23 protein-coding genes and 1 pseudogene (1 of these 24 running past the window's edge) are annotated in these 57671 nt (G+C 75.0%); 8 read left to right on the top strand and 16 right to left on the bottom strand.

The window, feature by feature from the left end; genetic code table 11:
• A protein-coding gene (locus tag ABD343_RS36675) for a tetratricopeptide repeat protein (RefSeq protein ID WP_344534677.1) crosses the window boundary here: on the top strand, nucleotides 1-535 show its end. The gene continues 1982 nt to the left of window position 1, outside the view; 535 of the gene's 2517 nt are visible here — the last part of the coding sequence; the start codon falls outside the window, past its left edge; it ends in the stop codon at nucleotides 533-535.
• A 42-nt stretch (nucleotides 536-577) separates the two neighbouring features.
• Here the strand turns inward: ABD343_RS36675 and ABD343_RS36670 are convergent, their stop codons facing one another.
• The gene (locus ABD343_RS36670) at nucleotides 578-955 is read right to left on the bottom strand and encodes a nuclear transport factor 2 family protein (protein ID WP_344534675.1); all 378 of its coding nucleotides are present in this window, start codon (nucleotides 953-955) and stop codon (nucleotides 578-580) included.
• A gap of 99 nt (nucleotides 956-1054) precedes the next feature.
• On the bottom strand, nucleotides 1055-1666 hold the full coding sequence (locus ABD343_RS36665; RefSeq protein ID WP_344534673.1) for a hypothetical protein: 612 nt from the start codon (nucleotides 1664-1666) through the stop codon (nucleotides 1055-1057).
• 290 nt (nucleotides 1667-1956) lie between these two features.
• On the opposite strand from ABD343_RS36665, the gene ABD343_RS36660 reads away from it, so the two are divergent.
• A complete protein-coding gene (locus ABD343_RS36660) occupies nucleotides 1957-2526 on the top strand; it encodes a GtrA domain-containing protein (protein ID WP_344534671.1) in 570 nt (189 codons plus the stop codon).
• Nucleotides 2527-2596: 70 nt separating this feature from the next.
• Here the strand turns inward: ABD343_RS36660 and ABD343_RS36655 are convergent, their stop codons facing one another.
• The 5 genes from ABD343_RS36655 to ABD343_RS36635 all read right to left on the bottom strand — a co-directional run bounded on the left by ABD343_RS36655 (nucleotide 2597) and on the right by ABD343_RS36635 (nucleotide 8932).
• Nucleotides 2597-3499, bottom strand: a complete 903-nt coding sequence (locus tag ABD343_RS36655) for an NAD(P)-dependent oxidoreductase (RefSeq protein ID WP_344534669.1) — start codon at nucleotides 3497-3499, stop codon at nucleotides 2597-2599.
• Between the two features lie 41 nt (nucleotides 3500-3540).
• Nucleotides 3541-4323 carry an alpha/beta fold hydrolase gene (locus ABD343_RS36650; RefSeq protein WP_344534667.1) on the bottom strand — a complete coding sequence of 261 codons (783 nt, stop codon included), beginning with the start codon at nucleotides 4321-4323 and terminating at the stop codon, nucleotides 3541-3543.
• 193 nt (nucleotides 4324-4516) lie between these two features.
• Nucleotides 4517-4723 (bottom strand): hypothetical protein, encoded by a 207-nt coding sequence (locus ABD343_RS36645; RefSeq protein ID WP_344534665.1) that lies wholly within the window; start codon nucleotides 4721-4723, stop codon nucleotides 4517-4519.
• Nucleotides 4724-4757: 34 nt separating this feature from the next.
• Nucleotides 4758-5366: a CatB-related O-acetyltransferase gene (locus tag ABD343_RS36640; RefSeq protein WP_344534843.1), complete on the bottom strand. Its 609-nt coding sequence runs from the start codon at nucleotides 5364-5366 to the stop codon at nucleotides 4758-4760.
• A gap of 212 nt (nucleotides 5367-5578) precedes the next feature.
• Entirely contained in the window at nucleotides 5579-8932 is a 3354-nt protein-coding gene (locus ABD343_RS36635; protein ID WP_344534663.1) for an AfsR/SARP family transcriptional regulator, read from the bottom strand.
• 161 nt (nucleotides 8933-9093) lie between these two features.
• Between ABD343_RS36635 and ABD343_RS36630 the strand changes: the two genes are divergently transcribed.
• From ABD343_RS36630 to ABD343_RS36610, 5 genes are all read left to right on the top strand, one after another.
• Nucleotides 9094-10662, top strand: coding sequence for an FAD-dependent monooxygenase (locus tag ABD343_RS36630; RefSeq protein ID WP_344534661.1), 1569 nt, complete (start codon nucleotides 9094-9096; stop codon nucleotides 10660-10662).
• Between the two features lie 70 nt (nucleotides 10663-10732).
• The gene (locus ABD343_RS36625; RefSeq protein ID WP_344534659.1) at nucleotides 10733-11395 is read left to right on the top strand and encodes an SGNH/GDSL hydrolase family protein; all 663 of its coding nucleotides are present in this window, start codon (nucleotides 10733-10735) and stop codon (nucleotides 11393-11395) included.
• Between the two features lie 79 nt (nucleotides 11396-11474).
• The gene (locus ABD343_RS36620) at nucleotides 11475-12608 is read left to right on the top strand and encodes a hypothetical protein (protein ID WP_344534657.1); all 1134 of its coding nucleotides are present in this window, start codon (nucleotides 11475-11477) and stop codon (nucleotides 12606-12608) included.
• Nucleotide 12609: 1 nt separating this feature from the next.
• Nucleotides 12610-13716 (top strand): beta propeller repeat protein, encoded by a 1107-nt coding sequence (locus ABD343_RS36615; protein ID WP_344534655.1) that lies wholly within the window; start codon nucleotides 12610-12612, stop codon nucleotides 13714-13716.
• Between the two features lie 276 nt (nucleotides 13717-13992).
• A complete protein-coding gene (locus ABD343_RS36610) occupies nucleotides 13993-15618 on the top strand; it encodes a flavin monoamine oxidase family protein (protein WP_344534654.1) in 1626 nt (541 codons plus the stop codon).
• Between the two features lie 40 nt (nucleotides 15619-15658).
• Here ABD343_RS36610 and ABD343_RS36605 read toward each other — a convergent pair whose 3' ends face one another.
• Nucleotides 15659-16420 carry a thioesterase II family protein gene (locus tag ABD343_RS36605; protein WP_344534652.1) on the bottom strand — a complete coding sequence of 254 codons (762 nt, stop codon included), beginning with the start codon at nucleotides 16418-16420 and terminating at the stop codon, nucleotides 15659-15661.
• 312 nt (nucleotides 16421-16732) lie between these two features.
• The gene (locus tag ABD343_RS36600) at nucleotides 16733-17509 is read right to left on the bottom strand and encodes a DUF3159 domain-containing protein (RefSeq protein ID WP_344534650.1); all 777 of its coding nucleotides are present in this window, start codon (nucleotides 17507-17509) and stop codon (nucleotides 16733-16735) included.
• Between the two features lie 343 nt (nucleotides 17510-17852).
• Between ABD343_RS36600 and ABD343_RS36595 the strand changes: the two genes are divergently transcribed.
• Nucleotides 17853-19082: a cytochrome P450 gene (locus ABD343_RS36595; RefSeq protein ID WP_344534648.1), complete on the top strand. Its 1230-nt coding sequence runs from the start codon at nucleotides 17853-17855 to the stop codon at nucleotides 19080-19082.
• Between the two features lie 123 nt (nucleotides 19083-19205).
• Here the strand turns inward: ABD343_RS36595 and ABD343_RS36590 are convergent.
• From ABD343_RS36590 to ABD343_RS36560, 7 genes and pseudogenes are all read right to left on the bottom strand, one after another.
• Nucleotides 19206-25052: pseudogene (locus ABD343_RS36590) on the bottom strand (type I polyketide synthase); the annotation flags it as partial.
• A 39-nt stretch (nucleotides 25053-25091) separates the two neighbouring features.
• A complete protein-coding gene (locus ABD343_RS36585; protein WP_344534645.1) occupies nucleotides 25092-25991 on the bottom strand; it encodes an FG-GAP repeat domain-containing protein in 900 nt (299 codons plus the stop codon).
• Nucleotides 25992-26050: 59 nt separating this feature from the next.
• Nucleotides 26051-29164 (bottom strand): non-ribosomal peptide synthetase, encoded by a 3114-nt coding sequence (locus ABD343_RS36580; RefSeq protein ID WP_344534644.1) that lies wholly within the window; start codon nucleotides 29162-29164, stop codon nucleotides 26051-26053.
• Nucleotides 29165-29201: 37 nt separating this feature from the next.
• Nucleotides 29202-29987, bottom strand: coding sequence for a hypothetical protein (locus ABD343_RS36575; protein WP_344534643.1), 786 nt, complete (start codon nucleotides 29985-29987; stop codon nucleotides 29202-29204).
• Nucleotides 29988-30186: 199 nt separating this feature from the next.
• On the bottom strand, nucleotides 30187-40119 hold the full coding sequence (locus ABD343_RS36570) for a type I polyketide synthase (RefSeq protein WP_425578363.1): 9933 nt from the start codon (nucleotides 40117-40119) through the stop codon (nucleotides 30187-30189).
• Between the two features lie 54 nt (nucleotides 40120-40173).
• Nucleotides 40174-51375, bottom strand: coding sequence for a type I polyketide synthase (locus ABD343_RS36565; RefSeq protein ID WP_344534639.1), 11202 nt, complete (start codon nucleotides 51373-51375; stop codon nucleotides 40174-40176).
• A gap of 47 nt (nucleotides 51376-51422) precedes the next feature.
• Entirely contained in the window at nucleotides 51423-57590 is a 6168-nt protein-coding gene (locus ABD343_RS36560; protein ID WP_344534637.1) for a type I polyketide synthase, read from the bottom strand.
• Nucleotides 57591-57671 lie beyond the last annotated feature (81 nt).

Here is a 57671-nt window from a genome sequence, read left to right as displayed (position 1 = left end):
CCGGTACTGGGACGGGACCGACCCGGCCCGCGCGATCGGGTTCTACCGGCGCTCGATGGAGCTGAACACCGAGGGCGGCGAGCCGCGCGGCGCCGCCATCGCCGCGTTTCTCCTCGGCCGCGCCCAGGCCGCGAACGGCGAACCGGCGCCCGCCCTCGACACCCTCCGCCGGGCCCGCACGGACCTGCTCTCCCTGCCCGACCCCGACCACCGCATGGCGGCCCGCGCCACCGCGGCCCTGGGCCGCGTCCTCGACGCCCTCGGCCGTACGGAGGAGGCCGTACCCGCGCTGCGGGAGGCGGCGGCGACCCTCCGGGAACGCGAGGCGTACGCGTACGAGGCCGAGGCCCTCGAAGACCTGGCCCTCATCGCCGCACGCCCCGGCGCCGACAACTCCCGGCTGCGCGAGGACCTGGCCCGGATCGTGGAAATCCACGAGGAGATGGGCAGCCCGCGCACCGAAGAACTGCGCGAGCGGCTGCGCCGGGCGGAAGAGGACGAGAGCGGGGACGGGAGCGAGGGCGACACCCCCTAGCGACGGGAAGGAGTCACGCTCGACCGGATCGCGCGGGTGCGCTCAGGAGGCCGACGGCTCGATCTCCCCCGCGAAGACGATGACCTGGTCGATGAGGCTCCGTCGCAGATGGACGACGTCCGTTCCCGCCAGGCGGGGGCCGCCGGCCGGCGTGGTGAAGACCCACTGGTAGCGGGCCCATTCACCGGGCATGTCCACCGCCGAGCAGCGCACCATCGTGCCGGCCCCCGCCGGGTGGCGCCGGATGTCCAGCACGAACCGCTCGACCGCCGCGATTCCTTCGCTGCGGCCCAACGGCCCCCAGAAGACCACGTCCGAGGTCAGGGCCTGGGAAAGAAGGGCAGTCACATTGAGGTCGTCCGAGGCGTTGAACGCGGAGATGAACGTGTCGATCGCGGAGCGTGCGGTCTCTTCCTGCATACCCCAGTAATATCAGCCGTTTCGCGTGCGCTCGTCCCACGAGCCGCCTTCCGGGCACGGTGAACCGTCCCGGTCACCACCTCCAGCCGGAGGAGACGGTCACCCCGGGGGCCGGTTGCGGATGAAGGTGTCGCTGGGCTTGCCGTCGTTCCAGTTGAAGACCATCTCCTGGCCTCCCTTGGTCAGTACCGCCTTGCCGTTGGCGCGCATCCCGGAGCACGCCAGGCTGACGGCCATGCTGCCGCTGAGCGTTCCCGAGCAGCTCTTGGCTCCGGCCCGTAGCGAGACGGCGGTGCCGTTCACGGTGAGGACGGCGAGGCCGCCGTCGGCGGTACGGCCGGGGAGGTACCAGGTGCCCTGGGTACCGCGCGCCTGTGCGGGCCTGCTGCTCGTACGGGTGGGCGCGGGCCGTGGCGCGGCGCTCGTCCGGGGCGGCGCCGAGGGGCGGGACGTACGGGTCGGCGTCGCCGTGCCCGGCTGGGCCGACGGGCTGCGGCGCGGGCGGGGCGACTTGGCGTCACGGGTGCGGGAGGGGGACGGCGAGGCGTCGGCGTCCTCGCCCTTCCGCTCGGACGACGACGCCTTGGCGTCGCCCGCCTTGTCCTCGCTGTCGTCCCCGCCGCAGCCGGCGAGGGTCAGCGTCAACGTACCGGCGAGGGCCACGGCGGCAGCGGCGAGTGCGTTCTTCTTGAGCACGGAGGTTCGAGCCATTTCTGCGTTCAGGAGCGTCTGGGGAGGGGACAGGAGACGGGCCCGTCTCGAAGTCCGGACAGCCTGACACGCGGAACCGCGCCGGAACCAGGCAGAATCCGAACTGTTCTGCGGAAAAATTCCCCTGAACTCGCGGACGTACGGCGTGAGTTGACGTGAGGCCCGGAATGCCGCGAGCAGCCCGGGACCGGGTGACGCCATAAATGGCTCGCCAATGGCGCCACATGTGTGCCAAGATGGCACCATCGACGGCGCGCGGTGCGGCGTCGGCACTTCAGGGGGGCGGGGTCATGGCGACAGCAGAGGCAGTACGGGGAGCAGGGATACGCCCGCGGTCCGCGCCCGGGGCCTGTGGCGCCTTCGCCCGCTTCGTGCTGTGCGGCGGCGGGGTGGGGCTCGCCTCCAGCTTCGCCGTGTCGGCCCTCGCCTCCTGGACCCCCTGGATCCTCGCCAACGCCCTGGTCACCGTGGTCTCCACGCTCCTGGCCACCGAGCTGCACGCCCGCTTCACCTTCGGCGCGGGCGGGCGCGCGACCTGGCGCCAGCACGCGCAGTCGGCGGGTTCGGCGGCGGCCGCGTACGGGGTGACCTGCGCGGCGATGCTGCTCCTCCAGCAACTGGTGGCGTCGCCGGGCGCGTTCCTCGAACAGGGCGTCTATCTGTCCGCGTCCGCGCTCGCCGGTGTCGCCCGCTTCGCGGTGCTGCGCCTGGTCGTCTTCGCGCGGACCCGTTCGCGGGGCGCGGGCGACCGGGACGGCGAGGGCGCGAGCACGGGCGAGGGCGCGGTCGCTGTCCGTACCGTCGCGGTCCGGCCGGTGACCGCGGCCGCCGCGCCCGCCGCCCTCTGCCGTGCCGCCTGAGGTCCGGAGACCCTGAGGCCCCGAGGCCCTGAGGCTCGGAGCCCCCGAGGTCCTGAGGCGGGGTCCGGCGTCAGCGGCCCAGCAGTTCGAAGAGGCTGGAGAAGCCCTCGCCGCCGTGGCCGTCCGCGATCCTGCGGTCCATCAGCTTCTTGACCTCCCGCATCCGCACGGCCTCCACACCGCGCGTTTCCCGGTGGCCGATCATGTCGTCCATCAGCGCGGCCTGGACGTCGAGGGGGCCGAGGTCCGGCGCGTACTCGCCGCGGTCGACCGCGCCCGCCATCGAGGTCAGCAGCGCCGGGTACGCGGGCAGCGAGGCGGCGACGCGCGCGGCGAACTCCGGTACGTCGACGCCCTCGGCCCGGACGAGGCGGAGCGTGTGCAGGAAGCCGATCAGCAGCTCGTAGGAGACCGCGACCTGGGCGAGGAACTCCACCGCGGCGAGGCCCGCGTCCTCCCCGTGGTACGTCACGGTGCCCAGGCCCCGCAGCGCCGCCCCGTGCGCGGCGAAGGCCTCGCGCGAGCCGCTGACCGGGAACTGGACGTCCGGCGTGCCCACGTAGGGCGGGTCGCCCATGACCTTGCCGTCGAGATACGCGGCGCCGTGCTCGTCCGCCCAGCGCGCGAACTCCCGGGCCCGGTCCGGGGAGCAGCTCGTGAAGTTCACCAGCGTCCGGCCCTCGACCGCGCCCTCCAGGGTGCCCAGCACCTGCTCGACGGCCGGGCCGTCGAGCAGGCAGAGCACGACGAGCGGGCTCGCCGCCACCGCCTCGGCGGCGGTCGGGGCCGTGGCGGCACCGGCCTCGGCCAGCGACGCGCTCCTGTGCGCGGTGCGGTTCCATACGGTCGTACGGTGTCCGCGCTCCAGGAACGTCCTGGCCAGGGCGGAGCCCATGGCCCCGAGCCCGAGCACGGTCACGGCTGTCGCCTCCGCCGCCGCGCCTCTTCCCGTCTTCGCCTCTGTCGTCGTCATGGTGGTGCCGCCTTTCGTGTCGCGGGGAGGGTGGGGGTCGCTCAGGCGTCGAGGAAGTCGCGGGTGAGCGCGATGATCCGGGTGGGGTCGGCGAACCAGTCCATGTGCCCCTCGCCCTCGACCTCCACCAACCGGCTGCCGGATATGGCCTTGTGCAGCTCCCGGGAGCCCTCGACGGGGATCATGGCGTCGGCGGCCAGGCCGATCACCAGCGTGGGGGCGGTGATCGCGGGGAGCAGGGGCCGGATGTCCACCTGGCCGCAGAGGTCGATCTGACGGCCGATACCGGCGGGCGGCCAGGCGTCGGCGAGCGACTGGGCCAGCCCCTCGTGGCCGAACTTGTCCAGCATGCCGGGGCTGAAGCCGGTCAGCGCGGAGAACCTCTTGAGCAGCTCGCGGTCGGTCGCGAGCAGCTTGCGCCAGGTCTCGAAGTAGTAGCGGTCGCGCGGCCCGGTGGAGTGCGCCCAGCCGCCGACGAGGACGAGCCGCCGGACCAGTTCGGGGTGGGCCGCGGCGACGGCGGCGGCGCCGACCGCGCCGAGCGAGAAGCCGAACAGGTCCACGGGGCCGTCGGACGCGTCGCGGATCGCCGCCGTGATCTGATCGGCGATCAGCTCGACGCTCAGCTCCCCGCCGTCGTCCTCGGTAAGGCCGCTGCCGCTGAAGTTGGGGCGGATGACCGTACGGGAGTCGGAGAAGTGGCCCACGACGCCGCCGAAGACCTTCTCGGCATCGCCGCCGGCGCCGTGCACGAGGGCCAGACCGGGCCCCTGGCCGTCGAGTTCGTAGTGGACACGGGTGTTGCGGGCAGCGGTGAACGGCATGCCGCACTCCTTGGGTGAGTACCGATTAAGTGAGCACTAAGCTAATCACCACTTGCGCGACTGTCAATCAAATGAGCGCTCATCTATCTGACACGAGAGGACCCCGATGCGGTCGGCCGGATCATCGGGCCCGGTCAGGCTCCGGCTGCCGTCAGCGGGAGCGCGAGGAGCTCCACGCCGTCCGGCGGCCCCGTCAGCGCGCCGACCGGCGTCCAGCCCCACCGCCGTCCCGCACGGTGGTCACGGCGAGACCCGGACCGGCCGCGTGCTCGGCCAACTGCTCCGCGAAGGCGTCCGCGGCCGCCGCGTCCTCGCCGTAGGGCGGCTCGCGGTAGACCCGTGCGTAGACGTCGCGGAACTCCGCGACATGGCGGTTTCCGCTGGCGCGTTCACATTCCACTGCTCACTCCCCCCCCCCCGTTCCTCCATGAGTCCTATGGCAGGGCGGCGGCGGCCTCTTCCAGGGCGTCGACGCTGCCGGACATGACCGTGCGCATGTGCCGGGTGAGGTGCGGCAGGGGCCAGTCCCACCAGGCCACGGCGAGGAGGCGTTCGACGTCCGCGTCGCTGTAGCGGCGGCGGATGAGCTTGGCCGGATTGCCGCCCACGATCCCGTAGTCGGGCACGTCGTCCACGACCACGGCGCCGGACGCGATGACCGCGCCGTGCCCGATCCGTACGCCCGGCATCACCAGCGAGCGGTAGCCGAACCACACGTCGTTGCCGACGACCGTGTCGCCGCGTCCGGGCAGCCCGGTGATCAGGTCGAAGTGCTCGGCCCAGGAGCCGCCCATGACGGGGAACGGGAAGGTGGAGGGGCCGTCCATCCGGTGGTTGGCGCCGTTCATCACGAACCGCGTGCCCTCCCCCAGCGCGCAGTATTTCCCGATGACGAGCCGCTCGGGCCCGTAGTGGTAGAGCACGTTCCGGGTCTCGAACGCGGTCGGGTCGTCCGGGTCGTCGTAGTACGAGAACTCCCCCACCTCGATCAACGGCGAGGTCACCAGCGGCTTGAGCAGCACCACGCGGGGCTGCTCGGGCATCGGGTGCAGGACGTTCGGGTCGGCGGGGACGGGGACTGGGGATGTCACGGGGGCTTCCTCTCGGCGCGGGCGGCATGTGCGTGGATGTGTGTGGGCGTGGGCGTGCGCCCATTCCAGCCGACGTCCCGGCGATGATCAACGACGGATCGGGCAACGTGCGGTTATCCAGGGGTAATCGTCGCGCGGCGGCACCGAGATGCCGCCGGGCACGGTCAACTCCGGGTGAGGCGCGCGGGGTCCGTCTCCTTCACAGCCGCCCTCCGGTCCAGCTCCCAGCCCTGCCCGTAGGCCGCGCCGAAGGCGACCGCGCCGAGCGCGGCACGCGACCGGCGGACGAGGGCGCCGACCTGATGGTCGGTACGGTCGTGCGCCCCGCGCAGCCGGGCCGCGGCGCCGAGCAGGACGGCCGCCTCGCGGTGCTGTCCGTACGCCTCGGCGAGCGCGGCCGTGCGCACCCCCACCAGCGAGAGGATCGGCAGGTCCCCGGTCGCCAGCCCCGCCCCGTACGCCGCGGCCAGCGCCCGTTCCGCGCCCGCCGGGTCGCCCGACTCCAGGCAGAGCGCGGCACGTACGCAGCCCGCCAGGGTGCGCGCGTGGCCGCCGGGGAACGGGGCGTCGCCGCGCAGGGACCGTTCGGCGCCGTCGAGCAGCTCCCGGGCGCGGTCCCGCTCGCCGAGCCGCAGCCGGAGGAGGGCGTCCCAGGCGTTGACCAGGGGCGGCATCGCCGGGGAGTCCGCGCGCGGGGCCCGTTCCCGCGCAGAGGCGATCACCGCGCCCGCCCGGGCGGTGTCGCCGCGGCGGAGGTGGAGGTCGATCCAGCGCAGGTCGCCGAAGACCTCGTCGGTGAGGCTGAGCGAACCGAACTCCCGTGCCAGCGCACGGGCTTCGCGCAGGTCGGCGAGCGCGCCGTCGAGGTCGCCGTCGTACTGCCGCAGCACTGCGCGCATCGGCAGCGCGTGGGAGCGGCCCCAGCAGTCGCCGGCCTGCCGGAAGCGGTCCAGGGCCGCCTCGACATCGGTGCGGGTCCGCTCCAGATCGCCCGCGTTCTCGGCGAACCCGGCCCGGAACATGCGGGCCAGTCCGGACAGCCACACGTCGTCGCCGTCCGCCATGCGCGCGAGGGCCGGGGGCACGGCCCACTCCCCGGTCAGGGCCGCGAGCGGGAGCGCGACGAGCGCGGCGTACGGGCCGAACCGGCCGGACGGGTCAGGGGCCGCCAGCAGCCGTCCGGCCGACTCCCGCAGCGCGGCCCGGTCGTCCGCGGCCTCCCCCGCCGACGCCCCCGACCGGGGACCGGCCCGGTTGAGCAGGTGGAGCGCACGGGCGCAGTCGCGCGCGGCGGACTCCTCGACGGGCTCCCCGGCGGACTCCTCGGCGGGCTTCTCGGCGGACTCCTCTACGGGCTCCTCGGCGGACCGTCCGGCCGACCGTGCGCCGCCCTGGACCGCCAGCGCCTCGCCCAGCCAGTGGGCCGCGTCGGCGTGGCGGCCCAGCATCTGCCAGTACCAGACCAGGTCCAGCGCGAGGGCGACCGCGCCGGGGGCGTCGCCGGTCTCGCACCGCCGCCGCAGGGCCGCGAGCGTGTTGTCGTACTCGGCGCCGGTCGCCCGCACCGCGGCGAGCTGGCCCGGCCCCCGCAGCAGCGGCTCGTGGCGGGCCGCCAGCGCGGCGAAGTGCCCGGCGGCCAGGTCGCGTACGGCCCCGAGGGCGCCCGTCGCCGCCAGCCGGTCCGCGCCGTACTCGCGCAGCGTCTCCAGCATGCGGTAGCGGCCGGGGTCGGGCGCGAGCTGGAGCAGCGAGCGGTCGACCAGTGCCGCGAGCAGCTCGGGGACCTCGGCGGGCGGCACGGGCGTGCCCGCGCAGACCGCGGCGGCCGAGGCGGCCGTGACGCCGCCGGGCAGGACGGCGACGCGCTCGGCGACCGTACGTTCGCGCGCGCTCAGCAGGTCCCAGCTCCAGGCGATGACGGCGCGCAGCGTGCGGTGCCGGGGCAGCGCGGTGCGGCTGCCGGTCGTGAGCAGCCGGAACCGGTCGGAGAGCCCGTCGGCCAGCTCCGGCAGCGACAGCGTCCGCAGCCGGGCCGCGGCCAGTTCGAGGGCCAGCGGCATCCCGTCCAGGCCCCGGACCACGCGCAGCACCTCGGGCAGCGTCGTCGCGTCGACGGCGAATCCGGGGCGTACGGCCGCGGCCCGCTCGGTGAACAGCCGTACGGCCGCCGCCCGCCGGGCCTCCGCCACGCCGTCGTCCGGGCCGGGCAGCGCGAGGGGGCCGAGCGGCACGAGCGCCTCGCCGTCGACCGCGAGGGGCTCACGGCTCGTGGCCAGGACGCGCAGCCCGGGGCAGCGCGAGAGCAGGGCGGCGACCAGGCGGGCCACGGCGTCGATCAGGTGCTCGCAGTTGTCGACGAGCAGCAGCATCTCCCTGCCGCCGAACCGCTCCGCGAGGACGTCCGGTTCCGCTGCCCCCGCCCGCCCGCGGTCCTCGAACATCGCGGTGCCGCGCACCCCGGCCCCGGCGAGCAGGGCCGCGCCGACCTTCTCCGGTTCGGTGACCGAGGCGAGGTCGATCAGCCGCACGCCGTCCCGGTACGTACGGCGGTGCGCCCGCGCGGCCTCGACCGCGAGCCGGGTCTTCCCCGCGCCGCCGGGCCCGACCACGGTGACGAGCCGGCCTCCGGCGAGCAGCGCACGGACCCGGGCGAGATCGCCGTCCCGCCCGACGAAGCTCGTCACGGCGGCGGGCAGGCCGGTGTCCGCGCCCACGCCCGTGGAGGGTGCCGGGGCGGCGGCGGGCTCGCGCGGGGACTCCGCGCGGAGCATGCGGAGGTGGCGGTCGCGCAGGGCCGCGCCGGGGGCCGTGCCGAGGGCGTCGGCGAGGGACTCGCGGATCCGTCCGTAGAGGGCCAGGGCCTCGGCCTCGCGGCCCCGGTCGGCGAGGGCGTCCATCAGCAGCGCGGCGGCACGCTCGTGCAGGGGGTGCTCGGCGAGGAGGGCGTCGAGGCGGGTCGCGGCGGATTCGGCGCGGCCCAGGGCGAGTTCGGCGGCGGCGAGGTCGGTGACGGCCTCGACGGAGGTGCGGGCCAGCCGGGTCGCGGCGGCGGGCGCCACCGCGGCGACCGCCGGGGGCTCCGCTCCGGGGCGGTCGCCCCACAGGGCCACCGCCTCGCCGAGCGCGGTGGCCGCCGCGTCCGGGTCACCGGCGCGCAGCCGCTCGCGCCCGAGGGCGGCGAGGCGTTCGAACCGCAGCGCGTCGACGTCGTCCGGCGCCACGTCCAGCCGGTAGCCGCCTGTCGCCCGCACGACGTCCGTGGCCGCGCCGAGGGCCCGGCGGAGCCGCGAGACGAGGGCCTGGAGGGCGTGTTCCGGCCCGGCCGGCGGGTCCTCGGCCCAGACCGCGTCGACGAGGACGCCCCGCTGCACCGCACGTCCCCCGCCGAGCGCCAGCCGTACGAGCAGCCCGCGCAGCCGTACGCCCGGTACCCGCACCGGGGTCGGCACGGCGGCGTCACCGCGCGACGCCTCGAAGGCGCCGAGCAGCGTGACGCGGAGGCGCGCGTCCCGTTCCATCCCGCCATCTTCGCGCGCGGGCCGGGCCGTCCGCGTCGAGGGGTGCCGTGTCAGCGCCGTGTGAGCCCCGTGTGAGCGAGCCGCGACAGGCTCCGGGTCCTCGGGGGAAGACATCGAGCGAAGGAGTCCCTGTGCATGACGTCCCTGTGCATGACGTCCCTGTGCATGACGTGACGATCGTGGGGGCCGGCCCTGTCGGTCTGTTCCTCGCCTGCGAGCTGGGCCTCGCGGGCTGTTCGGTCCTGGTGCTCGAACGGGAGGCGGAACGCCGCTCCCCCTGGAAGTCGGCCCCGCTCGGACTGCGGGGCCTGTCCGCCGCGTCGGCCGCGGCGTTCCACCGGCGGGGGTTGCTGGGCGCGCTGCGCGCGGAGTCGGGGGCGGACGGCGAGAACGGCCCGGACGGCGAAGCCGACCCCGACCCCGGCTCCGGCTCCGGCTCCGGCTCCGGCTCCGATGAGCCCTCTCCCCCGCGCAGTGCCGGTCACTTCGCGGGCATGGTGCTCGATCCGGCCAAGGTCGATGTCGCCGCGCTGCCGTACCGGCTCCCCGGTCCGGCGGCGGAGGGCGTGATGACGTACCTCGAAGCGATCGACACGGTGCTGACCGCGCGGGCGGCCGAGCTGGGCGTGGAGATCCGGCGCGGCGTCACGGTCACCGCCCTCGAACAGGACGACGCGGGCGTGGTCGTACGGGCGGACGGGCACGAGGACGGATTCACGGCGCGCTGGCTCGTCGGCTGCGACGGCGGCCGCAGCGCGGTCCGGCGGCTCGCGGGCTTCGACTTCGCGGGCACCGGACCGCAGTTCACCGGGTACGTCGCGCTCGCCGACCTCGCCGATCCGGAGAAGCTGGACCCGGGGTTCACGCTCACCCCGGCGGGCATGTACGTGCGGATGGCCGCACCGGGGCACATCGGGGTGCTGGACAGCGACGGCGGCGCGTTCGACCGTACGAGGCCGCCGACGCGCGAGCACCTCCAGGCGGTGCTGCGCCGGGTCTCCGGCACGGACGTGACGCTGACCGGCGTGCGGCACGCGTCCAGCTTCACCGACCGGGCGATGCAGGCGACGACGTACCGCCAGGGGCGCGTCCTGCTCGCGGGCGACGCCGCGCACATCCACTCGCCCCTCGGCGCCCAGGGCCTCAACCTCGGCATCGGCGACGCGATGAACCTGGGGTGGAAGCTCGCGGCGACCGTGCGCGGGCACGCGCCGGACGGGCTGCTCGACACGTACGGCAGCGAGCGCCACCCGGTCGGCGCCGCGGTGCTCGACTGGACGCGGGCCCAGTCGGCGACGATGCGGCCGGGCCCGGACGCGCGGGCCGTCCAGGGGGTGATCCGCGAGCTGATCGGGACCCGCGACGGGACGACGTACGTGTACGAGCGGGTCTCGGGCTCCTCGCACCGCTACGACCTCGGCGGCACGCATCCGCTGGTCGGCCGCGACGCTCCGGACCTGCGCCTGGCGGACGGCACCCGCCTCGGCGAGCTGGCCCGCGACGGGCGCGGCGTCCTCCTCGACCTCCGCGCCGACCCGTCCCTCCGCGCCACCGCCCTGAAGTGGGAGCGCCGGATCCGGTACGCGGCCGGTCCGGCGAGGAACGACCTCGGCCTCGGTGCCGTCCTGGTCCGGCCCGACGGCACGGTCGCCTGGGCCGGTGAACGCGCCCCGGGCCCCGAGGAGTTCACGCGGACCGCCCTGCGCTGGTTCGGCGACCCGGACCGCTGAGCGCCCCCGCCCACCGCCCACGCCCCTCACCCCTCACCCCTGAGCGACAGCGATCTCAAGGAGCACGCACATGGCCCTCACCCTCCGCCCGGGCAGCACCGTGATGTTCACCGGCGATTCGGTCACCGACTGCCGACGGCTGGAGAGCGAGCAGGGGCTCGGATCCGGCTACCCCCTGCACATCGCGGCCGAATGGGGCCTCCGCCACCCGGACAGGGCCGTGACCTGGCTGAATTCCGGGGTCGCGGGCGACAAGGTCAGCGATCTCGCGGCCCGTTGGCAGACGGACGTGCTCGACGCGCGCCCCGATGTGGTGTCGGTCCTCGTCGGCGTGAACGACGTCGGCTGGCACACGTACGACCCCGCGGGCCGGGTGATCCCCGTGGACGAGTACGCGGAAGGGTACGACCGTCTCCTCGCGCCCCTCGCGAAGGCCGGGGCCGGACTGATCCTCATCGAGCCGTTCCTCCTGCCGCTGCCCGGTCCCGTCGAGGTCGGCGACACGGTGCTCGACGCGGAGGTCGAACGGGAGTGGCGCGCCGACCTCGACCCGAAGATCCAGGCCGTACGCGAACTGGCCCGTACGTACGGCGCGCATCTGCTCGCCGCCGACGGCCTGTTCGCCGGGCTCTCCGCGACGACCGGGACCTCGCACTGGTCCGAGGACGGCGTCCATCCGACTCCCGCGGGGCACGCCGCGCTGGCGGCGGCGTGGCTCCGCCTGGTCGCGTGAACTGAACGGCCGGAAGCCGACTGTTCACGGCGTACGGGGGCCAATACCGTGTGCGACCTTCGTGTCCTGGGGGGGGCTCATGAACGGTCTCCGTGCGGTCGCCGTCTGCCTTGTGCTCGCGGGCGCCGCGGTCGTGGCACCGTCCGCCGCGACCGCGCGGCCCGCGGCGCAGCCCGCGCCGCAGCCCGCCGCGGCAGCGAGCTGGTCCGCGCTGCCCGTCCCGGCGGCGTCCCCGCCGGTGAGCGTGTCCGATGTCGCCGCGCGCGGCCCGGACGAGGCGTGGGCGACCGGGTCCGAGCAGACCGCCGAGGGGCAGCGCCCGGTCCTGTACCGGTGGGACGGCGCCGCGTGGAGCCGGGAGACCGGGTTCCCCGGCGCCGGGGAGGAAGGGCGGCTCCGCGAGGTGCGGTTCGTCGGCGACGAGGTGTGGATCTTCCACAACCACGCGGGCGAGGGCCGGATCCTCCGCGGACCGGCGGGCGGAACGGACGGACCGGATGACCCGGACGGGCCCGGTCGCTCCGACGCGTGGACCACCCTCGCGCTGCCGCAGACCCTGCGCACGTACCAGGACTTCACGGCGGTGCCGGGCGCCGCGTGGGTGATCGGCGAGGACGACACCGGACTGAAGGTCCTGCACCACGACGGCACCCGCTGGACCTCGCAGCCCACCCCGGACGGCGTGCTGTACCTGATGGGGATCACCGCCCGTACGGCCGACGACGCCTGGGCCTGGGGCGACACCAGCACGGGCAACACCGTCCTGCGCTGGGACGGCACCGCCTGGCGGGACGCCGGGGTGCCGCTGCCGCCCGACAGCAACGTGCACACGATCCTGCCCGAGCCCTCCGGCCGGGTCACGCTCAGCGGCTGGCAGTACACCGACGGCGTGGCCAGCACGTACGTCATGCGCTGGAACGGGCACGCCTGGCGCACGTTCCGGCCGCCGCTGGGCGGCGCGTACACCGAGGAGATGGTGCGCGGCCCGGACGGCGCGCTGTGGCTGCCGGTGCGCAGCGACCGCGCGTTCCAGTCGAAGTACGCGCGGATCGACGGCTCCCGCGTCCGCTACTCCTACGGGCCGGAGCGCCCGCGCGCGATCGACGTCCAGCCGCGTGCGCTGACGCGGGCCGGGTCCTCGCTGCTGTCCTTCGGGACCGCCGAGATCTACGGCGCGAAACCGAACCTGATGAGCGAGCGGCGGGGAGGCTGACATGGCCCGGAGACTTCTCGTCGCGGTCCTCGCCGCCGCGCTGGCCCTCGTCGCCGTGATGATCCCGGCCGCGGCGGACACCGGCTCGTGGCAGCACGTCCCGGTTCCGGAACAGGTGCGCCCGCAGGCCGCGTTGAACGAGGCCGTGGCGCTCGGCCCCGACCGGGCGTGGGCGGTCGGCGCCGACGCCGTCGGCCGCCAGGCGCCGGGCTTCCCGCTGGTGCTGCGCTGGGACGGCACGGCGTGGCAGCGCCAGAGCCTGCCCGGGGTCCGCTGGCAGGGCGAACTGCTGTCCGTCGCCGCGGCCTCGCCCTCCTCGGTCTGGGCGGTCGGCCGCGACGCGGCGGGCCGCGCCCGGCTGCTGCGCCACGACGGCACCGCCTGGCGCGAGAGCCGCCCGCCGCGCGGCGTCACGCTGGCCCGGGTCTTCGCGGGTGGCGGGGAGATCTGGCTGACCGGCTCGCGGGACGGGGCGCAGGCGCTGCTGCGCAGGGACGGGAACGGCTGGCAGGACGTACCGGCGCCGCCGGGGTCCGTGCACGGCCTGCACCTGCTGGCGGCCGACGACGTCTGGGCCGCGGGCGCCTCGGTGGACGGCGCGACCGTGTCGCACTACGACGGGCGGGAGTGGAAGCAGACGGTCGTGGACGGGTTCCCGCGCGCGGCCGTGGGCAGCGTGCTGGCGGTCTCGCCGACGGAGGTCTGGGCGGGCGGCACGGCCGGCTTCGTCGGCGGCCCGCCGGGGAAACCGATCCCGCCGCTGCTGGTCCGCTGGGACGGCGAGAAGTGGAGCCGGGTGGCGATGCCGACCGACTTCGGCTCGGTCAACTCGCTCACGCCCACCGCCTCCGGCGAGCTGGGCTGGGTCTCGGTGAACCGCTCGCAGAAGTGGAACCCGGGCGGCACCCCGCCGCTCGTGCCGGGCCCCGACTTCCTCTCCTGGGACGGGAGCGCGTTCACCGGGTACGGCGAACCGCCGGTCTCCGGCGAGGGCGAGTCCTGGACCCTGCGGCTGGCGCCGGTCCCGGGCACGGACACGGTGTGGTCGGTCGGCCGCGCCGACGGCCCCCAGGGCACCTTCGCCCCCCGCGCCCTGCGATTCGGCTGACCCGGATTCCGGGCATTCACCCCTAGCGCGCGCTCCGCCTCTCTTCCGGCGGGCCCGGTCGACCCCCTGAATCCCCTTCAGGGGGTCGGCTCATGTGCTCGGGTCCGGCATTGCGGAGCCGGGGTCGGTAGGGGTTGCCGCGTGCAATGCGCGGAAATTAGGTTCCCCAGCGGGGAATACCGGTTGCCCACGAGCCCGCATGGCGGCGGGATCCGCTCCGACCGCGACCGATCGAAAGGTTGCCTCATGACCTTGGCCAGTTCGGAACGAGTCACCATGCTCGTGCCGGATTTCCCGTTCGCCTATGACGACTGGCTACGGCATCCGGCGGGACTCGGGACCGTACCCGCGCACCGGCACGGCACTCCGGTGGCGGTGATCGGCGGCGGGATGTCCGGGATGACGGCGGCCTACGAGCTGATGCGGCTCGGGCTGCGGCCGGTGCTGTACGAGGCCGAGCAGCTCGGCGGGCGGATGCGCTCCGAGCCGTTCCCCGAACACCCCGAATTCCTGGCCGAGATGGGCGCGATGCGCTTTCCCGTGTCGGCGACGGCGCTGTTCCACTACATCGACGCGCTCGGGCTGCGCACCGCGCCGTTCCCGAATCCGCTGGCGCCGTCCACCCCGGCCACGCTCGTGCATCTCGAAGGGCGCACGCACCGGGCCCGTTCGGTGGCCGATCTGCCCTCGGAGTTCCAGGAAGTGGCGGACGCCTGGGACAAGGTGCTCCAGGACCGTGCCGAACTCTCCTCTTTGCAGGACGCGATACGGCGCCGTGACATACCCCTGCTGAAAGCGATTTGGAATCAACTGGTCAAGGAGTACGACGACCAGTCCTTCTACGGATTCCTCGCCACCAGCCCCGCATTCGCCTCGTTCCGGCACCGGGAAATCTTCGGGCAGGTCGGTTTCGGCACCGGCGGCTGGGACACCGACTTCCCGAATTCCATCATCGAGATCCTCCGCGTGGTGTGCACCGCGGCGGACGACGACCAGATGACGATCGAGGGCGGCGCCCAGCAGTTGCCGCGCGGGCTGTGGACGCACCGGCCCGGCCGCCTCGCGCACTGGCCCGCCGGCACCTCGCTCGCCGGGCTGCACGACGGAACGCCCCGGCCCGCGGCCGTACGCATCGGACGGGACGCCGAGGGCTTCGAGGTCAAGGACGCCGACGGCCGCCTCGACCGGTACCCGGCCGTGGTGTTCAGCCCGCACGTCCGGGCGCTGCTGACGCATGTGGACAGCGACCCGTCGCTGCTCCCGGCCGAGCTGTGGACCGCCGTCGAACGTACCCACTACATGGGCTCCTCGAAGGTGTTCGTGCTGACCGACCGGCCCTTCTGGCTGGACACCGATCCGGACACCGGGCAGATGGCGATGGGCATGACCCTCACGGACCGGATGCCGCGCAGTGTCTATCTGTTCGGCTCGGACCCCGGCCGCCCGGGCGTGATGTGCCTGTCCTACACCTGGAACGACGACTCGCTGAAGTTCGCCACCCTGTCGGCGGAGCAGCGGGTGGAGATCCTGTTGGCCAAGCTGGGCGAGATCTACCCCGGGGTGGACATCCGCTCGCACCTCATCAGCGAGCCGCTGACGATCACCTGGGAGACCGAGCCCCGGTTCATGGGCGCCTTCAAGGCCAACCTGCCCGGCCATTACCGCTATCAGCGCCGGCTGTTCAGCCACTTCATGCAGGACGACCTCGACCCGCGGCACCGCGGCTTCTTCCTGTGCGGCGACGACGTCTCCTGGACCGGCGGCTTCGCCGAGGGCGCGGTGACCACCGCGCTCAACGCGGTCTGGGGCGTGGTCGAGCACCTCGGCGGCAGCACGCCCGCCGAGAACCCCGGGCCCGGAGACGTCTTCCACGAGATCGCGCCCGTCCGGCTCGCCGAGTGAGACGGGCGGCCCGGCCCCGCCGGAGGGCCGGGCCTCCGGATCAGGCGGGGCGGGACGCCGACATGACGGCCCGTGAGATCGCGTCGATGACGCGCGGCGCCTGGGCGTTCAGATAGAAGTGCCCGCCGGGGTACGTCTGCAGCTCGAAGCGCTCCTTGGTGTGGTCGCCCCAGGAGCGGACCTCGTCGACGCTCGCCTTCGGGTCGCTGTCGCCGACCATGGCGTAGACGGGGCAGCTCAGCGGCGGTCCCGGCTGATAGCGGTAGGTCTCGGCGGCGCGGTAGTCGCTGCGGATCGCGGGCAGTACCGCGCGGAGCATCTCCTCGTCGTCCAGCGTCTGGGACTCGGTGCCGTCGAGCGCCTTGATCTCGCGGATCAGCGCGGCGTCGTCGTGCAGGTGCGTCGACTCCTCGCGGTGCCGGGACGGCGCGCGGCGCCCGGAGGCGAACAGGGCGTGCAGGGTGATGTCGCGCTGTTCGAGGCGGAGCGCCACCTCGAAGGCGAGCGTGGCGCCCATGCTGTGCCCGAAGATCGACAGAGGCCGGTCGGCCCAGGGCAGCAGCCGCTCGGCCACCTCGTCGGCCAGTGCGGCGATGCTGTCCAGGCAGGGCTCGGCGCGGCGGTCCTGCCGGCCGGGGTACTGGACCGCCAGCACGTCGACCGCCGGGGCGAGCGCCCTGGACACCGGGAAGTAGAAGCTGGCCGAACCGCCCGCGTGCGGCAGGCAGACCAGTCTGGTCGCCGCGTCCGGCGCGGGATGGAACCGTCGTATCCACAGATCCTCATCGGCGTGCGCGTTCACGTGTGCGTCCCCTCAGGCGTCCGTACGTGTGGAATCCCCCGGACGACAGTGCTTGCCCGCCGCCCCCCCGGGCAACCCCTAACCCTCCACCACCGCCCCTTGAACCCCCTCGGCGCCCCCGGGGTACGGGTGGGGAACGGGCCTCGGCACGGGGGCGGAAACACACGATTTCCGGCCCGCTGTCGCGGACCGGAAATCGTGGCGGTGTCGTGCCCCTGCACAGCGACGTTCACGCAACGCCGCCGACACACGGGGGTGGGGCATTTCACCGGAGGGCCGCCTCGCCCGTACTTCCGTACGGGGTCGGCGTTGCTATTCTCCGTGGCTCTTCGCGGTCTCGGCTGAATTCGCCGGGTCGCTCTCCTCGGATTCCTTTTCCTTCTTCGGGTCCTTGTAATTCGGGTCGTAGAGTTTGCGCCTGCGGTCCACCCGGCGGACGGCCCAGATGCTGTTCATGACGGCCAGGAAGGTCAGCGGCCAGCCCATGAGGAGGCGCGCGACGCCGAGCCAGGTGGTCTCGTCGAGGTTGTAGAGCCAGCGCTCCACCGCGAACCGGGAGAAGCTCAGCGCCGCCCAGAGCAGCGTGGCCACGTCGTAGTAGAAGAGCGACTTGCGGTCCCGGCGCCAGAACGAGCCCTGGGCGTTGGCCGCGGCCCAGACCTGGCCGATCAGGGGCCGCCGCAGGAGGACGGAGAGGAGCAGGACGCTGCCGATGCAGGCCGTGATCCAGTTGCCGAGCAGGTAGTACCCCTTGGCCTCGCCGACGAGCACGGCGACGCCGCAGGTGATGAGGACGGTGACGAGGCCGACGACCGAGGCGGCCAGCTTCTCCTTGCGCAGCAACTGGTAGATCCCCACCAGGACCGCGGTGCCGATCGAGGCCCAGATGCCCGGCCACATGCTGGTGAGCGCGTTGACCACGATGTAGGTGATGACGGGCAGGATGGTCAGGATCGTGCCGTACACGCCGCCGATGTAGTCCCAGGCGAAGGCGAGCTGGTCCTGGAAGTTCTCCGGGACCTTCTTCACGCCGCTCCCGGCGGCCTGCTCCTCATCGCTCTTGGCGTCCTGTTCCTCATCGTCGTTCACGGTTCGGTCTCCCCACGAGGCTCTTCGACCCCTCCATGCTGGCCGGAATCGGGCCGGGGGCGCATCACACCTAGGTCCCGGGATGGGGTGGAGTTAACTCCACCCCCGCTCCCGGCCCTTCTTCCCGCACTCTTCCTCGTATTCGCTGGCACAAATTCCGGTTATTGACCGCCGCCGCGGCCCGCCCATAGACTCACGCCCCGTCATCCGGTGATCACTGCTCTGCAATCACCCCCGAGGGGAGCATTTCATGACGAGGACCGGCAACGGCGAATCCGTTGAAGAATTAGCTTTTCCCATGGCCAGGAAATGCCCCTTCGCCCCGCCACCGGAGTACGCGAGAATGCGCGCGGAATCCCCGCTGGTGCGGGTGCGGTTGCCGCACGGGGGCACGGCCTGGGTGGTGACGCGTCACGCCGAGGCCCAGCGGCTGCTGACCGACCCCCGGGTCAGCTCCGACGCGAGCAAGCCGGGCTTCCCCACCGTCCGTATGCCCGAGGAACGCCCGGACGGCGCGAGCGCGGACGCGGGCGAGGGCGCGGACGGCGAGGGCACGGGCGGCGGGGAGCCGCTCAGCGCCGAGCAGCTCAACGAGCTGGCGGAGATCGCCCAGTTCCACGAGGGCCAGTTCATCAACCTGGACCCGCCCCGGCACGGCCACTTCCGGCGCATGCTCATCTCCGAGTTCGGCACGCGGCGGATGAACGAGCTGCGCCCGGAGATCCAGCGCGTCACCGACCGGCTGATCGACGACATGCTGGCGCGGGACTCGCGGGCCGACCTCGTCGAGGACCTGGGCCTGCCGCTCTCCTCGCTCGTCATCTGCCGGCTGCTCGGCGTCCCGTACGAGGACCACGACTACTTCCAGTCAGCGACCCGGACGATGGTCCAGCTCGACGCCGATCCGGAGCAGGTCAGGGCGGCGATGGAGGGGCTCGTCGAGTACCTCGACGAGCTGGTCAAGGCGGCCGCGCGGGAGCCCGGCGACAATCTCATCGGCCGGCTGCTCGTCGAGCAGGTCGGCACCGGTGAGCTGACCCGCGCGGGCCTGGTCGGCATGGCCTTCCTGCTGCTGACCGCGGGGCACGAGGCGACCGCGAACATGCTGCCGCTGAGCGTGCTGACCCTGCTGGAGCACCCGGAGCAGCTCGCCGAGCTGCGCGAGGACCCCGCGCTGCTGCCCGGCGCCGTCGAGGAGTTGCTGCGGTTCCACTCCGTGTCGGACTGGGCCGCCTTCGACCGGGTGGCCGTCGGGGACATCGAGATCGACGGCCGGAAGATCACGGCCGGTGAGGGCATCTTCGTGCTGAGCGCGTCGGCGAACCGGGACGAGCGGGCCTTCGAGCACCCCGACACCTTCGACATCCACCGCAGGGCCCGGCACCACATCGCCTTCGGCTACGGGGCGCACCAGTGCATCGGGCAGAACCTGGCCCGCGCCGAGCTGGAGGTCGGGCTGGGCACGCTCCTGCGGCGGATGCCCTCCCTGGAGCTGGACAAGGCCGTGGACGCGCTGCCCTTCAAGTACCAGAACCTCGTCTTCGGACTGCACGCGATGCCGGTCCGCTGGTAGCCCCCGTCCCCAGGGCCGCCCGCCCCGGTCCTTCGCCGGACCGGGGCCGGTGGGCTGCCCGGCCACGGCTGTGGGCAGCGGAACGGTGGGCGGCGGAACGGTGGGGGCCGGATGGTGGGGAGCCTAGCCGCCGACCTCCAGTTCGCTGTCGAGGATGTCGAACAGCTCCTCGGCGGTGGCGGAGTCCAGCGCGGGTTCCTCGGGCCGCTCCTCGGGGCTGTGTGTCTCGGTCCAGGTGGCGAGAAGTCCGCGCAGCCGGGCGGCGATCCCGGCGTACTCCTCCTCGTCCGGGGCGACGGCCGCCAGCTCCGCCTCCAGCCGCCGGATCCCGGCGAACACCGAGGCCGTGCGGTCCGCTTCGTCCTCGCCGAACCCGGCGGCCAGGTGCCGGGCGACGGCCTCGGGCGTCGGGTGGTCGAAGACCAGCGTGGACGGCAGGGTCACCCCGGCGGCCGCGTTCAGCCGGTTCCGCAGCTCGACGGCGGCGAGCGAGTCGAGGCCGAGTTCGAGGAAGCCCCGCCCGCCCGCGACCGCTTCGGGACGGTCGTAGCCCAGGACTTCGGCGACATGGGTGCGGACGAGGGTCAGCAACGTGCGCTGCCGCTCCTCGGCGGAGAGCGTCGCCAGCCCGGCGGCCAGGGACTCCGCCGCCCGTGCCGGTCCCCCGGTCCCGGCGGCGGCCCTGGACGGTGCCCGGACCACCCCGGCCAGCAGCGGGGGTACGCCCGCCGCGCGGGCACGCAGCACGCCCTGGTCGATCCGCAGCGGGACCAGGGTGGTCTCCCCCGTGGCGAGCGCGGCGTCGAAGAGCGCGAGGCCGTCGGCGGGCGCGAGCGGCGGAAAGCCGGAGCGCGCGGCCCGGCGCAGCCCGGCCTCGCCCAGCCTCCCGGCCATGCCGCCGGCCTCGTCCCACAGCGTCCAGGCGAGCGCGGTCGCCGGGAGCCCGAGGGCGCGCCGGTGCCGGGCGAGGCCTTCGAGGAACAGGTTGGCCGCCGCGTAGTTCGCCTGTCCCGCGCCGTCGAGCAGGGTGGCGGTGGAGGAGAACAGAACGAACCGGTCGAGGCCGAGGTCCGCCGTCAGCTCGTGGAGCAGCCAGGCCGCGTCGGCCTTGGGCCGGAAGACGCCGTCGAAGCGCTCCGGGGTCAGCGAGGTGAGGACGCCGTCGTCGAGGGTTCCCGCCGCGTGCACCACGGAGCGCAGCGGATGCGCGGCGGGGATCCCCGCGAGCAGCGCGGCCAGGGCCGTGCGGTCGGTGACGTCGCACGCGGCGAGGGTCGCCGTCGCCCCGGACGAGGCCAGTTCGGCGCGGAGCCGGCCGGCGCCCGGCGCGTCCGGCCCGCTGCGGCTCACCAGCAGCATGTGCCGTACGCCGTGCGCTTCTGCCATGTGCCGGGCGAGGAGCGCGCCGAGCCCGCCGGTGCCGCCGGTGATCAGCACGGTGCCGTCCGGGTCCCAGTCCGCGCCGCCGTCCGGATCCCAGTCCGCGCCGCCGTCCGGCGGCGCGACCCGCGCCAGCCGGGGCACGTACGCCGTGCCGTCGCGCAGCACCGTCTGGGCCTCGCCACCGGCCAGCGCACCGGCCACGGCCGCGCCCGAGGCGTCCCAGGAGTCGACGTCGAGGACCGAGATCCGGCCCGGGTGCTCCTCCTGCGCCGAGCGCGCCAGCCCCCAGACCGCCGGGGCGGCGAAGTCGTCGCCCTCGGTCACCAGGGCGAGCCGCGAACCGGCGAACCGCTCGTCGGCGAGCCAGGAGCGCAGCACCGCGAGCGCGTGGTGCGCGGCGCTCCGGGCGGCGTCGGGCGGCGGGCCCTCGCCGGGCGGGCAGGGCACCACCAGGAGGTCCGGCACGTCCACGGCGGCGAGTTCGGCGTGGCACGTGAGGTCGGACCCGGCGGCGCGCAGGGCCCGGCCGAGCGGCCCGTCGGCGTCCCCGAGCAGCGCCCAGTCCCCCGCCGGGGTTCCCGGTGCCGCGACCGTGGTCCAGTCCGGGCGGAACAGCGACCGGGCCACCACGCCCTCGCGGGCCGCCGCGCCCGTACCGGAGGCGACGGGGCGGGAGGCGAGGGAGCGCACCGAGGCGACCGGGGCACCCGTGGGGTCGGCGAGGTCCAGCGCGACCGCGTGCTCCCCCGCGGGGGACAGCCGCACGCGCAGCGCCCGCGCGCCGACGGCGCGCAGGGTCACCCCGGTCCAGGCGAACGGGACCCAGGGCCGTCCGTCGCGGGGGACGAACTCCCCCAGGTCCAGGGCGTGCAGGGCGGAGTCGAGGAGCGCCGGGGACAGGGCGAATCCCCCGTCAGCGCCCGCACCCGCGTCCGCGCCGTCGGTCTCCCCGTCCAGCGCGACCTCCGCGAAGACCTCCGTGCCGCGGCGCCAGGCCGCGCGCAGCCCCTGGAACCGGGGCCCGTAGCCGTAGCCGCGCTCCGCCATGCCCTCGTACAGCCCGTCGAGGGCGACCGGTTCGGCCCCGGCGGGGGGCCAGCTCCGCAGGTCGGCCCCCTCCTTGTCCGGCGCGGCGGGCGCGGTGGGCGCGGTGGGCGCGGGGATGAGCCGGCCCGTGGCGTGCCGGGTCCAGGGCACGTCGGCGGGGTCGTCCTCGGCGCGGGAGGACACCAGCACCGCGCGGGCGCCCCGCTCGTCGGGCGCGGCGACCTCGACCAGGAGCCGCACGGCGCCGGACTCCGGCAGCGTCAGCGGGCTCTCCAGGGTCAGTTCGTCCAGGGCGGGGCAGCCCGCCCGGTCCCCGGCGTGCAGCGCGAGGTCGACGAAGGCGGTGCCCGGCAGGAGGACGTCGCCGTCGATCGCGTGGTCGGCCAGCCAGGGGTGGGTGCGGAGCGAGAGCCGCCCGGTGTACGTACGGGTGTCCGCCTGCGCGGAGTCCACCGCCGAGGCGAGCAGCGGGTGCCCGGCGCCGTCCTGGCCGAGTCCGGCCGCGTCCTGGGCGGGGGGCTCGGCCTCCATCCAGAACCGGCGCCGCTGGAAGGCGTAGGTCGGCAGCTCCACCGGCCGGCCGGAACCGCCGTGCAGCGCGGCCCAGTCCACCTCGACGCCGCGCGTCCAGGCGGCGGCGAGCGCCCCGGTGACCTCCCGGGTCTCCTCGCGGTCGCGGCGGAGGGCCGGGAGGAACACGGGCCGCTCCTCGCCGGGCACGCAGTCCGGTGCCATCGCGGACAGCACCGCGTCCGGGCCCAGTTCGAGGACGGTGCTCACGCCGTGCCCGGCCAGCGTGCGGACGCCGTCGGAGAACCGGACGGCACCGCGGACGTGGTCCACCCAGTAGTCCGGATCCTGGAGGTGCCCGGCCGTGGCGACCTCGCCGGTGAGGTTGGAGACGACGGGGATCCTCGGCGGCGCGTAGGTCATCACCCGGGCCACCCAGCGGAAGTCGTCCAGCATGGGCCTCATCCGGGGCGAGTGGAAGGCGTGGCTGACGCGGAGACGCCGGATCTTGTGGCCGCGCGCGGCGAGGCCGTCGGCGATCTCGGTGACGGCGTCCTCGTCGCCGGAGAGCACCACCGAGGCGGGCCCGTTGACCGCGGCGAGGTCCGCCCGTCCTCCGAAGCCGTCGAGCGCGGCCCTGGCCTCGTCCTCGGTGGCCCGTACGGAGATCATCGCACCGCCCGCGGGGAGTTCCTGCATGAGGCGGCCCCGCGCGGCGACCAGCGCCGCCGCGTCGGCGAGCGACCAGACCCCCGCCACGTGGGCGGCGGTGATCTCGCCCAGGGAGTGGCCCAGCAGGAGGTCGGGACGCACCCCCCAGGACTCCATGAGCCGGAAGAGGGCGGTCTCCAGGGCGAACAGCGCCGCCTGCGCGTACATCGTGCCGTCCAGCAGGTCCGCCCCGGGCCCGTCCGGTTCGGCCCACACCACGGTGCGCAGCGGCCGGGGAAGGTGGACGTCCAGTTCGGCGCAGGCCTCGTCCCAGGCGCGGGCGAACACCGGGTGGGCGGCGTGCAGTTCGCGGCCCATCCCGAGCCGCTGGGCGCCCTGCCCGGTGAACATCACGGCGACGCCGCCCGGCACCGCCTGCCCCCGGCGGACGCCGGGGCCCGGGTCTCCGGAGGCCAGGGCGTCCAGGTCGCGGGCGAGCTCCGCGCGGTCGGTGACGACGAGCGCGGCGCGGTGCTCCATCGCGGACCGTGCGGTGCCCAGGGCGCGGCCGAGGTCGGCGAGGGCGGGGGCGGGGTGCTCGTCCAGGAAGGTTCTGAGGCGGGCGGCCTGGGCCCGCAGGGCCTCGGGGGTGCGCGCGGAGAGCGGCAGCGCACGCGGCGCGGGGTGCGTGCCGAGGGACGCGGGTTCCGGGGACGGGGGTTCGGGTTCGGGCGGCGGCGGGGCCTGTTCGAGGACGACGTGGGCGTTGGTGCCGCTGAAGCCGAACGAGGAGATACCGGCCCTGCGCGGGGTGTCCGTGCGCGGCCAGGGCCGTGCCTCGGTGAGCAGGGCCACCGTGCCCTGCTCCCAGTCGACGTGGGGGGTGGGCTCGGTGACGTGGAGGGTGCGCGGCAGCAGTTCGTGCCGCATCGCCATGATCATCTTGATGATCCCGGCGGCGCCCGCGGCGGCCTGGGTGTGGCCCAGGTTGGACTTCACCGAGCCCAGCCACAGCGGTGCCGTGCGCCCGGTGCCGTAGGCCGCGGCGAGGGACTGGGCCTCGATCGGGTCGCCGAGCGTGGTGCCGGTGCCGTGCGCCTCGACCGCGTCGACCTCGTGCGGGCCGAGCCCGGCGGAGTCCAGGGCCTGGCGGATCACCCGCTGCTGGGAGGGGCCGTTGGGCGCGGTGAGGCCGTTGGAGGCGCCGTCGGAGTTGACCGCCGAGCCGCGGACCAGGGCGAGGACGGGGTGCCCGGCGCGGCGGGCCTCGGAGAGCCGCTCGACGACGAGGACGCCGACGCCCTCGGACCAGCCGGTGCCGTCCGCGTCGGCGGAGAACGCCTTGCAGCGGCCGTCCGGGGCGAGTCCGCGCTGCCGGGAGAAGGACAGGAACGTGCCGGGGGCGGACATGACGGCCACCCCTCCGGCCAGGGCCACGGAGCACTCCCTCTGGCGCAGCGCCCGGCAGGCCAGGTGCAGCGCGACCAGGGAGCCCGAGCAGGCGGTGTCCACGGTCATGGCGGGGCCCTGGAGGTCCAGGGCGTAGGCGACGCGCCCCGCGATCACGCTGGTGGTGACGCCGGTGGACAGGTGGCTCTCGCGCCCCTCGGCCCGGGTCAGCCGGGGCCCGTACTCCTGCGGTTCGGCGCCGAGGAACACCCCGGTCCGGCTGCCCCGGAGCACGGCCGGGTCGATGCCGGCCCGCTCCAGGGCCTCCCACGAGGTCTCCAGCACGAGCCGCTGCTGCGGGTCCATCGCCTGCGCCTCGCGCGGGCCGATCCCGAAGAACTCCGCGTCGAACTCCGCCGCGTCGTGGAGGAACCCGCCCCGGCGTACGTACGTCTTGCCCGGCGCCTCGGGGTCCGGGTCGTACAGGTTCTCCGGGCCCCAGCCGCGGTCCTCGGGCAGGTCGCCGACGACCTCGCCGCCCTCGGCGACGAGCCGCCAGAGCTGGTCGGGGGACGCGATGCCGCCCGGGTAGCGGCAGCCGATGCCGACGATGGCGATCGGATCCTCGCCCCCGTCCTCGTCCCCGTCCGACGACGGTGCCGCCGGGGCCGGCTCCTCCTCGTCCCCGCCGAGCAGCCCGGCGCGCAGGGCGCGGGCCAGGCGCGCCGGGGACGGGTGGTCGAAGGCCACGGTGACCGGGAGCGCCAGCCCGGTGGCGGCGGCCAGCCGCCCGTGGAGGTCGGCCGCGGTCAGCGAGTCGAAGCCGAGGTCGATGAAGGGGCGGTCCGGCGGCAGCGTCGGCGGCGCGTCGTCGGGCCGTACCCGGCGCAGCGCCCCGAGGGCGTGGTGGCACACCAGGTCCAGCAGCGCCCGGTCCTGCTCGGCACGGGGCAGCCCCCGCAGCTTCTGGCTCAGCGGGGTGGTTTCGTCGTGGGAATTCATACGCGGACTCCGACCGGGGCCTGTGGATCAGGTGAGGGTGTGGTACTCCGCGCAGTCCTCCAGGACGGCGACCGGGTCGCGGAAGGTGTTCTGCGGCTTCTTCCGGTCGAAAGCGCCGGAGTGCGCGTACGCCACGACGACACCGTCGCGCTGCCGGACCAGCAGGTCGGGGTTGCCGTCCAGGTCGATGTCGGTCACCGCGAGCGCGTCCTCCAGCGGATTCCAGTCCGCGCCGAGGTTGCCGACGGTGAACCAGGTGCCCTCGCCGTTCCCGTCGCCGGGGGCGCCGTCGCCGGGCGGGAACTCGTAGACGCACAGGTCGCCGTTGTCGCGCAGGATCAGCAGGTCGAGCCGCCCGGTGCCGGTGACGTCGGCCATGGCGAAGGGGAAGTCGGTGGGCTCGGTGACGGTCAGCCGCTGCGGCGTCTTGTCGAAGGTGTCGTTCTCGACGACCTCGCCGAGGTTGGCGAACCAGTCCACGTGGCCGAGTTCGCTCTCCCGGCCGAAGGTGTCGTCCTTGCCGTCGCCGCTGACGTCGGCGACGCCGATGGTCTCCCAGATCCGGCCGTCGTCGCGGCGGCCCGATATCCGTACGGGCTCGCTCAGGGTGTTCAGGCCGTTGAGCCCGCCCTTGTTCTCGTAGAGGTACACCCCGTGCGGGTACTCGGTGTTGACCGACTCCTCGCTGCCCGCGAGGACGCTGGCCAGTCCGTTGCCGCGGATGTCGATGGTCCGGATGATGAGGTGCTTCTCCCAGGCGAAGTCGTCGCCGATCCTGACCGGGTCGAGAAAGGTGCGGGTGCCGTCGAACTTGCCGCTGTGCGGGAAGACCAGCAGTTCGCCGTTGGTGTCGTGGCGGACGAGCAGGTCCTTCTTCCCGTCGCCGTTGAAGGACCTGCAGTGGCCGTTCATGATCATCGCCGGCATGTGTCAACTCTCCTCGGTGGGCCGTTCATGTGCTTGGTCACGCGGGGTACCTGCGGTGCTCAGTCGGTACCGGGATCCACTCCGTGGGACCGCAGGAGCGCGGCGAGGGCCAGCGGGGTGGGCAGGGCGAAGAACTCGGCGAGGCGCACCTCGGCCCCGAAGTTCTCCTGGACCCGCTGCACGAGCAGTGCGGCAAGCAGCGAATGTCCGCCCAGGACGAAGAAGTTCCCGTCGGCGGTGACGTCCTCCCGGCCGAGCAGCTCGCGGAAGAGCGCGAGCAGGGCGTCGACCAGGGCGTCCTCGTGGTGCTCGGCGGCGGCGCCGTGCCCGGCGGCGGCGCGGCGCGCCGTGGCCAGCCGGACGAGGTGGGGGTGGTCCACCTTCTCGTTGGCGTTGGTGGGCAGTTCGTCGGTGACGACGAAGTCGTGCGGCACGGCCGAGGGCGGCAGCGTGGCCCGGGAGTGCTCCCACAGCCGCTCGGGAAGGCCCTCGGCGGGGTGGGCGACCACGAAGGCCACCAGGACGGCGTCCGCGCTGAGGTCCCCGACGGTGACGACGGCGGCGTCCGCCACCTCGGGGTGCTCGCGCAGCACGGCCTCGATCTCGGCCAGTTCCAGCCGGTTGCCGCGCAGCTTGATCTGTCGGTCCACCCGGCCGAGCACCTCCAGGGTTCCGTCCTCCCGCCAGCGGGCCAGGTCCCCGGTGCGGTAGTAGCGCCCGTGCTCGGGGTGGTCGCCGAACCGTTCGGCGGTCAGCTCCGGGCGTTCGTGGTAGCCGAGGGCGACCCCGGCGCCCGCGAGGCACAGCTCGCCGTGGACGCCGGGCGGGAGTTCGCGGCCGTCCGGGTCCACGACGAAGGCGGTGGTGTTGCGCAGCGGAGTCCCGGCGTGCACGGTCGCGTCGCCGGGCGCGAGCCGACCCGCGGTGGACCAGATGGTGGTCTCGGTGGGGCCGTAGACGTTGCGGACCTCGGCGCCGGTCTCCAGCAGCCGCGCCGCGAGGTCGGCGGAGAGCGCCTCCCCGCCGCACAGCACCCGCCGCCCGGCCAGCCGGTCGCCGACCTGGTCGAGGACCGTGCGCCAGGTGGTGGGGGTGGCCTGCACGATGTCCACCCCGTGCCGGTCCAGCAGCTCCCTGAGCACGGCGCCGTTCACCCGCGCCTCGTCGGGGGCGACGGCCAGGGTGCCGCCGGAGGTCAGCGGGAGGAACAGCTCCAGCGCCGAGATATCGAAGGCGAAGGTCGTCATCCACAGCGTGACGTCGCCGGGCCCGGGCTCCAGCTCGTCGAGGAAGTGCCGGACGAGGTTGGCCAGGTTGCCGTGCGCGACCTTGGTGCCCTTGGGGCGCCCGGTGGAGCCCGAGGTGTAGATGAGGTACGCGCAGGAGCCGGGGTCGGGCTCGGCGGGCGGCTCGGCCGACCACCGGTCCGCGGCGCTCCCGCCGTCGGCGGCGCGCAGCCGGGCCATGTCCAGGCGCGGGGTGCCCTCGGGCAGTTCGACCGCCTCGCCGGCCAGAACGGCACGGGCGCCGGAGTCCGCGAGCTGGTAGGAGATCCGGTCGGCCGGGTGGTCGGGGTCGACCGGCAGATAGGCGCAGCCCGCCAGCCAGACGCCCAGCGTCGCGGCGGCCAGCTCGGGTCCGCGCCGCGCCGCCACGGCGACCACGTCCCCCTCGCCCGCCCCGGCGCCGCGCAGCAGCTCCCGGGTGTCGAGGGCGGCCTGCCACAACTCCGCGTAGGTGACGGTTCGTTCGCCGTGCGCGACGGCGACCGCGTCCGGCGCTCCGGCGGCCCGTTCGGCGACGGTGCGCAGCACGGAGGGCGTGGGCGCGTCGGTGGCGGTGCGGTTCGCGGCGGCGACGGTCTCGCGGTCCCGCTCCGACCACGCGGCCAGTTCGCCGACGGGCCTGTCGGGGCCGGCGCCGACCGCCGTCAGCAGCGCGTCGTACCGCTCCAGCAGGAGCGTGACGTCTTCCCTGCGGTGGGACTCCTGCCCGTACAGCGCCTCGACGGTGATGCGGTCCTTCTCCGAGAGGATGTCGAATTCGAGGTTCATCCGGCTGTAGCCGTTGCGGACCATCAGGGCCCGTGCCGGGAGGCCGCCGACGGTCGTCTCCGCGGAGAGCCCGGCCGGAAGGTAGTTGAACATGTGCCGGAACAGCGTCGTGCTCCAGGCCGAGTTGACGCGGGGGATCTCCGGGAGCAGCAGGTCCACATGGACGTCGACGTGGGAGATCGCCTCCAGGAACACCTGCCGCGTCTCCCGCACCAGCGCGCGGAAGCTCTGCTCCGGGTCGGCGCGGACGCGCAGGGCCAGGATGTTGACGTAGTAGCCGATGGCTCCGGCGGCCTCCTGCCCGCGGATGTCCGCGGGCGAGCCGATCACGATGTCCGGCCCGGCGCCGTGCTTGGCGAGCAGCAGGTAGTAGGCGGCGAGCAGGATGACGGGCTCGGAGGCCCGCAGCTCCCTGCGCAGTCCGCGGACGACCTCCCGGGCCTCGTCGGAGAGGTCGTGCGCGACGGTGGCGCCCTTGAGCGTCGTCTCCGCGCTCCCCTGCCCCTCCAGCCACAGGTCCAGCGCGCCCGCGTCGAAGCCGCTGAGATGGTCGCGCCAGAACTGGAAGCTCTCCGGGCGCGGTTCGTCGGCGGCGACCGCAGCGACGGGCACGACCGCCTCGCCGGAGACGTCCTCCCCGGCGAGGACCGCGTCGTAGAGCCGGGCGAGTTCTCCCATCACGATCTGCGCGGACGCCACGTCGAACACCAGGTGGTGGGCCACCACGCAGAGCACGTCGCCGTCGGGCGTCTCGACCTGGCAGATCCGCAGCATGGGGCTGCCGTCGAACTTGAACGGGCGGGCGGCGACGGCCGTGAGCGTCTCCGCCAGCTCCTCCGTGCCGGACCGGCTCACCTCGATGTCGACCCGCGCGTCCTCCGGGGCGAGGACCGCCTTGTGGAGCCCGGCGCCCTCGTCGTGGAAGACGCTGCGCAGCACCTCGTGCTTGCGTACGAGCGCCGCTGCGGCCTCGCGCAGCGCCGTGGTCCGCAGCCGGCCCGCCACCTGGACGGCGGCCGGGATGTTGTTCACCCCGCTGTCCGGGACCAGCTTGTCGAGCAGCCACAGCGCCTCCTCCTTCTGGCTGGCCCGGGAAGGCGGCGTGCTCATGGGCGGCATGCGCGGATTCCTTTCGACGTGCTGGGGCGGGGCCCCGTCAGCTCAGCAGGCCGGTGACGGTGGTGGCGACGTCGGGCGTACGCAGCAGGTCGGCGTGCTCGACGGAGAAGCGGATCTCCTTGGCGACCCGGTCGGCCCGGGCCTCCTCGGAGAGGGGGTTGAGGCCGCTGGTGGGGGTCGCGGAGGTCATCGCGGTGAGCGCCTTCCAGCCCTCCGTCGGGTCGAGGTCGCTGCCGCGCACGAAGAAGTGCAGGAACAGGCCGAAGGTGGCGACGAACTCCTCGCTGCGCTTGGCGTCCAGGCCCACCCGGGCGAAGGCGGCGCCGCCGACGTCGCGGAAGATCTCCAGCAGCCTGTCGCCGAGCTTCTTGATGTCCGTCTCGTCGGCCAGTGCCCGCGCCGCGGCCTGCTGGGCGTGGGCGATCTCCTCGGGCTTCAGCAGCCCGGACATGCCCTCCATGGTGGTCCCGAAGTGGTGGCAGATCACATCGCCCCGGGGCGGCTCGGGGTCGAAGCCGATGAGCGCCGGAGTCACGCCCTGACGCTCCCCGATGCGCTCGGCGAGGGCCGCCGCGTACACGGCGCCCGCGCAGTAGCCCATGACGGCCTTGACCGGACGCTCCTGCCGCAGCGCGTCCTCCGCCCAGCGCTCGACATAGTCGACGCCGGTCATGTCCGCGTCCTCCTCCGGGGCCGGAGGCAGCGTCTCCCAGAGCGAGAATTGCGGACGGGCGAGCGCGGCGAAATCCGGAAATCCGGCCTGCGGCCGCCCGCTCACCGCGAAATCGACCGCGAGTACCAGGTCCTCTCCGTTCGAGGTCAACGATTTCCACGAGCCGGGAACTGCCATGTGGATTCACTCTCCGAGCTGAGCGTGTCGGTGCACGCAGCGTATTGGTCTCCCCAGGAGCCAGGACACCCCTAAGGACCCCCTTAACACCCCGGACCGGCCCTGGGGCGTGGCCGGTCCGGCCGGACGGGACAGGGCCCGTCCGGCGGATCCCGAGCAACGCGCGACGGCGTCAGGCGAGTTCGGATTCCAGGAACTCGACGACGTCTTGAGGGGTCGGGTAATCGTAGACGAGCGCCGCGGGCAGCGAGAGTCCCGTAATACTGTTGAGTGCGTTACGGAATTCGACGGCGGACAGCGAATTGAATCCGGCGTCGAGGAAATCGAGGTCGGGTTCGACCGCGGCCGCGCTTTCGTGTCCCAGCGCCCTCGCCGCCACTTCGCAGGCGATTTCCAGAAGGGCCTTCTGCCGCCCCGCGGCGTCGAGTTCCTTGAGATAGGCCCGCAGCGCCTCCGGGTCCACCTCGTCGCCGGTCGTCTCCGCGGGTTCCCGCGCGGGGCGCCGCACCTCGGGGAGGGCCCGCAGCAGGGAGCCCGTCCGGGTGGCGGCGAGTTCCGCCCAGTCGGCCTCGGCGACGGTGACCGCCTGGTCCCCGTGCCCGACCGCCCCGGCGAACGCGGTCTCCGCCGGGGGCGCGCCGTCCCAGCACAGCACCGTGCCGCTGAGCCCCTCTGCCCGGCGGCGGCGCACCAGCTCCTCGCGGTACGCGCCCGCCGCGGTGACCGCCGCCCGCGACGGGTCTCCCCAGGTGCTCGCGGCGGGAGCGAGCAGGACGAACGCGGAGGTGTCGCGGGCGAGTTCGGCGAGGTTCTCCGACTCGCGCACGGCCCGCTCCACCGTCTGCGCGAACCCGGCGACGGAGACGGAGCCGGCCGGCTCGCCCCGGAGGCCGCCGATGCCGTGCACCACGGCGCTCAGCGGATGCCCGTCGGGTACGCGGTCCCGCAGCCGGGCCACCGCCGCCGGGTCGGCGAGGTCCTCGTCGAGGACGGTCACCGGCACGTCGAACGGCTCCTCCGCGAGCGCGGGCGGCACCATCAGGTGCGCGGCGCCGTTCCGGGCGAGCCAGCGCGCGACCGGCGCCCCGACGGGGCCGAGTTCACCGGCGAGCAGCACCGTGCCGGTGGGCCGCCACGTCCCGGCCCCCGGAGCGCCGCCGCTCCGCCCCGCGTGCCCGAGCCTGCGGGCGAACACCCCGGAGGGGCGCAACGCCACCTCGTCCTCGCCGTCCCCGTCGCCGTCGGCTTCGCCGTCTCCGCCCGTGGCCGAGGCGCCCAACAGCCCCGCGAGCCAGGCGCCCTGGCGCCCGTCGAGCCCGGACGACGCGCCGTCCGGCGTGCCCGGCAGGTCGATCAGGCCGCCGCGGGCTCCGGAGCGGGACGCGAGGAGGGCGCGGCCCAGGCCCCAGAGCAGCGCGCCCGCGGTGCCGGCGGTGTGGCCGGTGCGGGTGAGCGAGACGGCGCCGCGGGTCAGGGACCACAGCGCCGCCCGCGGAGCCGCTCCGGCGAGTGCCTGGGCCAGTGCCAGGGTCCCGGCCACGCCGGTCGGCACCGAGGGGTGCTCCGGGTGCGGCCGTTCGTCCAGGGCCCACAGGGAGACCACTCCGGCGGCGTCCTCGGGCAGCGCGGCGAGCGGTCCGGCCAGGCGGTCCGGGTCGGCGTCCTCGCCGGTCACGGTGAGCTGTCGTACCTCTGCGCCGTGCGTCCGCAGCGCCTCCGCGACCGACCGCGCGCACGGCCCGTCCTCGTGCCCGTGCGGGACGAGGAGCGCCCAGGTGCCGGAGAGCCCGGCGGCGCGCAGGTCGGTGACGGCGTGCCAGTCGGCCCGGTAGCGGGTGGCCTCCGCGGCGGACTCCCCGCGGCGCAGCGCGGTCAGTGCCGGGAGCAGCGCGCTGAGCGGCTGGTCCGCGTCGAGGTCGAGGGTGCGCAGCAGTTCGTCCAGGTCCCCGCGTTCCACCAGCTCCCAGAAGCGGGATCCGACGGGGTCCGAGACCTCGGCACGGGGCTCGGCGGCGGGGCCTTCGGCCTCGGGCCAGTACCGCTGCCGCTGGAAGGCGTAGGTGGGCAGTTCGATCCGGCGGGCCCCGCCGAACAGGGGGAGCCAGTCCACGCGGGCGCCCCGTACGTGCGCGCCTGCCAGGGCCAGCAGCAGTGCCTCGCTCTCCGGCCGGTCCTTGCGCAGGGCGGGCAGGAACTCCCCGCCGGGCAGGCTCTCCTGGCCCATGGCGCTGAGCACGCCGCCGGGGCCGAGTTCGAGGAAGAGGTCCAGCCCCTCGGCGGAGAGCGCCCGCATGCCGTCGTGGAACCGCACGGCCTCCCTGACGTGCCGGACCCAGTAGCCGGGGTCGCACAGCTCGTCCGGCCCGGCGAGCCCGCCGGTCAGGTTGGACACCACGGGGATACGCGGCTCCGCGTAGGCGAGGCTCTCGGCGACGGCGCGGAACTCCTCCAGCACGGGGTCCATCAGCGGCGAGTGGAACGCGTGGCTGACCCGGAGCCGCTTGGTGCGGTGCCCCTTGGCCTCCAGCACCTCGGCGAGCGCGGCCACCGGCGCCTCGGCGCCGGAGAGCACCACGGCCTCGGGGCCGTTCACCGCGGCGATGCTCACCTGCCCTGTGAGCAGCGGGAGGACCACGTCCTCGGGGGCGCGCACGGCGACCATGGCGCCGCCCGCCGGCAGGGCCTCCATGAGCCGGCCGCGGGCCGCGACCAGCTTCGCGGCGTCGGCGAGCGACCAGACGCCCGCGAGATGGGCCGCGGTGACCTCGCCGATGGAGTGGCCCAGCAGGGCGTCCGGGACCACGCCGAGGGACTCGGCCAGCCGGAAGAGCGCGACCTCGACGGCGAACAGCGCGGCCTGCGCGTACTGGGTCCGGTCCAGCAGCTCCGCCTCGGGGGTGCCGGGCCCGGCCCACACCACCTCGGTCAGCGGCCGGGGCAGCAGCCCCTCGAACTCCGCGCACACCTCGTCCCAGGCCCGCGCGAACACCGGGTACGTGCCGTGGAGTTCGCGGCCCATGCCGAGCCGCTGGGAGCCCTGCCCGGTGAGGAGCACGGCGGTCCTGCCCTCCCCCGCGACCCCGGTGACCGCGCCCGTCGGCCGCTCCCCCGCCGCCAGCGCGCGGACGCCGGTGAGCAGCGCTTCCCGGTCCCCGACGAGCACGGCGCGGTGGCGCAGCGCGGAGCGGGTCGAGACGAGGGAGAGGCCCACGTCTGCCGGGCCCGCGTCCGCCCCGTCCCCGGCGAGGGCGGCGAGCCGCCCGGCCTGGGCGCGCAGTGCCTGGGCGGAGTGCGCGGAGAGCACCCACGGGAGCACCGGGGAGGCGTCCCCGGCGCCGGAGGCGTCCTCGGTACGGGCTTCGGTACGGGGCTCGGAAGGGGGTGCGGTACGGGCCTCGGGGCGGGGCGCCGCGGGCTGTTCGAGGATCAGGTGCGCGTTCGTACCGCTGATCCCGAACGAGGAGACCGCCGCGCGCCTGGGCTGTCCGGTCTCCGGCCACGCGCGCGGCTCGGTGAGCAGCTCGACGGCGCCGGACCCCCACTCGACGTGGCTGGAGGGCCGGTCCACGTGCAGTGTGCGCGGCAGTTCGCCGTGCCGCATGGCGAGGACCATCTTCATCACGCCCGCCACACCGGCGGCGGCCTGGGTGTGTCCGATGTTGGACTTGATCGAGCCGAGCCACAGCGGGTGGTCCTCGGGCCTGTCCTGCCCGTACGTCGCCAGCAGGGCCTGGGCCTCGATGGGGTCGCCGAGGGTGGTGCCCGTGCCGTGCGCCTCGACGGCGTCGATCTGGTCGGCGTTGAGGCGGGCGTTGGCGAGGGCCTGGCGGATCAGCCGCTGCTGGGAGGGGCCGTTCGGCGCGGTCATCCCGTTGGAGGCGCCGTCCTGGTTCACCGCCGATCCGCGCACCACGGCGAGGACGGGGTGCCCGTTGCGCACGGCGTCGGAGAGCCGCTCGACGAGGAGGACGCCCGCGCCCTCGGCCCACCCGGCGCCGTCGGCCGCGTCCGCGAAGGACTTGCACCGGCCGTCGGGGGCGAGGCCGCGCTGCCGGGAGAAGTCGATGAAGGTGCTCGGCGTCGCCATCACCGAGACCCCTCCGGCCAGCGCGAGGGAGCACTCCCCCTGCCGCAGCGCCTGGACCGCGAGGTGCAGGGCGACCAGGGAGGACGAGCAGGCCGTGTCCACGGTGACCGCGGGGCCCTCCAGGCCGAAGGTGTAGGAGATCCGGCCGGAGATCGCGCCGCCCGCGACGCCGACGCCGACGTAGCCGTCGAGCTGTTCGGCGGCGCTGGTCAGCACGCCGTAGTCGTTGTACATCACCCCGGCGAAGACGCCGGTACCGCTGCCCTTGAGCGTCGCGGGGTCGATCCCGGCGCGCTCGAAGGTCTCCCAGGAGGTCTCCAGCAGCAGCCGCTGCTGCGGGTCCATGGCCAGGGCCTCCTTCGGGCTGACCCCGAAGAACCCGGCGTCGAACTTCCCCGCGTCGTAGAGGAAGCCGCCCTCGGTGCAGTAGCTGGTGCCCGGGTGGTCCGGGTCCGGGTCGAAGAGCCGCTCCATGTCCCAGCCCCGGTCGGCGGGGAAGACGGACACGGCGTCCGTGCCCGTGGTCAGCAGCTCCCACAGCTTCTCCGGGGAGTCGACGCCTCCCGGGTAGCGGCAGCTCATCCCGATGACGGCGATCGGTTCGTCGGAGCGGACGGCGGCGGCGCGGGTGCCCCGCGCGGTGCCGGCGTCCGAGCCCAGCAGCTCGCCCTGGACGAATCCGGCCAGCTCCCGCGGGGTCGGGTAGTCGAACACGAGGGTCGCGGGGAGCCGGAGGCCGATCGCCGCGCCGAGCCGGTTGCGCAGCTCGACCGCGGTCAGCGAGTCGAAGCCGATCTCCTTGAACGGGCGGGAGGCGTCCACGGCCTGCGGGCCCGCGTAGCCGAGCACGGCCGCGACCTGGGAGCGCACCAGGTCGAGCAGGGTGCGCTCGCGTTCCGCCGCGGACATGCCCGCGAGGCGCTCGCGCAGTTCGGAGACGGCGGCGCCGCCGCTGTCCACCTGCCGCCGCCCGGGCGTACGGACCAGGCCGCGCAGCAGCTCGGGCACCGTCCCGGAGCCCGCCTGGCGGCGCAGCGCGGGGAGGTCGAGGCGCGCGGGGACCAGCAGCGCGTCCTCGGCGGCGCGCGCCGCGTCGAACAGCGCGACGCCCTGCTCCGAGGCCAGCCCGGTCATGCCCGAGCGCGCCATGCGGGCGAGCGCGGTCTCGTCCAGCGCCTCGGTCAGACCGCTCGCCTCGGCCCAGCGGCCCCACGCGAGGGAGAGCCCGGGGAGCCCGGCGGCCCGCCGGTGCGCGGCCAGGGCGTCGAGGAAGGCGTTGGCGGCGGCGTAGTTGGCCTGCCCGGATCCGCCGAGGACCCCGGCGGCGGAGGAGAAGACCACGAAGGCGGCCAGGTCGAGGTCGCGGGTCAGCTCGTGCAGATGCCAGGCGGCGTCCGCCTTGGGCCGCAGCACCGCGTCCAGCCGTTCCTGGCCGAGCGATTCCAGCACCCCGTCGTCCAGGGTCCCGGCGGCGTTGATCACGCCGGTCAGCGGCCGGTCGGCGGGGATCGTGCCGAGCAGGTCCCGCAGCGCCGTACGGTCGGCGGCGTCGCAGGCGGCGACCTCCACCTCGGCGCCGAGCGCGCGCAGTTCGGCCGCCAGCTCGGCGGCGCCCGGGGCGGCGGCGCCGCTGCGGCTGGTCAGCAGGAGGTTCCGGACGCCGTGCCCGGTGACCAGGTGCCGGGCGAAGAGCGCGCCGAGCGTGCCGGTGCCGCCGGTGATCAGCACGGTCCCGCCGGGGGCGAACGCGGGCGCGGCGGCGTCCGACACGCCCACACGGGCCAGCCGCGGCAGCCGTATCTCCCCGCCGCGCAGGGCGAGTTGGGCCGCGTCGAGGGCCAGGGCCGCGGGCAGGGCGCGGGCTGAGGTCTCCAGCCCGTCGGAGTCCACGAGGACGAACCGGCCGGGGTGCTCGGACTGCGCGCTGCGCAGCAGGCCCCAGACGGGGGCGTGCACCAGGTCCTCCGGCGCCTCGTCGGGTCCGGTGGCGACCGCGCGCCGCGTGACGACCGCGAGCCGCGCCTCGGCGAACCGCTCCTCTGCCAGCCACTCCTGGGCGAGCCCGAGCACGCGCCCGCTCGCCTCCCGGACGTCCCCGACGACCTCGGGACCCGCCGGGGCCTCCGGTGCGGGGGAGCAGGTGACGAGGACCGTGTCCGGGGGCGGGGCGCCCGCGTCCATGGCGGTGCGGAGGGCGGACAGCCGGGGGTACTCGTCGACGCGGGCCCCTGCGGCTTCGAGGGCCGGGCGGTGTCGCGCCGCGTCGGCGCCGAGCAGGACGACCGTGGGGGCGGGCCCCTGGGGCGAGGCCGGCGCGAGGGTCCAGTCGACGCGGAAGAGGGCGTCGTGGAAGGCGGGCCCGGAGCCCTCCAGCGCCTCGGGCGTGAGCTGACGCAACATCAGGGAGTCCACGGACGCCACCGGGGCCCCGGTGGCGTCGATGACGCCGACCGAGAGGGCGTTGGTGCCCGTCGGGGAGAGCCGTACGCGTACGGTCCCGGCGCCCGCGGCGTGCAGGCGCACGCCGGACCAGGCGAAGGGCAGCCACGGCCGGTCCTCGCCGCCGTCCTCGACGAAGCCGCCGAGGGCGAGGGGGTGCAGCGCCGCGTCCAGCAGCGCGGGGTGGAGCCCGAACGAGGCGGCGTCGTCCTCCGCCCCCTCGGGCAGGGCGACCTCCGCGTACAGCTCGGTGCCGTGGCGCCACACCCCGCGCAGGCCCTGGAAGACCGGGCCGTACGAGAGCCCGGCGTCGGCGAGGCTCGCGTGGAGGTCCTCGTGCTCGACGGGTTCGGCGCCCTCGGGCGGCCAGCTCTCCGGGCGCGGGGCCGCGGCGGAGGCGCCGGGGGCGAGGGTGCCGGTGGCGTGGAGCGTCCAGGGCTCCTCGTCGGGCGCGTCCTCCGGACGGGAGCGCACGGTGAGCTGCCGGTGGCCGGAGTCCTCGGGGCCGCCGACGGCGAGCTGCAGCCGGACCCCGCCGCGCTCGGGCAGGACGAGCGGGGCGGCGAGGGAGAGTTCGTCCAGGACGGCGCAGCCGACCTCGTCACCGGCGCGCACGGCCAGCTCCACGAAGGCCGTGCCGGGCAGGACCGCGCGGCCGGAGACCACGTGGTCGGCCAGCCAGGGGTGGGTGGAGAGCGACAGCCGCCCGGTGAACAGCGCCCCCTCGTCGTCGGCGAGGGTCACCACGGCGCCCAGCAGCGGGTGCCCGGCGGCGCCCAGCCCGAGGCCCGTGGCGTCACCGGCGGCGGCCATGGTGCCCTTGGGCCAGTACCGCTGCCGTTCGAAGGCGTACGTGGGCAGGGCGACCGTGCCGTCCGCCGCACCGGCGAACACGGCGTCCCAGTCGGGGCTCAGCCCGTGGGCGTGCGCCTGGCCGAGCGAGGTGAGGAACCGGGCCGGGCCGCCCTCGTCGCGCCGCAGCGAACCGGTGACGACCGCGGACCGGCCCGCGGTCTCGACGGTGTCCTGGACGGCGGTGGCGAGGACGGGGTGGGCGCTGATCTCCAGCAGCGTGCCGTAGCCCGCTTCGAGCAGGCCGCGGACGGCGGGTTCGAACAGCACGGTGTGGCGCAGGCTGCGGTACCAGTAGTCCGCGTCCATCGCCGTGGTGTCCAGCCAGTCGCCGGTGAGCGTGGAGTAGACGGGGATGTCGGCGGCGCGGGGGCTGACCGGCGCGAGGACCTCCAGCAGCCGGTCCCGTATCCGGGCGACCTGCGCCGAGTGGGAGGCGTAGTCGACGTCGATCCGGCGGGCGCGCACCCCGTCGGCCTCGCAGCCGTCCAGCAGCTCCTGGAGCGCCCGGGGTTCGCCGGAGACGACGACCGTGCCGGGGCCGTTGACCGCGGCGACGGACAGCCGCTCGCCCCAGGCGCGCAGGCGGTCCTCCACCTGGTCGAGCGGCTGCGCGACGGACACCATGCCGCCGTCCCCGGCGAGTTCGACGAGGGTCCTGCTGCGCAGGGCGACGACGCGGGCGGCGTCCTCCAGGGACAGCGCCCCGGCCACGCAGGCCGCGGCGATCTCGCCCTGGCTGTGCCCGACCACGGCGGAGGGGGTGATGCCGCTCGCCCGCCACAGTGCGGCGAGCGAGACCATCACGGCCCACAGCGCGGGCTGCACCACGTCGACCCGGTCGTATCCGGGGGCGCCGTCGGCGCCGCGCAGCACGTCGGTCAGCGACCAGTCGGTGAACGCCGAGAGGGCCTCCTCGCACTCGCGTATCCGGGCGGCGAAGACCGGGGAGGAGTCGAGCAGTTCCACGGCCATCCCGGCCCACTGCGCGCCCTGCCCGGGGAAGAGGAAGGCCACCTTGCCCGGGGCGCCCGCGACGCCCTCGACCAGGTTCCCCGCGGGCTCGCCGCCCGCGAGGGCGCCGAGCCCGCCGAGCAGTCCGTCGCGGTCCGCGCCGATGACCACGGCGCGGTGCTCCAGCGCGGCCCGGGTGGTGGCCAGGGAGCGGCCGACGGTGGCCGGGTCCAGTTCCGGGTGGTCCGCGACGAAGGCACGCAGCCGGGCGGCCTGCGCCCGCAGCGCCCCGGCGGTCGCGCCGGAGAGGACCCAGGGCACGGTGCCGGTCGCGGCGAGCCCCGCATTGACGGCCGGGGTCTCCGCCGGGGGCTCCGAGGTCCCGGCTCCCTCTTCCTGCGGGGCCTCCTGCGGGGCCTCCTCCAGGACGAGGTGCACGTTGGTGCCGCTGATGCCGAACGAGGAGACCGCGGCCCGGCGCGGATGGTCCCCGCTCTCCCACGGTCTGGCCTCGGTGAGCAGCTCGACCGCGCCGGACTCCCAGTCCACGTGCGGGGTGGGCTCGTCCACGTGCAGGGTCTTCGGCAGCGTCCGGTGGCGCAGGGCCATGACCATCTTGATCACACCGGCGATCCCGGCGGCCTGCTGGGCGTGGCCGATGTTGGACTTGACCGAGCCGAGCCACAGCGGCCGTTCGGCCGTACGGGCCTTGCCGTACGTGGCGAGCAGCGCCTGGGCCTCGATCGGGTCGCCGAGGGTGGTGCCGGTGCCGTGCGCCTCCACCGCGTCGACCTGGGCCGCGGTGGTGCCCGCGTTCTCCAGGGCCCGGCGGATGACACGGACCTGGGAGGGGCCGTTGGGCGCGGTCAGGCCGTTCGAGGCGCCGTCCTGGTTGACGGCGGAGCCCCGGAGCACGGCGAGCACCGGGTGCCCGTTGCGGAGGGCGTCGGAGAGCCGCTCGACGAGCACGACGCCGACGCCCTCCGCCCAGCCGGTGCCGTCGGCCGCGGCGGCGAACGCCTTGCACCGGCCGTCGGGGGCCAGTCCGCGCTGCCGGGAGAAGCTGGTGAACACCCCGGGGGTGCCCATCACGGTGACGCCTCCGGCCAGCGCGAGGGAGCACTCGCCCTGCCGCAGGGCCTGGGCCGCCATGTGCAGGGCGACCAGGGAGGACGAGCAGGCCGTGTCCACGGTCACGGCGGGGCCCTCGAAGCCGAAGGTGTACGAGACGCGGCCGGACAGCACACTGCTGGCGACGCCGGTCATCGTGTAGCCCTCGGACGCGTCCGGGAGCTGCTGGACGACGGGGACGTACTCGGCTCCGCTGGCGCCGAAGAAGACGCCGGTGTCGCTGCCGCGCGCCCGGGACGGGTCGATCCGCGCGTCCTCGAACGCCGCCCAGGCGGCCTCCAGGACCACCCGCTGCTGCGGGTCCATCGCGAGGGCCTCGCGCGGGCTGATGCCGAAGAAGGCGGCGTCGAAGTCGATCGCGTCGTAGACGAAACCGCCCTGCTTGACATAGCTCTTGCCGGACTTCTCCGGGTCGGCGTCGTACAGCTCGTCGGTGTCCCAGCCGCGGTCGGCGGGGAAGTCGGAGATCGGGTCCTCCCCCGCGGCGACCAGGTCCCACAGCTCCTGCGGGGTGGCGGCGCCCGGGTACCGGCAGCTCATGCCGATGATCGCGAGCGGCTGCCGGCCCTGCTCCTCGGCCTCGCGCAGGCGCTGCCGGGTGTCGTGCAGATCAGCCGCGACCCGCTTGAGGTAGTCGACCAGCTTCTCTTCATCCGCCATCAGGCGCGCCTTCCTTGTCGGTCGCCGGTTCGCGTGTCATGAGAGCCCGAGTTCGTCGTTGATGAACGCGAAGACCTCGTCGGTGCTCGCCGCCTGGAGCCTGTCCTTGACGTCGGTCGTGCCTGCCGTGGACCGGCGGTCCTCCCACGCCTTGGTGAGGGCCTGCAACCGGCTGGTGATGGAGGCGCCCGCGCCCTCGTCCGGGGAGACCGCGGCGAGGGCGCTCTCCAGGCGTTCGAGCTCGCCGAGCACCACGGTCGCGGGGTCGGCGGCCTCGGGGGCCAGGGTCTCCTTGAGGTGCGCGGCCAGCACCTCCACGTTGGGGTAGTCGAAGATCAGCGTGGCGGGCAGCCGGAGCCCGGCGGCGCCGTTGAGCCGGTTGCGGAACTCGACGGCGGTGAGCGAGTCGAAGCCCATCTCGTTGAACGCGCGGCCCGGTTCCACCGCGTCCGGTGTGCCGAAGCCGAGGACGGCCGCGGCCTGTTCCCGGACGAAGCCCGTCAGTACCTCGTCGATCTCCTCGGCCGTCAGGCCCGTCAGCCGCTGGGCGAAGTCGTCCGCCGAGCGGGTGGCCGCCGCGACGGTCCGCCGTCCCGTCGCCTTGACCAGGCCCCGCAGCAGGGGCGGTACGGCCTCGGGGGGCGCGCCGCGGAAGACCGAGACGTCCAGCCGCGCGGGCAGCAGGGCCGGTTCGTCGGCACGCAGTGCCGCGTCGAGGAGCGTCATGCCCTCCTCGGTGGACAGCGGGGGCATCCCGGCGCGGCTCATGCGCCGTACGTCGGCCTCGTCGAGGTGCCGGGTGATGCCGCTGGTCTCCTCCCACAGCCCCCAGGCGAGGGCGGTGGCGGGCAGGCCCTCGGCCCGCCGGGACGCGGCCAGCGCGTCGAGGAACACGTTCGCCGCCGCGTAGTTGGCCTGTCCGGCGCCGCCGAACGTGCCCGCCGCGGCGGAGTACAGCACGAAGGCGGCGAGGTCCTGTCCGGCGGTGAGTTCGTGCAGGTTCACCGCGGCGTCGACCTTGGGCCGCAGCACCGTGTCGAGCCGTTCCGGGGTCAGGGAGCCGATCACCCCGTCGTCCAGCACACCGGCGGTGTGCACCACGGCGGTCAGCGGACGGTCGTCGGGGACGGCCGCGAGGAGGTCGCGCAGCGCGGCGCGGTCGGCCGCGTCGCAGGCGGCGATCTCCACCTCGGCGCCGAGCGCCCGCAGTTCGTCCTCCAGCTCCTCGGCGCCGTCGGCGGCGCGGCCCGCGCGGCTGGTGAGCAGCAGGCGCCGGGCGCCGTGCTCGGTCACCAGGCGCCGTGCCGCCAGCCCGCCGAGGGTGCCGGTGCCGCCGGTGACGAGCACCGTGCCCCGCTCGTCGAGGGTCTCGGGCATGGTGAGGACGAGCTTGCCGGTGTGCCGGGCCTTGGCCAGGTACCGGAAGGCGTCCGGGGCCCGCCGTACGTCCCAGGTGGTGACCGGGACGGGCCGCAGCGCGCCGGAGTCGAGGAGCCGCACCACCTCGCGCAGCACCTCGCCGACCCGCTGCGGACCGGCGCCCATGAGGTCGAAGGCCTGGTACGTGACGCCGGGGTGGGCGTCGGCGACCTCCTCCGGGGTCCGCACGTCGGTCTTGCCCATCTCCAGGAACCTGCCGCCGCGCGGCATCAGCCGCAGCGAGGCGTCCACGAACTCGCGGGCCAGCGCGTCCAGGACGACGTCCATGCCGCGCCCGCCGGTCGTACGGCGGAACTTCTCCTCGAAGTCGAGGTCGCGGGAGGAGGCGATGTGCTCCTCGTCGAGGCCGCTCTCCCGCAGGGTGTCCCACTTGCCGGTGCTGGCCGTGCCGAAGACCTCGGCGCCCAGGTGCCGGGCGAGCTGCACGGCGGCCATGCCGACCCCGCCCGCCGCGTTGTGCACCAGGACCGATTCCCCGGCCTGCAGTCCGCCCAGCTCGACCAGGCCGTAGTAGGCGGTGGAGAAGACGATCGGCACGGAGGCGGCCCGCACGTAGGACCAGTCGTCGGGGATCCGCGCCAGCATGCGGCCGTCGGTGACGGCCACGGGCCCGAAGGCGCCCGCGAACATGCCGATCACGCGGTCGCCGGGGGCGAAGTCCGCGACGCCGGGGCCGGTTTCGAGGACGACGCCCGCGGCCTCGATGCCCATGGCGGCCTTCTCCGGGTACATGCCGAGCGCGATCATGACGTCGCGGAAGTTCAGGCCCGCGGCGCGTACCCCGATCCGTACCTCGCCGGGTGCCAGCTCGCGGTCCGCGTCCGAGGGGACGAGGGCGAGGTTGTCGAAGGTGCCGGAGCTGGTGACGTCCAGCTTCCACGCGGCGTCCCCGGCCGGGGGCACGAGGGCACCGCCCGAGGCGAGCGGCGCCAGCCGCGGGGTGCGCAGCTCGCCCGCGCGGACGGCGAGCTGGGGCTCGCCGGAGCCGAGCGCGGCGGCGAGCGCCCCGGGGCCGCCGGTGCCGTCCGTGTCGACGAGGACGATCCGCTCCGGGTTCTCCGACTGCGCGGAGCGCAGCAGGCCCCACACCGGTGCCGCGGCGAGGTCCGCGACGCCCTCGTCGGCGTGCGTCGCGACGGCGCCGCGCGTGACGACGGCCAGCCTGGTGTGCTCCAGGCGCTCGTCGGCCAGCCAGTCGGCGGCCAGCGCGAGCATGCGGCCGGTCATCTCCCGTACGCGGACGGGCAGTACGTCGCTGACGCCGCCCGCGTCGGCGCGTTCCGCGGCATCCGCGTCGGTGGCGCCCGTGGCGGGCGTGACGCAGGGGACGAGCACCACCTCCGGCGCAGGGGCGCCCGCGTCGAGCGCGGCGGTCAGCGCGGCCAGGTCGGCGTAGCACTCGGCCGCCTCCGGCGCCCCGTCGAGCACCCCGAGGACCGCCCACGCCGTGGTGTCGGCGGGTTCGGCGGCGACCACGGGCCAGTCGGTGCGGTACAGCGAGTCGGGCAGCGAGGGCGCCGCCACCGCCGCCGACGGGTCCTGGGCGCGCAGCACCAGGGAGTCGACGGTGGCGACGGGCGCGTTCGTCTCGTCGGCCGCCGCCACCGAGACGGCGTCCGTACCGGCGGGCGCGATCCGTACGCGCAGGGTGTGGGCGCCCGCGGCGTGCAGCGTCAGGCCGCTCCAGGCGAACGGGAGCCGCGCCCCGCCCTCCCCGTCGAAGAACGGGCCCAGCCCGGCCGCGTGCAGCGCGGCGTCCAGCAGCGCGGGGTGCAGGCCGAAGGAGGCGGCGTCCTCGGCGGCCGTGCCGGGCAGCGCGACCTCGGCGAAGACCTCGTCGTCCCGCCGCCAGGCGGCGCGCAGCCCCTGGAAGGCGGGGCCGTAGCGCATCCCGGCCTCGGCGAGGCGGGGGTAGTAGTCCGCGGTGTCGAGCGGTTCGGCCCCGGCCGGGGGCCAGGCCGTCCCGGCGTCGGGTGCGGGGGCGCCCGAGGTGCCCGCGGGGGCGAGTACGCCGGTGGCGTGCCGGACCCAGTCCTGCCCGGCGGCGTCCCGCTCCCGCCGGGAGTGGACGCTCAGCGAGCGGCGGCCCTCCTCGTCCGCCGCGCCGACGGCGATCTGGAGCCGCACGGCGCCGCGTTCGGGCAGCGCCAGCGGCGCCGCGAGCGTCAGCTCCTCCAGCAGTCCGCAGCCGACCTCGTCTCCGGCCCGTACCGCCATCTCGACGAACGCGGTGCCGGGCAGCAGGACCAGGTCGCCGATGGCGTGGTCGGCGAGCCAGGGGTGGCTGTGGGTGCCGATCCGCCCGGTGAAGAGGAACTCGTCGGAGCCCGCGACCTCGACGGCGGCGCCGAGCAGCGGATGCCCGGCCGGGCCGAGCCCGGCGGCGGCGACGTCACCGGCGGCGCCCGAGGGCCGGGGCCAGTGGCGCTCGCCCTGGAAGGCATACGTGGGCAGGTCCACGCGGCGCGCGCCGCGCCCGGCGAGGACGGCACGCCAGTCGACGGGGACGCCCCGCAGGTGCAGCCGGGCCAGTCCGGTCAGCGCGGCCACGTCCTCGGCGCGGTCCCGGCGCAGCGTGGGCACCAGGGCGGTGTCCTCGCCGGTCACGCACTCCTGGCCCATCCCGGACAGCACGCCGTCCGGGCCGACTTCGAGGAACGTCCGTACGCCGGCGTCCTCCAGGGCGCGCACCCCGTCGCAGAACCGCACGGCGCCGCGCACATGGCGGGTCCAGTAGTCCGGGGAGCACGCCTCCTCGGCGGTGAGGGGCCTGCCGGTGACGTTGGAGACGATCTCCGTCCGGGGCGGCCGGAACTCCAGCCCCGCCAGCGTGTGCCGGAACTCGTCCAGCATGGGTTCCATCAGCGGGGAGTGGAAGGCGTGGCTGACGGTCAGGCGTCTGGTGGTGGCGCCCGAGGCGGAGAGGGTCTCCGCGACCTCCAGGACGGCCTTCTCCACACCCGAGATCACCACGGAGGCGGGGCCGTTGACGGCGGCGATGCCGACCTCGTCCTCGCGCCCTTCGAGCAGCGCGGCGACCTCGGCCTCCGTGGCGCGGACCGACACCATCGCGCCGTCGGACGGCAGTTCCTGCATCAGCCGGCCTCGGGCGGCGACCAGGGCGCAGGCGTCCGGCAGGGACCACACCCCCGCGACGTGGGCCGCGACGATCTCGCCGATGGAGTGGCCGATGAGCCGGTCGGGGCGTACGCCCCAGGACTCCAGCAGCCGGTAGAGGGCGACCTCGACGGCGAACAGCGCGGCCTGGGTGTACTGCGTCCGGTCCAGCAGCTCGGCGTCCGGGGAGCCGGGCCCGGCCCACGCGACATCCCGGAGGGGCCGGGGCAGCCAGCGGTCCAGCTCGGCGGCAACCTCGTCGAAGGCCCGCGCGAAGACGGGGTGGCGGCGGTGCAGCCCGGCGCCCATCCCGGCACGCTGGGCGCCCTGCCCGGTGAACATCAGGGCGAACGCGCCGGTGGTGGCCCGGCCGGTCACCACCTCGCCCCCGGCGGCCCCCGTCTCTTCCCGGGCGAGCGCCCTCAGGCCGTTCCGGAGGTCGTCGAGCCCGCTGCCGATGACCGCGGCGCGGTGCTCGAACGCCGACCGCGAGGTGAGCAGCGACCAGGCCAGGTCCGCGGGCCCCGCGTCCGGTACGGCCGCGAGGTGCTCCTCCAGCCGTGCGGCCTGGGCGGCGAGCGCCCGCGGGGTCCTGCCGGACACCACCCACGCCAGCGGCTCCTCCTCCGCCGGGCCGCCCTCGGAGTCCCCCGGTCCGGCGGGCTCCGGGAGGGCGGGCTCCACGAGGGCAAGGTCCGGCTCCGGGGCCTGCTCCAGGATCAGGTGGGCGTTGGTGCCGCTGAAGCCGAACGAGGACACCCCCGCGCGCCGGGGCCGGTCGGCGCCGGGCCAGGGCCGGGCCTCCGTCACCAGCTCCACCGCGCCGCTGGACCAGTCCACGTGGGACGAGGGCGCGTCCACGTGCAGCGTCTTCGGCAGCAGCCCGTGCCGCATGGCCAGCACCATCTTGATGACACCGGCGACACCGGCGGCGGCCTGGGTGTGCCCGATGTTCGACTTGACGGAGCCGAGCCAGAGCGGCTCGTCCCCGGACCGCTCGGCCCCGTACGTCGCGAGCAGCGCCTGCGCCTCGATCGGGTCGCCGAGGCTCGTCCCGGTGCCGTGCGCCTCGACGGCGTCCACCTCGGACGCCGCGAGCCCGGCGGAGGCGAGGGCCTGCCGGATCACCCGGGCCTGCGAGGGGCCGTTGGGCGCGGTCAGCCCGTTCGAGGCGCCGTCCTGGTTGATCGCGGAGCCCCGGACCACGGCGAGCACCGGGTGTCCGTGGCGCCGCGCGTCGGAGAGCCGTTCGACGAGCAGGACGCCGACGCCCTCGCCCCAGTTGGTGCCGTCGGCGCCCTCCGCGAACGCCTTGCACCGGCCGTCGGGGGCCAGCCCGCGCAGCCTGCTGAACTCGATGAAGGACCCGGGGGTCGTCATCAGCGTCACGCCGCCCGCCAGGGCCAGCGAGCACTCCCCCGCGCGCAGCGCCGCGGCGGCCAGGTGCAGCGCCACCAGCGAGGAGGAGCAGGCGCTGTCGACGGTCATCGTGGGGCCTTCGAGCCCGAGGGCGTAGGCGACCCGGCCGGACATCACGCTGTAGCTGGTGCCGGTGCCCAGGAACCCGTCGGGCCCCTGCCCGGCTCCGGCCAGGACGCTCATGTAGTCGTTGCCGTTGGCGCCGACGAACACCCCGGTGTCGGTGCCGTGCACGGTCGTCGGGTCGATCCCGGCCGTCTCGACGGCCTCCCAGGCCACTTCGAGCAGCATCCGCTGCTGCGGGTCCATCGAGAGCGCCTCGCGCGGGCTGATCTCGAAGAAGTCGGCGTCGAAGTCGGCCAGCCCGTCGACGAACCCGCCGTGCCGCACGTAGCTCCCGCCCGCCCGTTCGGGGTCGCTGTCGTAGATGCCCTCGGTGTCCCAGCCGCGGTCTGCGGGGAACGGGGTGATCCCGTCCCGCCCCTCGGCCAGCAGCTCCCACAACTGCTCGGGGCCGCGCACTCCGCCGGGCAGCCGGCAGCCCATGCCGACGATGGCGATGGGCTCGTCGGACGCCGCGACGGCGACCGGTGCGTACGAGGAGGTGGCTGCGGAGTCCGTGATCTCGTCCCGCAGGCGGCGCACGAGGACCGCCGGGGTCGGGTAGTCGAAGATCATCGTGGCGGGGAGGGCGAGCCCCGAGGCGGTGGTGAGCCGGTTGCGGAACTCCACGGCGCTCAGCGAGTCGAAGCCGAGGTCCTTGAACGCCCTTGCCGGGTCGATGAGTCCGGGGCTGTCGTAGCCGAGGACGTCCGCGATCTGCGTACGGACGAAGTCCGTCAGCGCCCTGTCGCGGTCCGCGTCGTCCAGCCCGGCCAGCTCCCGGCGCAGGGCCGAGTCGGCGGGCGCGGTACCGTCCGTGCCGCCGGTCGCGCCGCCCCCGCCGTCCAGCAGGCGCCGCGCCTCGGGCAGTTCGGCGAGGAGCGGGCTGGGCCGTACGAAGGTGAAGCCGGGGACGAAGCGGTCCCAGTCGACGTCGGCCACGGTCAGGCAGGTCTCGTCCTGGCCGAGCGCCGCCGCGAGCGCGGTGAGCGCGGGCTCCGGCGCCATCGCGGGAAGCCCGCGCTGCCGGAGCTGCTCCTGGAGGGCCGCGTCCTCCGCGAGACCGCCCCCGCCCCAGGGGGCCCAGGCCAGCGAGGTGGCGGTGAGCCCTCGGGCCCGGCGCTCCTCGGCCAGGGCGTCGAGGTAGGCGTTGGCCGCGCCGTAGCCCGCCTGGCCGCCGCTGCCCCAGACCCCGGCGACGGAGGAGAACAGCACGAAGGCGTCGAGCTGCCGGTCCCCGAGGAGCGCGTCCAGGTGGGCGGCGCCGGTGACCTTGGAGGAGAGGACCGCGTCGAGGTCGGCGCCGTCCAGCTCGGCGGCGGGCACGAGCGGCCCGCCGGTGCCCGCGATGTGCAGCACCGCCGAGGGCGGCTCGGGCAGCCCGTCGAGGAGCCGCGCGAGGCCGTCCCGGTCGGCCGCGTCGCAGGCGGCGAGGGCGACCTCGGCGCCGAGCGCGGTGAGTTCGGCCGCCAGCTCGCCGCTGCCGGGCGCGTCGGGGCCGCGGCGGCTGGTGAGCACCAGGCGCTCGGCCCCGTTCGCGGCGCACCAGCGGGCACAGGCGGCGCCCAGGGCGCCGGTGCCGCCGGTGATCAGCACGGTGCCGCGGGGCTTCCAGGGCGCGGCGTCCCGGCGGAGGCGAGCGCGTACCAGCCGCCGGGCGAACACCCCGGACGGCCTGATCGCGAGCTGGTCCTCGTCACCGGCCCCCGCCAGCAGCGCGCACAGCCGTGCCGCGGCCGTCGCGTCCAGCTCCTCGGGCAGGTCGACGAGTCCGCCCCAGCGGTCGGGCTGCTCCAGCGCGACGGTCCTGCCGAACCCCCACACCTGGGCCTGCTCCGGCTCCCGCAGCGGATCGGCCGCGCCGGTGGACACCGCGCCGCCGGTGACGCACCACAGGGGCGCGCCGGTCCCGGCGTCCTCCAGCGCCTGCACCAGGGCCAGGGCCTCGGTGACGGTCGGCCGGGCCAGCACCCCGGCGACCTCGGCGGGGAACTCCCGCAGCCGCGCGGCCAGTTCCTCCCTTCCGCCACCGAGTTCCAGTCGTACGACGTCGGCGCCGTGCGCGGTGAGCGCCTCCTCGACGCGGCCGCCCTCGTCCGGTCCGGCCAGGATCCAGGTGCCGCCGAGGGTGGCGGTGCCGGTGGGCGCGGCGGTGCCGGCCGGCACGGGCTTCCACACGATCCGGTACGCCCACCGGTCCGCCGTCGACGCGTGCTCCCGGCGGCGGCGCCACGCGGACAGCGCGGGCAGGACCGCACCGAGCGGCTGGTCCTCGTCCAGCTCCAGGGCGCGCAGCAGTTCGGGCAGGTCCTCGCGGGCGACCAGGTCCCAGAAGGGGGCGTCGTCAGCGGCGGCGGGGCGGTCCTCCCCGCCGGTGAGGGCGGCCTCGTCCAGCCAGTACCGCCGCCGCTGGAAGGGGTAGGTGGGCAGTTCGACCCGGCGCCCGCCGGTGAGCAGCGGGTTCCAGTCGACGGCGGCCCCCCGCGCGTACGCACCGCCGACCGCCTCCAGCAGCTCCACGGGCTCGGCACGGTTCTCCCGCAGGGCGGGCAGGAACCGGACGGTGTCGTGGCCGGGGAGGCACTCCTGGCCCATGGCCGAGAGCACGCCGCCGGGCCCGAGTTCGAGGAAGGTCGTGACGCCTTCCGCGTGGGCGGCGCCGATGCCGTCGTGGAACCGGACGGCTTCCCGCACGTGCCGGACCCAGTAGGCGGGGTCGCACAGCTCGCCGGGCTCCGCCATACGGCCGGAGAGGTTGGAGACGACGGGCAGGGTCGGTTCGCTGTAGGTGAGTTCCTCGGCCACCGCGCGGAAGTCGGCCAGCATCGGGTCCATCAGCGGCGAGTGGAAGGCATGGCTCACGCGCAGCCGCTTGACCTTGTGCCCTTGCGCCTCCAGCGCGGCGGCCACCTGCTCGACCGCTTCCTCGGCGCCGGAAATGACGACGGAGGCGGGGCCGTTGACGGCCGCGACACCTATGTCGTCGTGCCCCTCCAGGAACGGGACGACCTGTTCCTCGGAGGCCCGTACGGAGACCATCACGCCGCCGTCCGGCAGCGCCTGCATCAACCGGCCCCGGGCGGCGACGAGCTTCGCCGCGTCGGCGAGCGACCACACCCCGGCCAGATACGCCGCCGTCACCTCGCCGATGGAGTGGCCGAGCAGCACCTCGGGCCTCAGCCCCCAGGACTCGACCAGGCGGTAGAGCGCGGTCTCGAAGGCGAAGAGCCCGGCCTGGGCGTATCGCGTCCGGTCCAGCGGTCCGTCCTCGTCGCCCCACACGACCTCGCCGAGCGGGCGGGGCAGGTGCGCGTCCAGCTCCCCGCACACCTCGTCCCAGGCACGGGCGAACACGGGATACGTCCCGTACAGCTCCCGGCCCATCCCCGCGCGCTGCGCGCCCTGGCCGGTGAAGAGGACGCCGAGCCTGCCGTCGGAGACGACGTCGGCGACCGTACCGGCGGGCCTCCGCCCGGCGGACAGCGCGCGGGCGGCGGCCAGCAGGCCGTCCCGGTCGGTGCCGACGACCACCGCGCGGTGCTCCAGCGCCGAGCGGGTGTTGACCAGCGACCAGCCGAGGTCCGCGGGGGCGGCCTCGGGGTGGCTCTCGGCGTGGGCGGCGATCCGCCCTGCCTGTGCGGCGAGCGCGTCGGCGGAACGGGCGGACAGCACCCACGGCACCGGCCCGGTGCCGCCCTCGGTACCGGTACCGGTACCGGTACCGGTACCGGGTTCCGTACCGGTGGCGGCGAGTTCCGTCTCCGCCGCGTCCGCCGCTTCTTCCGCCTCTGCCGCCTCTGCCGCCTCTGCCGGCTGTTCGAGCACGACATGCGCGTTGGTGCCGCTGAAGCCGAACGAGGACACCCCGGCCCGGCGGGGCTGCCCGGTCCGCGGCCACTCGCGCGCGTCGGTGAGCAGCTCGACCGCGCCCTCGGCCCAGTCCACGTGGGAGGAGGGCCGGTCCACGTGCAGCGTCCTGGGCAGGACGCCGTGCCGCATGGCCAGCACCATCTTCATGATCCCGGCGACGCCCGCGGCGGCCTGGGTGTGCCCGATGTTCGACTTGACCGAGCCGAGCCAGAGCGGCCGGCCGTCGGGGCGGTCCTGCCCGTACGTCGCCAGCAGGGCCTGCGCCTCGATCGGGTCGCCGAGCGTCGTGCCCGTGCCGTGCGCCTCGACGGCGTCGATCTGGGCGGGGCCCAGCCCGGCGTTGACCAGGGCCTGTTCGATGACGCGCTGCTGGGCGGGGCCGTTCGGGGCGCTCATCCCGTTCGACGCGCCGTCCGAGTTGACGGCGGTGCCGCGCACGACGGCCAGGACCGGGTGCCCGTTCCGCCGCGCGTCGGAGAGCTTCTCCACCAGCAGCACACCGGCGCCCTCGGCCCAGCCGGTGCCGTCCGCCGCGTCCGCGAAGGACTTGCACCGGCCGTCGGCGGCCAGGCCGCGCTGCCGGGAGAACTCGACGAAGGTCCACGGGGTGGCCATCACGGTCACCCCTCCGACCAGCGCGAGCGAGCAGTCGCCCTTGCGGAGCGCGTGCCCGGCCAGGTGGAGGGCCACCAGCGAGGAGGAGCACGCGGTGTCCACGGTCAGCGCGGGACCCTCGAAGCCGAAGCTGTACGCGACCCGCCCGGAGAGCGCGGAACCGGAGCTGGTGCTGCCGAAGTAGTCGTGGTACATCAGCCCGGCGAACACCCCGGTCCGGCTGCCGCGCAGGCCGGCCGGGTCGATCCCGGCCCGCTCCAGCGCCTCCCAGGAGGTCTCCAGGAGCAGCCGCTGCTGCGGGTCGACCGCGGCGGCGTCCTTGGGGCCGATCCCGAAGAAGGCGGGGTCGAAGTCGCCCGCCTCGTGCAGGAAGCCGCCCTCCTTCGCGTACGAGGTGCCCTCGGTCCGGCCCGTCGGGTCGTACAGGGCCTCCGTGTCCCAGCCCCGGTCGACGGGGAACTCCGTGATGCCCTCGCCCCCGGAGTCGAGCAGCCTCCACAGGTCCTCGGGAGAGCCGGCCCCGCCCGGGTAGCGGCAGCTCATCCCCACGATGGCGAGCGGCTCGTGGTTCTGCTCCTGGGCCTTCTCCTGGGCCTCCTGGAGGCGTTGCCGCGTCTCGTAGAGATCGGCCGTCATCCGCTTGAGATACTCGCGGAGCTTCTCCTCATTCGCCATCTGCTGCGGCCCCCCAGGTGACGCCCGTGACGTGTGCGCGTGCCATATCAGGAACTCCCGAACTCTCGCTCAATGAAGTCGAAGACCTCGTCGTCGCTCGCCGCGTCCAGCGTCGCGGCGACCGCCCCCGCCCCGTCGTCCTCCCGCGCCCCGTCCGCCCCGGACAGCCCCGCCAGGATGCTCTGGAGCCGGACGGCGAGCCGGTCGCGGGCGCCCTCGTCGGCGGCGAGCGCGGGCAGCGAGAGTTCGAGCCGGTCGAGCCCGGCGAAGGCGGCGAGGAGGCCGGACCGCTCCTCGCGTTCGCCGAGCAGCTCCGCGCAGAGCTTCTCGGCCAGGACGTCCGAGGTCGGGTAGTCGAAGACCAAGGTGGCCGGCAGCCGCAGTCCGGTGACCGCGGTGAGGGTGTTGCGCAGCTCCACGGCGGTCAGCGAGTCGAAGCCCAGCTCGCTGAAGGGCCGTCCGCCGGGGACTTCCTCCGGACCGGAGTAGCCCAGCACGGCGGCCACCTGTGTACGCACCACCGTGAGCACGAGCTGCTGCCGCTCGGGGTCGCCGAGCCCGGCGAGCCGACGGCTCAGGTCCTCGGCCGCGGCCTGCGCACCGGCGCCCGGACGGCGTACGCGCGTCCGGACCAGGTCCCGCATGACCGGCGGCAGCATCCCCTCGGCGGCACGGGCGTGCAGCGCGGCGGTGTTGAGCCGCACGGGCATCAGCAGGCCGTCCGCGAGGTCCGTTCCGCCGTCGCCGCCGCGTCCGCCGGTCCCTTCGGTCGTGTCGGTCCCGCCCGCGGTGGCGGCTGTGGCGGCGTCGAACAGGGCCAGCCCTTCGGCGGAGGTCAGCGCGTCGATGCCGCCGCTGCTCATCCGCCGCAGGTCGGCCTCGTCGAGCCCGCCCGTCATCTCGCTGGTGTCGGCCCAGCGGCCCCACGCGAGGGAGACCGCCGGGAGACCCAGCGCACGGCGGTGCCCCGCGAGGGCGTCCAGGAAGCTGTTGGCCGCCGCGTAGTTGGCCTGCCCCGGCGCCCCCAGCAGGCCCGCCGCCGAGGAGAACAGCACGAAGGCGGACAGGTCGAGGTCCCGCTCCCGGGTCAGCTCGTGCAGGTGCACGGCCGCGTCGGCCTTGGGCCGCAGTACGGCGTCGAGCCGTTCGGCGGTGAGCGAGCCGATCACCCCGTCGTCCAGGACGCCCGCCGTGTGCACCACGCCCGTCAGCGGCGCCTCGTCGGGCAGGCCGTCGAGGACGCGTGCCAGCGCGTCGCGGTCGGAGGCGTCGCAGGCGGCGATCTCCACGCGGGCCCCGAGCCCGGTGAGTTCCTCCCGCAGCTCCCCGGCACCCTCGGCCCCCGGGCCCTTGCGGCTCAGCAGGAGCAGGTGCCGTACGCCGTGCTCGGCCACCAGATGCCGTGCCACCAGGGCGCCCAGCGCGCCGGTGCCCCCGGTGATCAGTACGGTGCCCTCGCTGCTCCAGCCCGGCACGCCCTCGTGGGCGGGCGCCGCGCTCCGGGCGAGCCTGGGCACGAGCACCCGGCCGCCGCGCAGGGCCAGTTGCGGTTCGCCGGAGGCGACGGCGGAGAGGAGGGCGCCCCGGCTCTCCTCGCCGAGGTCGAGGCCGGTGTCGAGGCCCTGGCCGGTGTCGAGGCCCTGGCCGGTGTCGAGGCCCTGGCCGGTGTCGAGGTCGGTGCCGGCGTCGAGGTCGATCAGGACGATCCGGCCCGGGTGCTCCGACTGCGCGGACCGCACGAGCCCCCAGACCGCCGCGGCCGCCGGGGAGACGGCCTCGCCGTCCACCTGGGCCGCGCCGCGGGTGAGGATCACCAGCCGCGTGTCCTCGTACCGCTCCTCCGCGAGCCAGCCCTGGAGCCGCTCCAGCACCAGGCGCGCGACCCGGTGCGCGGCCTCGGCCATATCCTCCTGTCCGGGCCCGGGCCCGGGCCCGGCGTCCGGCACGGACCACAGCACCGTGCCCGGGACGTCGTCCTGGGCGGCGGCCTTCGCGAGCGCGCCCCAGTCGAGCACGGGCACCTCGGGTACCGCCTTGAGGCCCGTACCGTGCTCGCCGACCACCGCCCAGTCCCCGGTGGCCACCTCTGCCGCGTCCGGTACCGGCGGCGAGATCCAGCGCAGCCGCAGCATCGACTCGCCGCGATCGGCGGCAAGTTGCTCCGCGCGTACGGGCCGTACGGTCATCGAGCCGACCGACGCCACGAGGGCTCCGGCGGCGTCGCACACCTCGACGCGCACACCGTCGTCGGCGGGCGTGAGCGTGGCGCGCAGCGCGCCCCCGCCCGCACCCGCGCCCGCGCCCGCGCCCGCCGTGTGCAGCCGGACGCCGGTCCACGCGAACGGCAGCCCCGCGGCGACGTTGTCCAGCAGTCCGACGGTCTGCAGCGCGGCGTCGAGCAGTGCCGGGTGCAGTGCGAACTTCGCCGCGTCGGCGGCCGCGTCCTCCGGAAGGGCGACCTCGGCGTATACGGATCCCTCGTGCCGCCATACGGCCCGGACGCCCTGGAAGAGGGGGCCGTACCCGAAGCCCGCTGCGGCCAGCTCGTCGTAGAAGCCGTCCACGGAGACGGGCTCGGCCCCTTCGGGCAGCCAGGCCTCGCCGCTCTCCGCACTGCCGATCGGCAGTGGACTCCCGGCCGCGAGGACGCCGACGGCGTGCCGCGCCCAGCTCTCCTCCTCCGCGGCCTCCTCCGGCCGCGCGTACACGGTCAGTTGGCGGCGCCCGTCGTCGTCCGGCTCCGCGACGACCACGCGGAGCTGCACGCCGCCGCGCTCCGGCAGCACCAGCGGCTCCTGCAGGGTCAGCTCCTCGATGAGGTCGCAGCCGAGCCGGTCGCCGGCTTGGAGAGCCAGTTCGACCAGGGCGGCGCCGGGCAGCAGCACCGTGTCCATGACGGTGTGGTCGGCGAGCCAGGGGTGGGTGGTCAGCGAGAGCCGCCCGGTCAGCACCACCGAGTCCGGCAACGTCACCGCCGCACCGAGCAGCGGATGCCCCGCCTCGCCCAGCCCCACGGCGGTCATGTCACCGGCCCCGGCGCTCGCCTTCAGCCAGTACCGCTTGCGCTGGAACGCGTACGTCGGCAACTCCACGGTCCGGGCACCCGGGAAGAACGGCGTCCAGTCGACCGCGACGCCGCGCGACCACAGCCCGCCCAGCGCCTGGACGACGGCTTCGGGCTCGTCCCGGTCCTTGCGCAGGCTCGGCAGCAATACGGCCGCCTCCGGCGGCAAGCAGTCCTGCCCCATCACGGACAGCACGCCGTCGGGCCCGAGTTCGAGGAAGGTCGTGACGCCCTCCGCGTGCGCGGCGCCGATGCCGTCGTGGAACCGGACGGCTTCCCGCACGTGCCGGACCCAGTAGGCGGGGTCGCACAGCTCGCCGGGCTCCGCCATACGGCCGGAGAGGTTGGAGACGACGGGCAGGGTCGGTTCGTCGTACGTGAGTTCCTCGGCCACCGCGCGGAAGTCGGCCAGCATCGGGTCCATCAGCGGCGAGTGGAAGGCATGGCTCACGCGCAGCCGCTTGACCTTGTGCCCTTCCGTCTCCAGCGCGGCGGCCACCTGCTCGACCGCGTCTTCAGCGCCGGAGATCACGACGGAGGCCGGGCCGTTGACGGCCGCGATGCCGACTTGCTCGTGCCCCTCCAGGAGCGGGAGGACCTGCTCCTCGGAGGCTCGCACCGAGACCATCACGCCACCGTCCGGCAGCGCCTGCATCAACCGCCCCCGCGCAGCAACCAACTTCGCCGCATCCGGCAACGACCACACACCCGCCAGATACGCCGCCGTCACCTCACCAATGGAATGACCGAGCAGCACCTCGGGCGCCACCCCATACGACCCCACGAGCCGATAGAGCGCCACCTCCACCGCGAACAGCGCCGCCTGCGCGTACTGCGTCTGATCCAGCAGCTCACCCTCGCCGCCCCACACGACCTCGCCGAGCGGACGGGGCAGATGCACATCCAGCTCCCCGCACACCTCGTCCCAGGCCCGGGCGAAGACCGGATACGCCTCGTACAGCTCCCGGCCCATCCCCACCCGCTGCGCACCCTGACCCGTGAAGAGGACACCCACGCGGCCGTCGGCGACCGTGGGTTCAGGCGTCGGGGTCACGGTGCGGAGGGCGGCGAGGAGTTCCGTACGGTCGGTGCCGTGGACCACCGTGCGGTGCTCCAGCGACGTACGGGTGGTGGCCAGCGAGTGGCCGATGTCGAGGGGGCTCAGCTCGGGCCGTGCCGCCACGTACGACGCAAGCCGTCCGGCCTGCGCGGCGAGGGACTCCGCCGTGCGGGCAGACAGCACCCACGGGACGACCCCGGTGGCGGTTTCGTTGTCGCCCTCGTTGTCGCCCTTGCTGTCGTCCTCGGTGCCGGTCTCGGGCGCCGCGCCGGGCGGCTCCTCCAGGACGACGTGCGCGTTGGTCCCGCTGATCCCGAAGGACGACACGCCTGCCCGTCGGGGACGGTCGGCGGCGGGCCATTCGCGCGGCTCGGCGAGAAGTCCGACCGTCCCGGCCGTCCAGTCGACGTGCGTGGAGGGTTCGTCGACGTGCAGGGTCCGCGGCAGTACGCCGTGCCGCATGGCCAGCACCATCTTCATCACGCCGGCCACACCGGCGGCGGCCTGCGTGTGCCCGATGTTCGACTTCACGGTGCCCAGCCAGAGCGGCTGGTCGGCCGGGCGGTCCTGGCCGTATGTCGCCAGGAGCGCCTGGGCCTCGATCGGGTCGCCCAGCGTCGTTCCGGTCCCGTGCGCCTCGACCGCGTCCACGTCCGTCGCGGAGAGACGCGCGTTCGCGAGGGCCTGGCGGATGACGCGCTGCTGGGACGGCCCGTTCGGCGCCGTCAGACCGTTCGACGCGCCGTCCTGGTTGACGGCGGAGCCCCGTATCACCGCGAGCACCGGGTGGCCGTTGCGCCGCGCGTCCGAGAGGCGCTCGACCAGCAGCATCCCGGCGCCCTCGGAGAGGGTCGTGCCGTCGGCCGCGTCGGCGAAGGCCTTGACCCGGCCGTCGCTCGCCAGGTTCCGCTGCCGCGAGAAGTCGACGAACGTGCTCGGGGTCGCCATCACCGAAGCGCCGCCCGCCAGCGCGAGTTCGCACTCCCCCGACCGCAGGGACTGCATCGCCTGGTGCAGCGCGACCAGCGAGGACGAGCAGGCGGTGTCCACGGTGACAGCGGCCCCTTCGAGGCCGAACGTGTACGCCACGCGGCCGGAGGCCACGCTCCCGGAGGTCCCGGTGCCGAGGTGCCCTTCGACCTCCTCCGGTACGGAGTCGGTCTGCAGTCCGTAGTCGTGGTACATGATCCCGGTGAAGACGCCCGTACGGCTGCCGCGCAGCGACGCGGGGGCGATACCGGCGCGCTCGACTGCCTCCCACGACATCTCCAGCAGGAGCCGCTGCTGCGGATCCATGGCCAGGGCCTCGCGCGGCGAGATCCCGAAGAACGCGGGGTCGAACTCGCCCGCGTCGTGGAGGAATCCGCCCTCGCGCGTGTAGGTCCTGCCGGGCAGTCCGGGCTCGGGGGCGTAGAGCCGGTCCGTGTCCCAGCCTCGGTCGGCGGGGAACTCGGAGATCGCGTCCGTACCGGCCGCCAGGAGCCGCCAGAACTCCTCCGGGGACGTGACTCCGCCCGGGTAGCGGCAGGCCATCCCGACGATCGCGATGGCCTCCTCGCCGTCGGCGGCGGCCCGCGCCACGGGGACGACCGCGGCCGTCCCGTCCTCCAGCAGTTCCTGGCGCAGACAGCCGACGAGTGCGAGCGGCGTCGGATAGTCGAAGACCAGGGTGGCGGGCAGCCGCAGTCCGGTGGCCGCGTTCAGCCGGTTCCGCAGGTCGACGGCGGTCAGCGAGTCGAACCCGAGGTCCTTGAAGACCTGATCGGTACGGATCGCGTCCGCGCTCTCGTAGCCCAGGACGGCCGCGACCTGGGTCGTCACCAGGCCCAGCAGCACCTGCTCGCGGTCCTCCGCCGGCAGCCCGGCCAGCCGCTCCCGCAGGGACGACGCCTCACCGGCCGCCGCCGCGGCCCGCCGCACCGGGACCCGTACGACGTTCCGCAGCAGCGCGGGCACCGCGCCGGACGCGGCCAGGCCGCGCACGTCGAACTGGATCGGCACGAACAGCCCCGAGCCGGGCGCCGCACACGCCCGGTCGAACAGCGCCACGCCCTCCGCCTGTTCCAGCGGAAGCGCACCGTTACGCGCCATCCGCCGCACATCACTGGAACCGAGCTGCCCGGTCATGCCGCTGGCGTTCGCCCAGAAGCCCCAGGCGAGCGAGGTGCCGGG

This window comes from Streptomyces albiaxialis, assembly GCF_039530985.1.
In the GTDB taxonomy this organism is placed as follows: Bacteria; Actinomycetota; Actinomycetes; order Streptomycetales; family Streptomycetaceae; genus Streptomyces; species Streptomyces albiaxialis.
This window is presented reverse-complemented; position numbering and strand designations above follow the sequence as displayed.

Excerpts from the sequence above, each read along its gene's own strand:
- ABD343_RS36620 (WP_344534657.1), top strand. The coding sequence starts at position 11,475 with ATGAACGGTCTCCGTGCGGTCGCCGTCTGCCTTGTGCTCGCGGGCGCC.
- ABD343_RS36655 (WP_344534669.1), bottom strand. The coding sequence starts at position 3,499 with ATGACGACGACAGAGGCGAAGACGGGAAGAGGCGCGGCGGCGGAGGCG.
- ABD343_RS36625 (WP_344534659.1), top strand. The coding sequence starts at position 10,733 with ATGGCCCTCACCCTCCGCCCGGGCAGCACCGTGATGTTCACCGGCGAT.
- ABD343_RS36650 (WP_344534667.1), bottom strand. The coding sequence starts at position 4,323 with ATGCCGTTCACCGCTGCCCGCAACACCCGTGTCCACTACGAACTCGAC.
- ABD343_RS36560 (WP_344534637.1), bottom strand. The coding sequence starts at position 57,590 with ATGGCGCGTAACGGTGCGCTTCCGCTGGAACAGGCGGAGGGCGTGGCG.
- ABD343_RS36595 (WP_344534648.1), top strand. The coding sequence starts at position 17,853 with ATGCGCGCGGAATCCCCGCTGGTGCGGGTGCGGTTGCCGCACGGGGGC.
- ABD343_RS36660 (WP_344534671.1), top strand. The coding sequence starts at position 1,957 with ATGGCGACAGCAGAGGCAGTACGGGGAGCAGGGATACGCCCGCGGTCC.
- ABD343_RS36585 (WP_344534645.1), bottom strand. The coding sequence starts at position 25,991 with ATGCCGGCGATGATCATGAACGGCCACTGCAGGTCCTTCAACGGCGAC.
- ABD343_RS36635 (WP_344534663.1), bottom strand. The coding sequence starts at position 8,932 with ATGGAACGGGACGCGCGCCTCCGCGTCACGCTGCTCGGCGCCTTCGAG.
- ABD343_RS36670 (WP_344534675.1), bottom strand. The coding sequence starts at position 955 with ATGCAGGAAGAGACCGCACGCTCCGCGATCGACACGTTCATCTCCGCG.
- ABD343_RS36665 (WP_344534673.1), bottom strand. The coding sequence starts at position 1,666 with ATGGCTCGAACCTCCGTGCTCAAGAAGAACGCACTCGCCGCTGCCGCC.
- ABD343_RS36610 (WP_344534654.1), top strand. The coding sequence starts at position 13,993 with ATGCTCGTGCCGGATTTCCCGTTCGCCTATGACGACTGGCTACGGCAT.
- ABD343_RS36640 (WP_344534843.1), bottom strand. The coding sequence starts at position 5,366 with ATGCCCGAGCAGCCCCGCGTGGTGCTGCTCAAGCCGCTGGTGACCTCG.
- ABD343_RS36615 (WP_344534655.1), top strand. The coding sequence starts at position 12,610 with ATGGCCCGGAGACTTCTCGTCGCGGTCCTCGCCGCCGCGCTGGCCCTC.
- ABD343_RS36580 (WP_344534644.1), bottom strand. The coding sequence starts at position 29,164 with ATGCCGCCCATGAGCACGCCGCCTTCCCGGGCCAGCCAGAAGGAGGAG.
- ABD343_RS36565 (WP_344534639.1), bottom strand. The coding sequence starts at position 51,375 with ATGGCGAATGAGGAGAAGCTCCGCGAGTATCTCAAGCGGATGACGGCC.